Annotated in this window: 56 protein-coding genes (1 of these 56 only partly in view); 41 read left to right on the top strand and 15 right to left on the bottom strand. The window is 67.6% G+C overall.

All coding sequences use genetic code 11. The annotated features are described in order from the left end of the window. The 4 genes from AC25Y0_RS02970 to AC25Y0_RS02985 form a co-directional block, all read left to right on the top strand. The coding region (locus AC25Y0_RS02970) for a type I restriction endonuclease subunit R, EcoR124 family (protein ID WP_488134168.1) at positions 1–1458 on the top strand (1458 nt) is incomplete at its 5' end. Continuing rightward, positions 1458–3338: an ATP-dependent nuclease gene (locus AC25Y0_RS02975; protein WP_488134169.1), complete on the top strand. Its 1881-nt coding sequence runs from the start codon at positions 1458–1460 to the stop codon at positions 3336–3338. The genes AC25Y0_RS02970 and AC25Y0_RS02975, both read left to right, overlap by 1 nt. 2 nt (positions 3339–3340) lie before the next feature. Beyond that, entirely contained in the window at positions 3341–4732 is a 1392-nt protein-coding gene (locus AC25Y0_RS02980) for a DUF2130 domain-containing protein (RefSeq protein ID WP_488134170.1), read from the top strand. 50 nt (positions 4733–4782) lie between these two features. Next, positions 4783–4971 (top strand): KTSC domain-containing protein, encoded by a 189-nt coding sequence (locus AC25Y0_RS02985; RefSeq protein ID WP_488134171.1) that lies wholly within the window; start codon positions 4783–4785, stop codon positions 4969–4971. A 174-nt stretch (positions 4972–5145) separates the two neighbouring features. Here the strand turns inward: AC25Y0_RS02985 and AC25Y0_RS02990 are convergent, their stop codons facing one another. Together AC25Y0_RS02990 and AC25Y0_RS02995 are read right to left on the bottom strand one after the other, a co-directional pair. Then, positions 5146–5412 carry a hypothetical protein gene (locus tag AC25Y0_RS02990; protein ID WP_488134172.1) on the bottom strand — a complete coding sequence of 89 codons (267 nt, stop codon included), beginning with the start codon at positions 5410–5412 and terminating at the stop codon, positions 5146–5148. Positions 5413–5539: 127 nt separating this feature from the next. Further along, positions 5540–7252: a DUF5979 domain-containing protein gene (locus AC25Y0_RS02995; protein ID WP_488134173.1), complete on the bottom strand. Its 1713-nt coding sequence runs from the start codon at positions 7250–7252 to the stop codon at positions 5540–5542. Between the two features lie 378 nt (positions 7253–7630). On the opposite strand from AC25Y0_RS02995, the gene AC25Y0_RS03000 reads away from it, so the two are divergent. Both AC25Y0_RS03000 and AC25Y0_RS03005 read left to right on the top strand, forming a co-directional pair. Next, complete coding sequence (locus tag AC25Y0_RS03000) at positions 7631–8158, top strand: MerR family transcriptional regulator (protein WP_488122907.1); 528 nt, start codon at positions 7631–7633, stop codon at positions 8156–8158. A gap of 221 nt (positions 8159–8379) precedes the next feature. After that, positions 8380–8883 (top strand): hypothetical protein, encoded by a 504-nt coding sequence (locus AC25Y0_RS03005; RefSeq protein ID WP_488122908.1) that lies wholly within the window; start codon positions 8380–8382, stop codon positions 8881–8883. Positions 8884–9333: 450 nt separating this feature from the next. Here AC25Y0_RS03005 and AC25Y0_RS03010 read toward each other — a convergent pair whose 3' ends face one another. Next, positions 9334–9501, bottom strand: coding sequence for a hypothetical protein (locus AC25Y0_RS03010; protein ID WP_488122909.1), 168 nt, complete (start codon positions 9499–9501; stop codon positions 9334–9336). A 190-nt stretch (positions 9502–9691) separates the two neighbouring features. Between AC25Y0_RS03010 and AC25Y0_RS03015 the strand changes: the two genes are divergently transcribed. Beyond that, positions 9692–10156 carry a hypothetical protein gene (locus AC25Y0_RS03015; protein WP_488134174.1) on the top strand — a complete coding sequence of 155 codons (465 nt, stop codon included), beginning with the start codon at positions 9692–9694 and terminating at the stop codon, positions 10154–10156. Positions 10157–10390: 234 nt separating this feature from the next. After that, positions 10391–11389: a diacylglycerol/lipid kinase family protein gene (locus tag AC25Y0_RS03020; RefSeq protein ID WP_488122911.1), complete on the top strand. Its 999-nt coding sequence runs from the start codon at positions 10391–10393 to the stop codon at positions 11387–11389. A 182-nt stretch (positions 11390–11571) separates the two neighbouring features. On the opposite strand, the gene AC25Y0_RS03025 is transcribed toward AC25Y0_RS03020, so the two are convergent. Beyond that, positions 11572–12372, bottom strand: a complete 801-nt coding sequence (locus AC25Y0_RS03025; RefSeq protein WP_488122912.1) for an SDR family NAD(P)-dependent oxidoreductase — start codon at positions 12370–12372, stop codon at positions 11572–11574. Positions 12373–12597: 225 nt separating this feature from the next. On the opposite strand from AC25Y0_RS03025, the gene AC25Y0_RS03030 reads away from it, so the two are divergent. After that, the gene (locus AC25Y0_RS03030) at positions 12598–13584 is read left to right on the top strand and encodes an aldo/keto reductase (RefSeq protein ID WP_488122913.1); all 987 of its coding nucleotides are present in this window, start codon (positions 12598–12600) and stop codon (positions 13582–13584) included. Positions 13585–13626: 42 nt separating this feature from the next. Here the strand turns inward: AC25Y0_RS03030 and AC25Y0_RS03035 are convergent, their stop codons facing one another. Further along, positions 13627–14274, bottom strand: coding sequence for a dihydrofolate reductase family protein (locus AC25Y0_RS03035; RefSeq protein WP_488122914.1), 648 nt, complete (start codon positions 14272–14274; stop codon positions 13627–13629). A 240-nt stretch (positions 14275–14514) separates the two neighbouring features. Between AC25Y0_RS03035 and AC25Y0_RS03040 the strand changes: the two genes are divergently transcribed. Continuing rightward, entirely contained in the window at positions 14515–14898 is a 384-nt protein-coding gene (locus AC25Y0_RS03040; protein WP_488134175.1) for a ribosomal maturation YjgA family protein, read from the top strand. Positions 14899–14924: 26 nt separating this feature from the next. Here AC25Y0_RS03040 and AC25Y0_RS03045 read toward each other — a convergent pair whose 3' ends face one another. Further along, a complete protein-coding gene (locus AC25Y0_RS03045) occupies positions 14925–15581 on the bottom strand; it encodes a hypothetical protein (protein WP_488122916.1) in 657 nt (218 codons plus the stop codon). A 232-nt stretch (positions 15582–15813) separates the two neighbouring features. Here AC25Y0_RS03045 and AC25Y0_RS03050 point away from each other — a divergent pair, with 232 nt between their 5' ends. From AC25Y0_RS03050 to AC25Y0_RS03070, 5 genes are all read left to right on the top strand, one after another. Beyond that, entirely contained in the window at positions 15814–16110 is a 297-nt protein-coding gene (locus AC25Y0_RS03050; protein WP_488122917.1) for a DUF1905 domain-containing protein, read from the top strand. A gap of 102 nt (positions 16111–16212) precedes the next feature. Continuing rightward, positions 16213–16719: a prepilin peptidase gene (locus tag AC25Y0_RS03055; protein ID WP_488122918.1), complete on the top strand. Its 507-nt coding sequence runs from the start codon at positions 16213–16215 to the stop codon at positions 16717–16719. A gap of 30 nt (positions 16720–16749) precedes the next feature. Continuing rightward, positions 16750–17850, top strand: a complete 1101-nt coding sequence (locus tag AC25Y0_RS03060; RefSeq protein WP_488134176.1) for a YhjD/YihY/BrkB family envelope integrity protein — start codon at positions 16750–16752, stop codon at positions 17848–17850. 23 nt (positions 17851–17873) lie between these two features. Continuing rightward, positions 17874–18101, top strand: a complete 228-nt coding sequence (locus tag AC25Y0_RS03065) for a response regulator (RefSeq protein WP_488122920.1) — start codon at positions 17874–17876, stop codon at positions 18099–18101. Beyond that, positions 18085–18729: a CYTH domain-containing protein gene (locus AC25Y0_RS03070; protein ID WP_488122921.1), complete on the top strand. Its 645-nt coding sequence runs from the start codon at positions 18085–18087 to the stop codon at positions 18727–18729. The genes AC25Y0_RS03065 and AC25Y0_RS03070 overlap by 17 nt, the downstream gene beginning before the upstream one ends. A 48-nt stretch (positions 18730–18777) precedes the next feature. Here AC25Y0_RS03070 and lpdA read toward each other — a convergent pair whose 3' ends face one another. From lpdA to AC25Y0_RS03085, 3 genes are read right to left on the bottom strand one after another with little or no spacing between them, the layout of a single operon-like run. Continuing rightward, a complete protein-coding gene (lpdA, locus tag AC25Y0_RS03075) occupies positions 18778–20175 on the bottom strand; it encodes a dihydrolipoyl dehydrogenase (RefSeq protein ID WP_488122922.1) in 1398 nt (465 codons plus the stop codon). Between the two features lie 10 nt (positions 20176–20185). Then, positions 20186–20851: a copper resistance CopC family protein gene (locus AC25Y0_RS03080; RefSeq protein WP_488123420.1), complete on the bottom strand. Its 666-nt coding sequence runs from the start codon at positions 20849–20851 to the stop codon at positions 20186–20188. Positions 20852–20897: 46 nt separating this feature from the next. Continuing rightward, the gene (locus AC25Y0_RS03085) at positions 20898–21020 is read right to left on the bottom strand and encodes a hypothetical protein (protein ID WP_488134177.1); all 123 of its coding nucleotides are present in this window, start codon (positions 21018–21020) and stop codon (positions 20898–20900) included. Here AC25Y0_RS03085 and AC25Y0_RS03090 point away from each other — a divergent pair. Further along, positions 21019–21342, top strand: a complete 324-nt coding sequence (locus AC25Y0_RS03090; protein ID WP_488134178.1) for a four-helix bundle copper-binding protein — start codon at positions 21019–21021, stop codon at positions 21340–21342. The two genes, AC25Y0_RS03085 and AC25Y0_RS03090, sit on opposite strands and share 2 nt — an antisense overlap. On the opposite strand, the gene AC25Y0_RS03095 is transcribed toward AC25Y0_RS03090, so the two are convergent. After that, a complete protein-coding gene (locus tag AC25Y0_RS03095) occupies positions 21343–21633 on the bottom strand; it encodes a hypothetical protein (RefSeq protein ID WP_488122923.1) in 291 nt (96 codons plus the stop codon). Positions 21634–21861: 228 nt separating this feature from the next. Between AC25Y0_RS03095 and AC25Y0_RS03100 the strand changes: the two genes are divergently transcribed. The 3 genes from AC25Y0_RS03100 (at position 21862) to AC25Y0_RS03110 (ending at position 23664) form a co-directional block, all read left to right on the top strand. After that, the gene (locus tag AC25Y0_RS03100) at positions 21862–22347 is read left to right on the top strand and encodes an FHA domain-containing protein (protein ID WP_488122924.1); all 486 of its coding nucleotides are present in this window, start codon (positions 21862–21864) and stop codon (positions 22345–22347) included. Continuing rightward, the gene (ftsR, locus tag AC25Y0_RS03105) at positions 22347–23030 is read left to right on the top strand and encodes a transcriptional regulator FtsR (protein ID WP_488122925.1); all 684 of its coding nucleotides are present in this window, start codon (positions 22347–22349) and stop codon (positions 23028–23030) included. Before AC25Y0_RS03100 ends, ftsR begins: the two co-directional genes overlap by 1 nt. A gap of 88 nt (positions 23031–23118) precedes the next feature. Next, positions 23119–23664 (top strand): MerR family transcriptional regulator, encoded by a 546-nt coding sequence (locus tag AC25Y0_RS03110; protein WP_488122926.1) that lies wholly within the window; start codon positions 23119–23121, stop codon positions 23662–23664. 79 nt (positions 23665–23743) lie between these two features. Here the strand turns inward: AC25Y0_RS03110 and AC25Y0_RS03115 are convergent, their stop codons facing one another. Further along, on the bottom strand, positions 23744–24544 hold the full coding sequence (locus tag AC25Y0_RS03115) for a ParA family protein (RefSeq protein WP_488122927.1): 801 nt from the start codon (positions 24542–24544) through the stop codon (positions 23744–23746). A gap of 73 nt (positions 24545–24617) precedes the next feature. Between AC25Y0_RS03115 and AC25Y0_RS03120 the strand changes: the two genes are divergently transcribed. From AC25Y0_RS03120 to AC25Y0_RS03130, 3 genes are read left to right on the top strand one after another with little or no spacing between them, the layout of a single operon-like run. After that, entirely contained in the window at positions 24618–28025 is a 3408-nt protein-coding gene (locus tag AC25Y0_RS03120; protein ID WP_488122928.1) for a pyruvate carboxylase, read from the top strand. A gap of 47 nt (positions 28026–28072) precedes the next feature. Further along, complete coding sequence (locus AC25Y0_RS03125; RefSeq protein WP_488122929.1) at positions 28073–29512, top strand: MinD/ParA family ATP-binding protein; 1440 nt, start codon at positions 28073–28075, stop codon at positions 29510–29512. A 1-nt stretch (position 29513) separates the two neighbouring features. Next, complete coding sequence (locus AC25Y0_RS03130) at positions 29514–30005, top strand: peptide deformylase (protein ID WP_488122930.1); 492 nt, start codon at positions 29514–29516, stop codon at positions 30003–30005. Between the two features lie 118 nt (positions 30006–30123). Here the strand turns inward: AC25Y0_RS03130 and AC25Y0_RS03135 are convergent, their stop codons facing one another. After that, positions 30124–31950 (bottom strand): AMP-dependent synthetase/ligase, encoded by a 1827-nt coding sequence (locus AC25Y0_RS03135; protein WP_488134179.1) that lies wholly within the window; start codon positions 31948–31950, stop codon positions 30124–30126. A gap of 198 nt (positions 31951–32148) precedes the next feature. On the opposite strand from AC25Y0_RS03135, the gene AC25Y0_RS03140 reads away from it, so the two are divergent. The 3 genes from AC25Y0_RS03140 to AC25Y0_RS03150 are packed head-to-tail and all read left to right on the top strand — an operon-like array spanning position 32149 to position 35172. Next, on the top strand, positions 32149–33093 hold the full coding sequence (locus AC25Y0_RS03140; protein ID WP_488122932.1) for an ROK family protein: 945 nt from the start codon (positions 32149–32151) through the stop codon (positions 33091–33093). A 4-nt stretch (positions 33094–33097) separates the two neighbouring features. Beyond that, complete coding sequence (locus AC25Y0_RS03145) at positions 33098–33784, top strand: lysophospholipid acyltransferase family protein (RefSeq protein ID WP_488122933.1); 687 nt, start codon at positions 33098–33100, stop codon at positions 33782–33784. A gap of 50 nt (positions 33785–33834) precedes the next feature. Beyond that, positions 33835–35172 carry a class II 3-deoxy-7-phosphoheptulonate synthase gene (locus AC25Y0_RS03150; protein ID WP_488122934.1) on the top strand — a complete coding sequence of 446 codons (1338 nt, stop codon included), beginning with the start codon at positions 33835–33837 and terminating at the stop codon, positions 35170–35172. A 45-nt stretch (positions 35173–35217) separates the two neighbouring features. Here AC25Y0_RS03150 and pknB read toward each other — a convergent pair whose 3' ends face one another. Then, complete coding sequence (gene pknB / locus AC25Y0_RS03155) at positions 35218–37161, bottom strand: Stk1 family PASTA domain-containing Ser/Thr kinase (RefSeq protein ID WP_488122935.1); 1944 nt, start codon at positions 37159–37161, stop codon at positions 35218–35220. A 67-nt stretch (positions 37162–37228) separates the two neighbouring features. After that, entirely contained in the window at positions 37229–38335 is a 1107-nt protein-coding gene (locus AC25Y0_RS03160) for a LysM peptidoglycan-binding domain-containing protein (protein ID WP_488123422.1), read from the bottom strand. A gap of 184 nt (positions 38336–38519) precedes the next feature. Here AC25Y0_RS03160 and AC25Y0_RS03165 point away from each other — a divergent pair, with 184 nt between their 5' ends. Next, on the top strand, positions 38520–38870 hold the full coding sequence (locus AC25Y0_RS03165) for an Rv2175c family DNA-binding protein (RefSeq protein WP_488122936.1): 351 nt from the start codon (positions 38520–38522) through the stop codon (positions 38868–38870). A 6-nt stretch (positions 38871–38876) separates the two neighbouring features. Here the strand turns inward: AC25Y0_RS03165 and AC25Y0_RS03170 are convergent, their stop codons facing one another. Beyond that, positions 38877–39974 carry a polyprenyl synthetase family protein gene (locus AC25Y0_RS03170; protein ID WP_488122937.1) on the bottom strand — a complete coding sequence of 366 codons (1098 nt, stop codon included), beginning with the start codon at positions 39972–39974 and terminating at the stop codon, positions 38877–38879. Positions 39975–40038: 64 nt separating this feature from the next. Here AC25Y0_RS03170 and AC25Y0_RS03175 point away from each other — a divergent pair, with 64 nt between their 5' ends. The 15 genes from AC25Y0_RS03175 to AC25Y0_RS03245 form a co-directional block, all read left to right on the top strand. Beyond that, on the top strand, positions 40039–40410 hold the full coding sequence (locus AC25Y0_RS03175) for a DUF3040 domain-containing protein (protein WP_488122938.1): 372 nt from the start codon (positions 40039–40041) through the stop codon (positions 40408–40410). Between the two features lie 208 nt (positions 40411–40618). Continuing rightward, positions 40619–41050 carry a division/cell wall cluster transcriptional repressor MraZ gene (mraZ, locus tag AC25Y0_RS03180; protein WP_376126190.1) on the top strand — a complete coding sequence of 144 codons (432 nt, stop codon included), beginning with the start codon at positions 40619–40621 and terminating at the stop codon, positions 41048–41050. A 108-nt stretch (positions 41051–41158) separates the two neighbouring features. Beyond that, positions 41159–42112: a 16S rRNA (cytosine(1402)-N(4))-methyltransferase RsmH gene (gene rsmH / locus AC25Y0_RS03185; protein ID WP_488122939.1), complete on the top strand. Its 954-nt coding sequence runs from the start codon at positions 41159–41161 to the stop codon at positions 42110–42112. Continuing rightward, positions 42109–42699 (top strand): cell division protein FtsL, encoded by a 591-nt coding sequence (gene ftsL / locus AC25Y0_RS03190; protein ID WP_488122940.1) that lies wholly within the window; start codon positions 42109–42111, stop codon positions 42697–42699. The genes rsmH and ftsL overlap by 4 nt, the downstream gene beginning before the upstream one ends. A gap of 4 nt (positions 42700–42703) precedes the next feature. Continuing rightward, the gene (locus tag AC25Y0_RS03195; RefSeq protein ID WP_488122941.1) at positions 42704–44491 is read left to right on the top strand and encodes a peptidoglycan D,D-transpeptidase FtsI family protein; all 1788 of its coding nucleotides are present in this window, start codon (positions 42704–42706) and stop codon (positions 44489–44491) included. 26 nt (positions 44492–44517) lie between these two features. Continuing rightward, entirely contained in the window at positions 44518–45930 is a 1413-nt protein-coding gene (locus AC25Y0_RS03200) for a UDP-N-acetylmuramoyl-tripeptide--D-alanyl-D-alanine ligase (RefSeq protein ID WP_488134180.1), read from the top strand. Then, a complete protein-coding gene (gene mraY, locus AC25Y0_RS03205) occupies positions 45927–47036 on the top strand; it encodes a phospho-N-acetylmuramoyl-pentapeptide-transferase (protein WP_488122943.1) in 1110 nt (369 codons plus the stop codon). Before AC25Y0_RS03200 ends, mraY begins: the two co-directional genes overlap by 4 nt. After that, the gene (gene murD / locus AC25Y0_RS03210) at positions 47033–48583 is read left to right on the top strand and encodes a UDP-N-acetylmuramoyl-L-alanine--D-glutamate ligase (RefSeq protein WP_488122944.1); all 1551 of its coding nucleotides are present in this window, start codon (positions 47033–47035) and stop codon (positions 48581–48583) included. Before mraY ends, murD begins: the two co-directional genes overlap by 4 nt. After that, on the top strand, positions 48534–49781 hold the full coding sequence (ftsW, locus tag AC25Y0_RS03215) for a putative lipid II flippase FtsW (protein WP_488122945.1): 1248 nt from the start codon (positions 48534–48536) through the stop codon (positions 49779–49781). Before murD ends, ftsW begins: the two co-directional genes overlap by 50 nt. After that, the gene (murG, locus tag AC25Y0_RS03220; protein ID WP_488134181.1) at positions 49778–50866 is read left to right on the top strand and encodes an undecaprenyldiphospho-muramoylpentapeptide beta-N-acetylglucosaminyltransferase; all 1089 of its coding nucleotides are present in this window, start codon (positions 49778–49780) and stop codon (positions 50864–50866) included. The genes ftsW and murG overlap by 4 nt, the downstream gene beginning before the upstream one ends. Before the next feature lie 55 nt (positions 50867–50921). After that, complete coding sequence (murC, locus tag AC25Y0_RS03225; RefSeq protein ID WP_488134182.1) at positions 50922–52331, top strand: UDP-N-acetylmuramate--L-alanine ligase; 1410 nt, start codon at positions 50922–50924, stop codon at positions 52329–52331. Between the two features lie 3 nt (positions 52332–52334). Beyond that, on the top strand, positions 52335–53291 hold the full coding sequence (locus tag AC25Y0_RS03230) for a cell division protein FtsQ/DivIB (RefSeq protein WP_488134183.1): 957 nt from the start codon (positions 52335–52337) through the stop codon (positions 53289–53291). A 168-nt stretch (positions 53292–53459) separates the two neighbouring features. Next, positions 53460–54614 carry a cell division protein FtsZ gene (ftsZ, locus tag AC25Y0_RS03235; protein WP_488122949.1) on the top strand — a complete coding sequence of 385 codons (1155 nt, stop codon included), beginning with the start codon at positions 53460–53462 and terminating at the stop codon, positions 54612–54614. A gap of 40 nt (positions 54615–54654) precedes the next feature. Beyond that, positions 54655–55365 (top strand): YggS family pyridoxal phosphate-dependent enzyme, encoded by a 711-nt coding sequence (locus tag AC25Y0_RS03240; RefSeq protein ID WP_488122950.1) that lies wholly within the window; start codon positions 54655–54657, stop codon positions 55363–55365. A gap of 32 nt (positions 55366–55397) precedes the next feature. Continuing rightward, positions 55398–55767, top strand: partial view of a cell division protein SepF gene (locus tag AC25Y0_RS03245; protein WP_488122951.1) — the 5' portion only. Its footprint extends 92 nt past the window's final position; the window shows 370 of its 462 coding nt (coding positions 1–370); the start codon lies at positions 55398–55400; its stop codon lies off the right edge, out of view.

The following is a 55767-nucleotide window of genomic DNA, read 5'->3' on the forward strand; positions in this document are numbered from 1 at the left end:
TACCCGTCAACCAAAGTAGGGGCAGTCCCGGTGACCCGGTACATCCTGGATCACTTCGACCAGAAGACCCGGCGGTCTGAAGGATATGCGTTGGGGGAGCGGAGGGTCCGTGGCTTCAACTCGATCTTCGCCACGGCGTCGATCACAGCCGCGCGCACCTATTACCAGGAGTTCAAGAACCAGCAGGAAGCACTCCCGCCGGATCAGCGACTCAAGGTCGCGACGATCTTCACGTACGCTGCGAATCCGGATGTTGAGTCGGGGATGCTCGATGAAGAAGGCTTTGAGACCGATGCCCTCACGGGTGACGCGCGCGTGTTCCTGGAATCTGCAATCACCGAGTACAACCGGATGTTCGGGACGAGTTTTGATACGAGCTCGGACAGCTTCCAGAACTATTACAAGGATCTCTCGCAGAAGCTGAAGACACGTGAGCTGGATCTGGTGATCGTGGTGAACATGTTCCTCACCGGCTTCGACGCGACCACGCTGAACACCCTCTGGGTGGATAAGAACCTGCGCAGTCATGGGTTGATTCAGGCGTACTCGCGCACGAACCGCATTCTGAACTCGGTGAAGACGTACGGCAACATCGTCGCTTTCCGCGACCTCGAAGAGGAAACGAACGACGCGATTGCCCTGTTCGGTAACAAGAACGCTCAGGGCATCGTGCTACTCAAGCCGTACGGCGAGTACTTCCAGCAATACGCCGCAAAGGTCACCGAACTGATGGAGACCTTCAAACCGGGCGAGCTGATCATCGGTGAGCAGGCACAGGCTGATTTCGTGAAGCTGTACGGCGAGATCTTGAAGCTCCGCAACATCCTCACCGCGTTCGACGACTTCGCTGATGACGAGATCCTGTCTGCTCGTGACATGCAGGACTACCAGTCCATCTACGTGGACATCTGGGAAGACCGCAAACGCGAGAGACAAAGTGAGAAGGAATCGATCGTCGAGGATCTTGAGTTTGAGATCGAGCTGATCAAGCAGGTCGAGATCAACGTCGACTACATCCTGCTGCTTGTGCAGAAGTACCGCGAAGAACGCGGCGACGGCGACGACAAGGAACTCCGTGCAGGCATCTCTCGCGCAATCGACTCGAGTCCCTCCCTCCGCAACAAGAAGGACCTCATCGAGAACTTCGTCGACTCGATTTCTGTCGGTGGTGACATTGATGGCGAGTGGCGCGCGTATGTCACGGCGCAGCGCGGCAAGGAACTCGCGGCGATCATCGAGGGCGAGAACCTGAAACCCGAAGAGACCGAACGGTTCGTCGAAGCCGCGTTCCGCACCGGGCAGCTTCGCACGACGGGTACGGAGATTGCGAAGGTTCTGCCGCCGGTGTCTCGGTTCTCGAAAGACAAGAACCACAGTGAGAAGAAGCGACGCGTGGTCGAGAAGCTCGGAGCGTTCTTCGAGCGTTTCTTTGGGCTCAGCGCGGCTGGGAGCGAATAATGAAGATTCAGTCAGCTCGAATTCGGAATTTCCGGACGTTGAAGGATGTGACGATCACCTTCGATAACGTCACGACCTTCATCGGCCCGAACGGCTCCGGTAAGTCGACAGTGCTCCGCGCTCTCGACTGGTATTTCAATGGCAAACCCGGGTCGCTGAGCGAGAAGGACTGCTCGTTCGGAGCGATCGATGAAGACATCGAGGTGCAGGTCACCTTCTACGATCTGACCGAAAAGGACCGTGAGGCGCTCGGCAAGTATGCGCCCGCCGGAGCCGACACCTTCACCGCCTGGAAGCAGCGATCTGCCAGCGGCCTGGAGGTCTTCTCAGCGAACGCGAAAGGCTTCCCCGATTTCAATGACATCAAGGCTGCTACAAGCGCGACCGCGAAGAAGGAGCTCTACGCGGAGCTCCGTCGAACGCGAACGGATCTGGGGCTTCCCGCGGCGACGACGGGCGCGGCGGTCGATCAGGCCATGACCACATGGGAGGCGGCGAACACCGGGCAATTGGTGGAGGCGCCGGAGGTGCTGCAGACGAACTTTTTCGGCTTCAATAGCGGCGGCAAGATGAGCGGTCTGTTCGACTTCGTCCTCGTCACTGCTGACCTTCGTGCCAGTGAGGAATCTCTCGATGGCAGGGCGAGCATCATCGGACGCATCCTTGAACGTTCTGTTGACCGCACGGCGGCCGATGACGAGATCGCGACAATCGTCGAGGATGCACGGGTCCGGCAGCAGCAGGTCTACGAGGACAAGTTCAAGGCGCAACTCGAAACGATGACGGCGCAGCTCAACGAGGTTGTGACGTCGTACACGCCGGGGCGAGCAGTCTCGGTCACTCCTGCCGAAGTAGAGCTCAAGGCCCCACGGACGACGTTCGATGTCTCGATCTTGGACGGCACAACGGAGACCGCCGTCGAGCGCCAGGGGCACGGGTTTCAACGCACCCTGCTGATCTCCGCTCTGCAGCTGCTGGCACAGTCGGGCGCGGCGTCGGCGGAGGGAGTCATCTGCCTCGCCATCGAGGAGCCGGAGCTATTTCAGCATCCGATTCAGGCTCAAACCTTCGCGAAGGTGCTGCGCTCACTGGCTGAGGACGCCCGCAAGCGGATTCAGGTGAGCTACGCCACCCACAGCCCGTACTTCCTCGAGGCACGGCATTTCGACCAAGTGCGTCGCCTCATGCGATCAACAGATGAAACCCCGGTCGTCACCGTCCACTCGGCATCGGTCGCGGACGTGAAGGCCAAGCTGGCGGGAGTCGTCAAGGAGTCGGTCGTTGATCGGCAGCTCGACGGCGTCGTGACGAATCAGCTCTCGGTCGCGCTGTTCGCTCATCGAGCATTTCTCGTCGAAGGAACCACGGAGTCCGCGGTGTTCTACGGCGTCGGAGACCGAGAAGGTGTTTGCTCTCTGGAAGCTGCGGGCCTGTCGATCGTGCCGGTCGGTGGAAAGCAGTCGATCCCGTTGGCGCACGCCATCCTGACAGCCCTGGGCGTCCCCGTATATGCGTTGTTCGACGCCGACAGCGGGTTCGAGGCCCGCGCTCAGGCAAACGGCAAGGAGCAGGACAAGATCGAAGAGGAACGAGCCGGTCATGTCGCCGCTAACCGCTCTGCCCTTAGGTACTTCGGTCGCACGGAGGATGACTTTCCCACGGCGGTCGTCGCCGACAATGTGGCAATCTTCGACGATCACCTCGAGGCGTTCCTCGGGACCGAATGGCTCGAGTGGGCGACGGCGTGCAAAGCAGTCGAGGCTGCTGCCGGGATCAGCCTCTCGAAGAACCAGATTGCCTATCGGACAGCAACGCTCGAGGCTGCCGGGGCGGTTCCTTCGATGCTCACTGAGATCTTAACGAAAGCAAAGGGGGTTTGATCATGCATGAAATCAGGTGCCCGCATTGCGGAAAGACGTTCACTATCGATGAGGCGGGATACGCCGACATCGCCAAACAGGTCCGTGACAGTGAGTTCGACAAGCAGCTCCATGAACGTCTCGAACTTGCCGACCAGGACAAGCAGAAGGCGCTAGCGCTGGCCGAAGCGAAGGCTGCGGGGGAGCTGCAGAAAGCTGCCGCAGCCAAGGACGCCGAGATTCAGGATCTGAAAGCCAGACTCGACGCCGGTGACACTCAACAGAAACTCGCTGTGACGGAGGCCCTCGCGGCCGTCGAGAAGGAGCGCGATTCCCTCGCCGGGGCGCTCGAGAAGGCCAAGCAGGAGAAACAGTCCGCCGTCGAACTCGCCGAAGCGAAGCTCTCCGCTGAATTGCAGAAGACTGCCTCGACAAAAGACGCCGAGATTCAGGGTCTGAAAGCCAGGCTTGAGAGCGCTGAGGTGTCGCAGAAGCTGGCGATCACAGAGGCGGTGAGCGCCGTCGAGAAGGAACGCGACGAGTTCAAGAGCGGGCTGGAGAAGGTGGAGTTGGAGAAGCAGCTCGCGGAGAAGTCACTCAAGGACAAGTACGAGACGCAGATTAAGGACCGCGACGACGCGATCGAGCGACTGCGAGACATGAAGGCGAAGCTGTCGACAAAGATGGTCGGCGAGACGCTCGAGCAGCACTGCGAGATCGAGTTCAACCGCATCCGCGCCACTGCCTTCCCCCGCGCCTACTTCGAGAAGGACAACGACGCCCGCACAGGGAGCAAGGGTGACTTCATCTTCCGCGACTCCGACGAGTCCGGCACCGAGATCGTGTCGATTATGTTCGAGATGAAGAACGAAAGCGACACGACTGCCACTAGGAAGAAGAACGAGGACTTCCTCAAAGAGCTTGACAAGGACCGAACCGAGAAGGGGTGCGAGTACGCAATCCTGGTATCCCTCCTGGAACCGGAGAGCGATCTTTACAATACCGGGATCGTGGACGTATCGTACCGCTACCCGAAGATGTATGTGATCCGTCCGCAGTTCTTTATCCAAATGATTACCCTGCTTCGTGACGCGGCGCTCAACGCACTCACTTACAAGAATGAGCTCGCCTTGGTGAAGGCGCAGAATATTGACATCACGAACTTCGAGAATGAACTTGACACCTTCAAAGTTGCGTTCGGCAAAAACTACGACCTCGCTGCACGACGTTTCCACACAGCTATCGGCGAGATCGACAAATCTATCGATCGGCTCCAAAAAGCGAAGGAAGCGCTTCTTGGCTCTGAACGTAACTTGCGGCTCGCCAACGACAAAGCTCAAGATGTGACGATTAAGAAGCTGACCAGGAGTAATCCGACGATGGCGGCCAAATTTGCAGAACTGGAAACCATGTAAGATGACGAAGGAGTCAACGAATGAATCGAGTATCGGTAGTAAGTAGTAACGTGGCTGAAGTCGGCTACGACCCGGATACAAACACGTTGGAGATCGCATTTATCAAGGGTGGTGTCTATCAGTACCTCGGCGTTCCGGCGTCCATTTACTCCGAACTGCTGGTCGCCACAAGCGTCGGGCGCTACTTCGATGTAAATGTGAAGAAGGCTGGGTACCCAGTACGCAAGGTTGCGAGCTAGGCGTCATCTCTCATGCACAGCGACTCAGGCCATCGAGATTCACTTGTCTCGATTTTGCGGTGCGAAATGGTGAAGTTTAGCGATCGCACTCCGGCTTTGCGCATGACACTGACTTACCTGAAGTGGAACTTGTAGTAGCGTCCTAGCCAAGAAGAGTTTGTTTTGGCAGCTAGTTCATTTATCGAAATCGCCACGATTTGCTTGCGGTGAGACGTACTTTCGAACGGTTTTATGGTTTCGCCCCGCCTGTCGTGCGATGGTCTTGAACTCCAGCCCCTCGGCATGCAGCTCTCGCCACAGCAAGATCTCTTCGTCGGTCGGCACGGCGACCCGAGAACGGACACCGGCCGAGGCAAGGTGCTTCATGATCGTGGCACGATGCTGCCCATACTTGTCGGCGACGTCGTAGGCTGACACCCCAGATTCGTAGTCGGCGATCATGGCGGTGAGGCGTTCAGGCGTGATTCTCGGCAGCCCCCGCGGGTTTTCGGGGGAGTTGCTCGATCGGGTTGCTCGTGACAAATCTTGAAGCGCCTCCCACCCCTGTTGGATTTTCGTATTTTGCGCGTCAGCCCCGCGTGGAACGTGCGGTCCTGCGGCGTGAGACGGCGCCCATCACCAGCAGCAGCGCGCCAGCCGCGATTCCGCCGCCGGCGACACACAGCAGAGGCATCAGGCTCTCCGAACCCGTGGGGGGCAGCATCGTCGCGAAGGCCGCGCGCTGCGTGACGGTGTTGGTCAGCTCGACCGTCGCGGCGGCGCCCGGCTGGATCGTGGCGTTCACCGTGCCGCTGGAGATGACGCGTACGGCGCTCGTCTCGCCGGACACCGGCTCTGTGACGGTGCACTCGGTGCCCGCGGGCAGATCCGCGAAGGTCTCGGTGTAGGTTCCCGCTGCCGCTCCCGCCGGGATGATCACGGTGTCGGTGAGCGCCGTTCCGCAGTCCACGGAGAGGGTGATCTGACCCTGCCGGCCGGCCTGTGCGCCGGTGAGGACCTTGCTGACGCTCAGCGAGCCGGGACGGACGGTCACGGTGTTGGTGATGATCGCCGTCGCCCCCGCCTGCGTTATCGGAACGCTCTGCGGCGCGTCGGTGGTCACGGCCACTGCCGTGGTCTCTCCCGTCGCTGGTTCGTTGATCAGGCACGTCGCCCCGACGGCGATGCCCTCGAATGTCGACGTCTGGGTGGTGGTGACTCCCGCCGGGATGTCCGCTACCCGTGCCACGCCGTCACCGCAATCGACGGTCAACTGACTTGCCCCTTGTCGGCCCACTCCGGCCCCCGCAAATGCCTTGTTGACGGTGAGGCTGGCCGCTGCGAAGAACTCGACAGGCGCTTGGGTGGTCGCCTCCAACGTGGCGGTTTCGGCAAGGACGAGTTTCTGCAAGTCATCAACGCCGGGTGCCAGGCCGTCGTAGAGGTACACCCGCCCGCGCTGGACGGTCACGACCGCTCGAGCGCTCAGCAGCGTCTCGTCCACAGCGTCCGTTCCGCTGCCCACCCACACCTGGGTCCCCGTGGTGGTCGTGTAGGGGTTGGGGAGAGGGGCGGTGGCCGCCGCGTCAGCGTACATCGTGTACCCGTCGGGCACGGAGAGGGTCACGCTGGGGGCGTCCGTTGTCACGGTTAACGGGCCGGCCGCCGACCCCGCCGGCGCGGCGGCAGCGGACGGGGTGATGGATACCGCCGGGGGAGGCGGCTCCGTCACCGGGCCGTTGAGCTGCGCGGCCGCGATGACTCCTGCCGTCGCTGCCCGTAGCGGTGAGGCTGCGTCCAGGATGAAGCCGTCCGTGAAGTACCAGATGGCCGATTGCACGGCGGCGGCCTGCTCGCCTTCGGAGGCCAGACCCGCCGGCTCAGCGGGGAACGAGGGGTAGAAGTTGTTGAGAATGTAGGCGACGTACCCGAGGTTCTGAACGTTCGATTGGTCCCACGAACCGTTCTGGTAACCGCCGCCGACCAGGGTCCCGGTGCGGACGTCGATGCAGTACATCTCGGCGGTCAGCGTGCGATCTGTCACGCTCACGGTGTTGATCAGCGCGGTGAAGCCGCCGCCCAGGGTGTACCCCGCAGGGGGTGCCGCGGGGTAGGGCGCCAACGGATCCTGCGGCGTCGGGGTGGCCGGATACCCACCCGTCAACCTTGCTCCGACTCCGAGACCGGTCACCTCGACATCGGTGTTCGGTCCGTCCGGCGATTCGATGATGGGCGTCTCGGCGGTAAGCCTCGCTTGAGCGGGCTCCCCGAGCGGGAGGAAGGCGAAGGCGAGAGCGGCCATCGCGGCGGTCGCCCAGAGGACGGGCGCCGGCAGACGTCTGCCTGTATTCCTGGATCTCAGGCGGGGGCGCGAGTTGGTCACGGGGAGGCCTTTCGTCCGCGGTTCGCTTCAGGCAACCAGGGTGGCTCGGGCCGAGCGCCCGCGCGGACGCCGGGGTGGCAACGAGGCCGCCGAGCGGCTCGGAGCGGCGTGCAGGTTCATGGCGTCTCCTGAGTAGCTCGTCCCCACTGAATCATCCGTGCCGAACGCCGGGATAGGGCAGAAGGTCCCTCGCCGCCCGGTGGCCGACCCCCGATCCGCGGAAAGTCACCACCGAAGTGACGGAGTCCCTCTAGGCTCGGCCCGGACGGTATGCGCGGCACCCGTCCAGTGAGTCGTATGCGCAAGCTCCAGGAGACGCAGCCGCTCTGGCACGCCCTGATCTGGGCACTCGCGAACTCTGACCCCACCACCCAGAGTGACGAGTTTCAGTTCGACCTGGTAGATCCGGCTGACATCGACGACGCTGCTCCGCCGGAGCGCGCGCCCCTGGTGCTCGACGCTGACTCTTCTCAGCGTGCTGCCGTGCCGGCGGCCATCGCCGGTCACAGCTTTACGCAATCAATGGCGGGCCGCGATTCCGTATGGAGAGGGCACGCGGGGCTGTTGCGCCCCGAAATGGTCGGTTCTGGACTCGCCAGACGTTACTCCTGGCAAGCCATCATCGACGCGCGCATCGTGGCTGCCCTCCGGGCCGGCGGCCACCGCATTCCAACGATCGCCGCCGTTCTCGAACGAGTGCGCGACTACTCAGGCCCGGGCGGCGCTGACGCGCTGCTGACCGTCCGACTGCAACACCTCGCGGACCGCAGCGTTGCTCTACTAGAGGCGTCCGCGTCAGTACATCGCCTCATCCGCAGGCTGTAGTCCGAAAACCCTCGTTCCCGGCACGGTCCAGACATCGGCCGCGAAACGGCTGCCCCAAACGCTCGACACAATCATCAGTCGGTACGAGTTTCTGGCTCGATCCGGGCGTCTGCCGACGCCCGTCGCCGCCGAGAACAAGCCTGCCGCTCGAGCACTGGGGCGCCAGACGTGCGGTGTGGGTGACGGTGGATACGCTCGGATGGACCTGGGGGGAGGACCCATTGCTTTACTTCGTCAAGCCGTTCGGACAGCTCGCGTGGACAGTGAACGCCGATCAGACCCTGATCGACGTCGCACGCACCCAGGGCAAGGACCTCGGGTTGATGAACGACTGGTGGGAGAACGCAGAGCGTCCGTCGAACGACGATGACGTGCGCGTGGCGCTCCGCTACGGCCTCGCCGCGACCGGCGGCATCGTCGTTGACGACCGTCACGTCGTCACGGTGCAGCTGCTGAGGACCCTGCGTGCCCTCGCAGGAGAAAACAGCGTACGCACGGTGGAGTACAACGCGGCCCCGCAGGTGAAGAGGGTCAACTACTACCTCGAGCAGATGATCCCGGGTTGGAAGGAGCGAGGCCTGACTGACGACGGCGTGGCCGAACCGCTCAAGCACGCGCTTCGCGAGAGCGAGGAAGAGGCCGCCGAGGAACTGGGCGTCGCTGTGCAGCCCGAGCTCCTGCGCCACTGGGAGCGGGTCGGCGGCGTCATCCCGCGGCCGGTCTGACGTGGACCCAACCCTCGCCGCCCTCCTCGCCGCCCTCCTCGGCGCAGCGCTCGGCGCGATTGAAGCGCCCTGGGTTTGGTGGAGGCTCCTGACCTTGGAAACGAGGATGGAGTCATGGTGTCGAATCAGGGATCTGGGAAGCCGACGATGCGTCGGTATTCGGCGGAGGTGAGCCGATTCGCACCCGGAAACGCCACGCTGTGGTTCGAGGACTCGAAAGCGCCGGCGAAGCCGTAAGTGGGCGCGATGCGGTTGCGAGGTCGGTGCTTATGCGCCGACCGACGGCTCTGGCCTCCGATCGTCGATCCAATCATCCCCATTCCGCCAGCGGATGGCTCGCGGCCCGTCTGGGTTTGGGTCGCGGACGGTGGAGGAGAACACAGGGTGGATGTGCCGTTGCGTGCAGCCTGGGGTTCGTGCGATGGGGTGTGGATCGGGCGCGACGGCTGTTCAGACACCCTTGCTGCGGCGGTCGGCCGTGCGCCGAACGAAGAAGAAGACGAGCGTGCCCACGAAGAGGATCACCCCGATGATTCCCAGCCAGAGCAAGCCCTTCAGGGCGAACCCGACTACCGCCAGGATCGCCCACACCACCAGGAGGATCACGATGACCGTCATCATCACAGGCTACTCCCGCCGTCGGCGCACGGCTAGGAGGTGACGTGGTCGGTGGTACCAGCGCTCGCCTTCGCAGCCTGGATGCGCTCGCACAGGAGCGGTCCGTCAGCTGCGCCCACCGGTGAGACCGCTGATGCGTCGTCGGGTCGAACCTGTGAGGCGTACATCTGGGAGGCGTAGCGTCGGGAGTATGGACACGAACATGCGCGCGAGCGATGCATATTCCGCGACGCTGGGTCTGGGATCGGTGCTGGTGGCATCGTTGCCGGCTGCGCTGATGACTGCGGCAGCGCCTGACCGGTACACGGTGGAAGCCGTGTTCACCCGCCGTCCTGAGAAGCACGAAGTGGTGGAGATTCAGGGCACCCGGACACGTGATGCTCTCGTCGGTGCTGGGTATCCGACGGTCGAGTTGGCGGTCGCCGACCGACGCCTCGTGATCGCCGACACGAATCTGAATGAGTTGCGCGACGGGCTCGCCGCCGTCATCGCCGACCGACTTGCCACGATCAGCAGGGAGATCAATGAGAGGCAGGACGCTGCCACGGTCCGGTCCGAAGAAGCGGCCGTGCGTGAGCACACACGTGCCGCAGCTGTCACCGCTCTCGCGGAATCGATCACATTCGAGAGTTCACGGAGCGCAGCGCGTCCTTGACCCGGCACGCCGACGGGCGCCCAGTCCTCCGGCAACGAGGACAGCGAGCAGATCGCCGGTCGGAGCAGCGAAGGCGGGCACGGGCGTTACGCGCGAACGTGACGGAGGACCGCGGTGGTGCGACCACTCCGCGGCACGGACGACAGCAGCGGGCCCTCAGCCGGTCCGCTCGACGATGGGTTCGCGGTGACCGCGGCGGAGTCGGTAGCCGTCACACACCGACATGCTGCCGTGGTGTACAACCCCGTCCACTCCCGACTTGACCCGATTCGCAGGGCAGTCGCTGATCAGGAACGGGCCAGCCGGTGGGGTCACACACGCTGGTACGAGACGAGCAGCGCAGATTCCGGACGGTCGGCCGCAACCCAGGCTCTGGGAGAGCAACCTGCGGTGGTCATCGTGGTCGGCGGCGATGGCACGGTCCGAACCGTCGCGGAAGTGATGCACGGAAGCGGTATCCCCGTCGCGCTGCTCCCCACCGGCACCGGCAACCTTCTCGCGCGCGAACTCCGTACGCCCCTCAACGACGTCGCCGCGTGCATCGCGGTCGCCTTCACTGGCGATGATCGCGGGATCGATGTGGGGACAGCCGAGATGGAGGACGAGACCGGAACACGCAGCACGCACGTGTTCGTGGTCATGGCGGGCATCGGACTGGATGCGGATATGGCCCAGCACACCAGCGCGATCGCGAAGAAGCATCTCGGATGGTTCGCGTACGTCAGCCCGATCGCGAGATCGATCATCAGGAACCGACTCTTCCATCTCCACTACCGGATCGACGACGAACGCGTCAGTTCCACCCGCGCCCACACCGTCATCGTCGGTAATTGCGGAACACTGACGGGGAATCTGCTCCTGCTGCCCGCCGCAGTCATCGACGACGGGCTTTTGGACGTCGTGATGATGCGCCCGGAGGGCCCATTCGGGTGGGCGCGGATCGGGACACGGCTGACCCTCCAGGGCATCGCCCGTCACTCCCGGATGACCGGAAACATGATCCGGCGCACTCGAGACCTTCGCTCGCTCGCCTATGTCCAGGGTCGGCGGTTCGAAGCACACTTCGACACGCCGCACGCCATCGAGCTCGACGGGGACAGCTTCGGACGTGTCACACGCGTCAGAATAGGCCTGCACCCCACCGCACTGCTCGTACGTGTCGCGCCGTCAAGCATTCCGCCGTCAGTCCCCCATGGCGCCCGGGAGCTCCCGGCCGAGCCTGGGACCATGTAGATGGCGGCGCCCGTTCTACCGCGTGACCCGCAGATGAGGACGGCTCCCGGTCGCGACGACCCCTTCGGGATCAGCGACGTCGATCGTTCGCCAGACAGGACTGCCGCATGGCCGGGACCGGAACGGGCGCGTCCGATCGTTCTTGGGTGAACGTTGTGCTTGCGGTGGCTGCGGCCGGGCCTTCAGCCGAGCAGGGACCCCATCTGCTTCGCGATCGTTCGAGCCGCGAGCCGCGGGTTGAGGCGGGCGAGCTTGTCCATCGCGGCGGCGTCCTGCCCGATGGTCTTTCGGAAGCTGCCCTTGCGGATGGCATCCACGATGGCTTCCCCTGCATCGGCCGCAGAGGTCATCTTGAATGCGGGCGCATCGGTCGACGAGCCGTCGGCCATGGCGACTCCAGAGTTGCTCGCGATGTCGGTTGCAATCGCTCCGGGGAAGATCGACGTCACCGTGACGTTCGTGTCGAGCAGTTCGGCGTAGAGAGCCTCGGTGAGAAGTCGCACCGCAGCTTTCGACGCGCCGTAGACCGCTTGGCCGGGAACGGGTGCGTAGGCACCCATGCTCGCCACGTTCACGATGCTGGCCTCGGGGCGTTCGACCAGGATCGCCAGGAAGGCCTTCACCATGTTCATGGTGCCCCAGAAGTTGACGTTCATGACCTTTTCGATCTCTTCGAACGGAAGGTCGATGACTTTGACGAACTTCTGGATGACTCCCGCGACGTTGACCAGACCGTCGACCTGCCCGTGTGCGGCGAGCACCGCGTCCGGCAGCGCCAAGACCTCGTCCCGGTCGGTGATGTTGACGACGTGACTCGAGAATCTGGGGCCGGCGTCTGCGAGCGCGGCAGTAGCGCTCAGGCCCGACTCACTCAGGTCCACGCCTGCCACCGATGCGCCGCCGGCGAGCAGAATGCGGGTGACTTCGCGGCCGATTCCGTTGCCCGCGCCCGTGACGACGAAGACCTTTCCAGTGATGTTCATGCGCTCTCCGTGTCGGTGTCGATGTGGGCGGGGGCTGGCTGTGCCCCGTGTGCGCCCGCGCGTCTCCCGTCGAACTCGCAGTCTGCGAGCGAGAGTCCGCTGATGTAGAGCTATTGGAGCACACGCTCATGGGAGTTCGTCCTGCGGCGTAGAAGGGCGTTTACCGACAGGGGGTACGCAGCCGCGACGCAGTGCCATGCTGGAAGCCGCGACGAGAGGAACAACATGCAGCAGCGCGCGTTGGGCGGAACCGGCCGTCAGGTATCTGCGATCGGTCTGGGAACGTGGCAGTTGGGCGCCGATTGGGGCGACGTCTCGCGAGGCGAGGCGCGGGACGTGCTCGCGGCAGCCGCCGACGCCGGGGTGACGCTGTTCGACACAGCCGATGTGTATGGCGACGGCCGCAGCGAGTCGATCATCGGCGAGTTCCTGGCCGAGCGACCCGGTCACGCGATCACGGTGGCCACCAAGATGGGGCGCCGGGTCGCTCAGGAGCCCGAGAACTACACGCGCGAGAACTTCCGCGCCTGGGCTGATCGCTCGCGCCGCAATCTCGGCGTCGACACGCTCGATCTGGTGCAGCTGCATTGCCCACCGACGGCAGTGATCGAGGATGACGCGACCTTCGACGGCCTCGACGACCTGGTCGAAGACGGCGTCATCGCGGCGTACGGAGTCTCGGTCGAGACGTGCGCGCAGGCGCTTGCGGCGATCGCGCGCCCGAACGTCACCAACGTGCAGATCATCCTGAACCCCTTCCGTCTCAAGCCGCTCGACGAGGTGCTTCCGGCCGCTGCGTCGGCCGGTGTCGCTGTGTTCGCCCGCGTGCCGCTGGCATCGGGCCTGCTGTCCGGGCGGTACACGCGCGAGACGACCTTCGCCCCTGATGACCACCGCACCTACAACAGGAACGGTGAGGCGTTCGACCGCGGCGAGACGTTCTCAGGCGTGGACTTCGAGACCGGTCTTGCCGCCGTGCGCGAGCTGACCGCCGCGGTCCCCGAGGGCGCGACCCTGCCGGCCACGACGCTCGCGTGGATCGCCGGGCTTGAGGGCGTCACCAGCGTCATCCCGGGTGCCCGCAACGTCGGCCAGGCACAGGCGAACGCGGGCGCGGCCGATCTGCTGAGCGCGGACCTGACCGAATTCGACCACGCTGTCCACGACGTCTACGACCGAATGCTGCGCGCCTCCATCCACCCGCTGTGGTGACTCTGAACGGCCAAGCCGACGCTTAAGAGTCCTGCTCGTGCCCTACCGGGTGAAGGTGACGTGGATCGTGCCGCTTTCCGCAACCTCTGTCGTCACCGTGTGAGTGAGCTCGAGGCCGCGAAGACCTTCCCACACCCGGTGGCCGCGGTCCAGCACGATCGGAGCGATGGCGACGTGCAGATCATCGACGAGCCCGGAGCGAACGAACGCTTGGGCGGTGCGCAGACCGCCGCCGATGCGCACGTCGAGGTCGCCGGCTGCCGCTGTCGCCTCGGCGAGCACGTCCTCGATCGCGCCGGTGCGGAACTCGAAGACGGTGCCGCCGGCCATCGTGATCGGGGCACGCGGGGCGGTGTGGGTGAGCACATAGACGGGGTAGCCGAACGGTGGCTCATCACCCCACCAGCCCTTCCAATCCGGGTCGTCGGGGTACGTGTGCAACCCGAACATCGCCGCTCCCATGATCTCGGCGCCCACTCCGGCGTAGTACCTCGCCGCGTAGTCGTCGTCGACTCCGGCCGTGCCGGCGCCGCCGGCATCGCCGAACACTGTGCGCTGGAAGGTGCGCGTCGCCGTGTAGGCGGCGGTGAGCGGCCCCCAATCCTCGCCCATCGGGTTGTCCGATGCCGCGTCGGGTGCAGAGGTGTATCCGTCGAGCGATGAGAACAAGCTGACGCGGACGCGGGTCATGAGCGCTCTCCTCCGGTGTGGCGGACCAGGCGGACGCCGAGCCGGTCCGCCTGCTGCTCCCGCCGAGGTTCGTTGCCAGAAAAGTCAGGCACGAGCCTGAGCATTGCGATGTTCTTCGCCACCGTCAACGGTGTATCGCGCAGGGGAGGGAACCCATCGAGGCGGCATGCTAGAACGCATGCCCTTCACATGCACCGAGTGCCACCATGCGCACGACACCGTGACCCCGCTCGTGATCGCGTGAGGCACCGCCGAATCGCCGGTGCCGTGGCGCTCGCCGCGGTCGTCGCGACGGGACTCGCGGTGCACCTTCTACTGCCCGACGTGCCCGCGACCGACATCGCCGGTGATGCGCTGTACGCCGTGGCTGTCTTCGCGTTCGTCGTGATCCTCGCTCCACGGTGGTCTTCGCTTGCGACGGGTGGTGTCGCGGTGGCCTGGTGCGTCGGGGTGGAACTGTTCCAGCTGACGGGCATTCCGCTCGCGCTCGGGGCGGGATTTCCGCCGGTGATGCTCGTGCTCGGCACGGTCTTCGATGCCCGCGACCTCGTGGTCTACGCCACGGCGGTCGTCGTGGCCGTCGCGCTCGACGTCGTCGTGCGGCGCGCACGAGCGCGCGCGTGAGCTGTCGCCCGCGAGATGCCGCCGTGTCAGCGGCCGGCGAGGACGGCGCGCTGCTGCTCGGTCTCGTCGAGCCTGTCTCGTAGCTCGGCGGTGAGCGCGCACAGTCGCTCGTTGCACGCGTCGATCTCGTGCGCGAGCAGGTCGTGGTCGGCGCTCGCGAGTGACTGCTCGGCTTGCAGCGCGGCATCGCGCACCGCGTCGAGAGCGAGCGCGATGTCGGCGACGTGCAAGAGGATCGTCTCGTTGTCACCGCTCGAGGCAAGAAACGGTGCCCAGCGGCTCAGGATGTCGGCGAGACGTGTCCGCTCGTCGACGACAGCTTCGCGCACACGGCGCATCTCGTCGGCGTAGTCGGTCGACGCGGGCGACGTGCGCAGCTCGGGCAGCGACCGCGTCACAACGTGCCCGCGGGAGATCTCGCTGTGCTCGTCGGCGAGGGCGTGCAGGAACTCCGTGAAGGCGAGCCGGTTGATGGGCGCCCAGCGCCGCGCGGTCGATCGCGCGACGACGCGGTCGAGGACGAGCACCGTGAGCAGGAAGGTCACGAGCCCCGCGGCGAGCCCCGACAGCACGACGAGGTCCTGCCAGAGCCCCGATGAGATGTCGAGCCAGACGATGATCGCGACGACGGCGAGACCCGCTGCCAGCGCGACGGCGTCCCGAACCTGTCGACTGCCCTTCACTGCCCGCTCCTTCGCTCGGTGCGCCGGTCGCCCGGCGTATATCCGGCCACCATAGCCCGAACCTCACGCCCGAGAGACGGCGTGCCGAGACGACGGCCTGACCCCGCAGGGTCGGTTGTTCGCTGCGGTGTCACGTGGGGGTCGGGGTTGTGCACAGGGGGTGCCGGACGGCGGCTCGGCGGTGGCATGCTGGGGCGCGGTGTGAGGGGCCCCGAACGAAGAGGAGACAGCAGTGATCGTCGATTTCGACGGCGAGGTCTTCCGCTGGGAGACCCGCCAGCAGGACTGGCACTTCGCTGCGCTGCCCGAAGTGCTCAGTGCCGACATTCGCGAGTTGCCCCGTCCGCCCCGCGGGTTCGGGTCGGTTCGTGTCGAAGCGCGGATCGGCGGCTCGCAATGGCGCACATCGATCTTTCCCGACGCGGAGCGCAACGCATACGTCCTCCCGCTCAAGAAGGCGGTGCGCGATGCCGAAGGCATCGTCGACGGGGGGACGATTCTTGTGCGCCTGCACATCCTCGATGTCTGAGGTTCGTTCGGACTTGACGCGACATGAGAAACCTCTCATGATCATGGGTGGGGGAGGCCGGGCCGCTCTGGGATTGCGTGCATCCCGTCACGGGATGCACGTGTGTCTGCGGTGAACCTCACGCTCAGCGTCGCACTGGCTCTGTTCGCGGCGCTGAGCGTTTCCCTCAGCGTGATCGACATCCGCCGGCACCGCCTGCCGAACGTGCTCGTGCTGCCGGCGTATCCGCTCGGGATCGGGCTTCTCTCGCTCGCCTGCCTGCTGGGCGCCGAGGGGCACCGCCTGCGCACATCGCTGCTCGCGATGGTCACGATGTTCGTCTTCTACCTCGTGCTGCGGCTGATCAGCCCGCGCGGCATGGGCGGCGGTGACGTCAAGCTCGCGGGAGTCATCGGGCTCGTGCTCGGGTGGATCGGATGGGATGCAGTCGCCTTCGGTGCGCTCGCCGCATTCCTGCTCGGCGGGCTGTTCGGCACAGCGCTGCTCGTGACGCGGCGAGGGGATCGGCGCACGCGAATCTCGTTCGGCCCGTTCATGCTCGCGGGCGCGTGGCTCGGCATCCTCGCCGGCCCTGCCCTGAGCGCCGGGCTCCTGTCAACGGGGGCCTGAGCCAGCCGACCCCGCGGATACCCTGACGACATGGATACCGCTTCCGCGCCTCGCCCCGGCCTCATCGCGCGCGTCACGGCCTGGGCGCTCTCGCGTCGGGCGGTGCGCGCGTTACTGCACTACAGCGAGCACCGTGGACCGATGCTCGCTGACAGTGTGACCTACCGCACCCTCTTCAGCGTCTTCGCGGGCGTGCTGCTGGGCTTTTCGATCGCTGCCCTGTGGCTCGCGGGAAATCCCGCCGCATGGGAGGCGCTCATCGAGGCGGTCGACGCTGCGATCCCCGGACTCATCGGCTCGATCGTCGACCCCAACGACATCCAAGCGCCGGCGGGGCTGACGACCGCCGGCATTCTTTCGCTCGTGGGACTCGTCGTCGCCGCGATCGGTGCGATCGGGTCGCTTCGTGTGGCTCTGCGCAACCTCGCCGACATCGTCAACGAAGACGTGCTGTTCATCTGGGTCATCCTGCGCAACCTGGCTCTCGCGATCGGCATCGGCGCGGCGCTCGCCGCCGCGGCCGGCGCCATGTTCCTGGCCGACATCGGCATCGGCCTCGTGACGGGCTGGGTCGGACTGACCGAGAACGACCCGGTCGCGGTCTTCATCGCCCGCGCCGGCAGTATCCTGATCGTGTTCCTCTTGGATGCCACGGTGGTCGCCGTGCTTTTCCGCGTGCTATCGGGTGTGCGCGCGAGTCGACGTGTGCTGTTCACGGGTGCCGCCCTCGGCGGCGCGGCGCTGACGGTGCTTCAGCAACTGTCGTCGTGGTTCGTCGGAGGCGCGTCGTCGAATCCCCTGCTGGCGACGTTCGCAGCGCTCATCGCCCTGCTGCTGTGGCTCAATCTCTCGACGCAGGCGATCCTGATCGCGAGCTCGTACATGATCGTGGCGACGCGCGAAGAGACCGACCGCGTGCGTCAGCGTCATGGCGCGCCGTCGCTGACTCTGAGGCGCGTCCAGCGTGCCGAGGACGCCGTGCAGGTCGCGACCGATGAACTGCGCAGCGCGCGCGAGGCCGTCGAGAAGGAGCGCGCGGATGCAGAGAAGAAGCAGCGCGAAGAAGAAGCGAAGAAGACGCGCGAAGAGGCCGCGAAACACGGCGGCACGCGGACATCCGCCGGGTCCTGATGAGGCAGGAGTAGTCTCGGGGAATGGCACTTGCGCGACTGCACGGCGGCCCGCTCGACGGGCAGATCCTTCCCCTCGAGGAAGGCACCACCGACACCTATATCGCCCCCTACGGTGAGGGACAGCTCGTCTATCACCGCGACGGTGACGAAATCAACACGGGCGATGACGACGGTCCCACCGAGGTCCGCTTCGTCTACGTCGAGGCGACCGAGGACATCAACCCGAACCCCGATGGTCGGGACGACTGACCCCGACCAGCCGATCCGCTCCGTCGAGATCGAGCTGACGTTCGACGTCGACGATCGGGCGCCGCTGCCCGAGTGGGACGACCTGCCGAGCATCGCCCGCGTCGCCGAAGCGCCGCGGCGCGACCTGGATGCCCGGTATTTCGACACCGCCGGCCTCGATCTCGCCCGCGCCGGTTTCGCCGTGCGGCGGCGCACGGGCGGTCCGGATGCCGGGTGGCACCTGAAGGGCCCTCGTGAAGGGCTTGCTCGGGTCGAGCTCGGCTGGCCGCTGGGCGCCGAAGCGGACGCCGACGTCGTGCCCGACGTCGTGCGTGCCGCCGTCGCCCACGTGACCGACGAGCCGTTTCAGCTCATCGCGCGCATCCTCAACACCCGCACGCCGTACCTGCTGCTCGACGATGACGGAGGCGTCGTCGCCGAGTTCGTCGACGACCGGGTCGTCGCGACCGACGAGCGCTCGGGCACCGTTCGCCGTTGGCGCGAGTGGGAGATCGAGCTCGGGCCCGCCGCACCCACCGACGCCGACGCGCGGGCGGCGTTGTTCGCCGCCGCCGGTTCAGCCGTCAGCACCGTCGGCGGCCAGCCCGCGGAATCCGCGTCGAAGCTCGCACGCGCACTCGGGCAGTGATCTGACTCGAAGGGGTCGATGCCGCTGGGCAGCATCGACCCCTTCGCATCACATGTTGATCATGTGGCCGGCGAGGCCGTGGAAGGCCTCCTGCACGGCTTCGGACAGCGTCGGGTGCGTGTGCACGTTGCGCGCCGCCTCGAGGGCCGTCAGGTCCCACTTCTGTGCGAGCGTCAGCTCGGGAAGAAGCTCGGACACGTCGGGGCCGATCATGTGGCCGCCGAGCAGCTCGAGGTGCTCGGCGTCGGCGATGAGCTTGACGAAGCCGACGGGCTCGCCGAGGCCGTTCGCCTTGCCGTTGGCCGAGAACGGGAACTTCGCCACCTTGATCTCGTGGCCGGCGGCCCGGGCCTGATCTTCGGTCAGTCCGAACGACGCGACCTGCGGCGAGCAGAACGTCGCGCGCGGCATCATGCGGTAGTCGCCGAGCGTCATCGTCTCGGCTTTGCCGATGGTCTCGGCTGCCACGACGGCCTGAGCCTCGGCGACGTGCGCGAGCTGCAGCTTGGCGGTGACGTCGCCGATCGCATAGATGTGGGGGACCGAGGTGCGCATGTGGTCGTCGATGTCGATCGCGCCGCGCTCCGTGAGCTTGACGCCGGTGTTCTCGAGCCCGAAGCCCTCGACTCTCGCCGCGAAGCCGATCGACATGAGCACCTTGTCGGCCTCGATCGAGCCCTGCGAGCCGTCCTTGCCGGTGTAGGTGACGGTGACCTTGTCGCCCGAGTCGACGACCGTCTCGACCTTCGTCGAGGTGAGGATGTCGACGCCGAGCTTCTTGTACTGGCGCGCGATCTCCTTCGAGACGTCGGCGTCTTCGTTGGGCAGTGCACGGTCGAGGAACTCGATGATCGTGACCTTGACGCCATAGTTCGAGAGGACGAACGCGAACTCCATGCCGATCGCGCCGGCGCCGACGACGACCATCGACGACGGCAGCTCGCGCGTGAGGATCTGCTCTTCGTAGGTCACGACGTTGTCGCTCAGAGTGACGCCGGGAAGCAGGCGCACGGTCGACCCGGTCGCGATGATCGCGTTGTCGAACGTGACCTCTTCGGTCGAGCCGTCGGACTTCGTGACCGTGATCGCCTTCGGACCGGTGAACGATCCGCGGCCCTCGTACTCGGTCACCTTGTTCTTCTTCATCAAGAAGTGGATGCCCTTGACGTGGGTGTCAGCGACCTTGCGACTGCGATCCCACGCGGTGCCGAAATCGAAGTGCACGTCGCCCGAGATGCCGAAGAGTTCGGCCTTGTGGGTGAAGGTGTGCGCGAGGTCGGCGTTGCGCAGCAGTGCCTTGGAGGGGATGCAGCCCACGTTGAGGCAGACACCGCCCCAGTACTTCTCTTCAATGATCGCGACCGAGAGGCCGAGCTGAGCGCTGCGCACGGCCGCGACGTAGCCGCCGGGGCCCGCGCCGAGGATGACGACGTCGTAGTGAGGCATGTGTTCCAGCCTAACGCTCGGAGCGATCCGGGGAGTCGGCCTGGGCTGCCTGAGCGGCCTTGGCACGACGGGATCGCGAGACGACGAGGTAGATGATCCCGGCCGCCACAGCCAGGAGCACGATGACGCCGGCGATGATCCACGGGGTCGTGTCGGCGGCATCCGAGGGCGTGTCGGCGGCGGGCGTCTCTGACGTCGTCGGCTCGGGCGTGGCGACCGGCGTCGTCGGCTCGGTGGTGGGGCTGGGGGAGGAGGTCTCGGTCTGCACGGGCGCCGGCTCCGGCGCGGGCGCCGCCACGGTGAACGCGTACTCGCCCGAAATGGGGTGACCGTCGCTCGAGACGACCTTCCACAGCACGGTGACCGCGCCCTCGGCTTGAGCGACGAGCGGCACCGTGAGGGTGTTGTCGGTGGCTACCGGGTCTCCAGCGAGCTGGGTGCCTGCGGCGTCCGTCACCTGCACTTCGGTCGCCCCGGCGTCGGCCGAGATCGCTCCGCTGAAGGTGAGGGTCAGCTGCTCGGGGGACTGGTCGACGGTCGCACCGGCGGCGGGATCCGATCCGATGAGCCGATCGTGCGCCGACGCGGGCGAGGCGATGAGAGCGGATGCCGCGACCAGCAGCACGGCGAAGAGGGCGAGGAGACCGCGGGAGACGCGGTGGGAAACCTGTGTCATCACGCGTCGAGCCTAGCCAACCCCTTACTGGCCGGGCGCTGGCGGCCTAGCATGACGGCCAGGGGACCGCCCCGGCCCCGCCGACGAGGAGGCCCCCGATGGACGCCATGATGATGGATGCCATGTCGAACGACATGATGACGATGCCCGGCATGGACACGATGGACATGTCGCTCATGCAGGCGTGCATGGACGCCTGCGCCGCATGCGAGCAGGCGTGCACCGTGTGCGCGACCCAGCTGATGTCGTGTGCCACGACGTGCATGAACTGCGCCGATATGTGCAACACGATGATGCGCTCGATGCTGCGCATGCAGGGGATGAACGCCACCGCGATGATGGCGATGCTCGACGCGTGCATCGAGATGTGCCGCATGTGCATGGACGAGTGCGCGTCGCACGCCGAGTCCAGCGAGGTCTGTCGGATGTGCGCGCAAGCCTTTCAGGCATGCAGGGACGCGTGCATGTCGCTGAAGGCCGCGATGGCCTGATCAGCCCCGCAGCACGTTGAACTGCCGGCGTCCGACCGCGAGGACGTCATAGCGCGCGTGCACGGCGACGGGAGTCCCGGTTGCGACGGCATCCGCCGCACCGGCGCCGTTCCACAGTTCTATGATCTCGCCGGTGAGAGTCCGGACGACGAGCGTGCCGCTCGCGGCATCCGTCTGCTCGACGATCGCGTCCGTCCACTCCGTCGGCGTCGCGGATGCGAGGCGCGCCTGGATCAGATGCAGCGCGTGACCGCGGGCGAACGAAGAGCAGGCGCCATCGAACGCGCACATGCACGTCGCAGCCTCGCGCGCCGGGGCGGACGATGTGCGAAAGTGCGGGCTCGACACGGGAGTCTCCTGTCAGTAGGTTCGTTCAGCCACGCTAAGCCGCCCTCGCCGTCACCACATCCCGCGTGGAACACGGCGAAACACTTCGTCGGATTCCCTTCGGCGAATCGGCGGATCCACCTGTTTCGCACAGGGAGCGATCGGATAGGCTTGCGCAGAAGGAGGAGCACCGTGGACAACCGTCGACCCGAACCAGACGACATTCGTCGTGGCGCGGGTGCTGAGCGCGCGAACGACACGACGCAGACCTTCGGTCACGATTCCGACCTCTCGTTCGTGCCTTTCGGCAGTGATCTGTCCAGCGCCGAGCTCGAGGCGATCGACGCGCTCCCCTCGGGTGCCGCGCTCTTCCTCGTGCGCTCCGGTCCCACTGCCGGGGCTCGCTACCTGCTCGACACCGACGTGACCACCGTGGGGCGTCACCCCGAGGCCGACATCTTCTTCGACGACGTCACGGTGTCCCGCCGGCACGCCGAGATCACGCGCAGCGGTACGTCGTTCGAGCTCATCGACCAGCGCTCGCTCAACGGCACCTACGTCAATGGCGAGCGGGCCGACCGTGCGACGCTGCGCAACGGAGCAGAAGTCCGGATCGGCAAGTTCCGGTTGAACTTCTTCGTCTCGCCCGCCGACCTGGCTCAGGCGGCGGACGACTGATGGCGTCTCCTGCCCCCCGCGAACGGTCTACGTCCGCGGGTCTGCTGAGTATCGGTCAGGTGCTCGCCCGGCTCACTCCTGAGTTCCCCGGACTGTCCGCCAGCAAGCTGCGCTTTCTCGAAGTGCAAGGCATCATCACGCCCACGCGCACTGAATCCGGGTACCGCAAGTTTTCGCCGTCCGACGTCGAGCGGTTGCGCCTGGCGCTGACGCTCCAGCGTGATCACTTCATGCCGCACAGCGTCATCCGCGACTACCTCGCCGACCTCGACGCGGGCCGCGAGCCCGTGCAGCCGGCGTCCGTCCCCTCGATCGTGCCGGCGCCGCGGCGGTTCCGGCGTGAAGAGCTGCTCGCGGCGGCCGGTGCCGCCCCGCAGCTGCTCAACGACGCGATCAGCACGGGTGTCATCACGGGGTCGGAATACACCGATCAGACCGTCGCGCTGCTGCGCGCCCTCGTCGCTCTGGACCGCCACGGCATCGAGCCGCGTCACGTGCGTGCCTTGCGGCAGAGTTCGGAGCGCGACGTCGCGCTCGTCGAGTCTGCCTTGTCTCCGCTGCTGCGGCGTACGGATGCCGGGTCGCGCGGCCGCGCGGCAGAAGTCGCTCCCGAACTCGCCAAGCGCCTCGAAGACGTCCGCGCGATCTTCGTGCGGACAGCCCTCGAGCGCCTGCTCGGATGAACTCGGGCGCGACACGCCAGAGCGGATGTCGTTGCTCGGGGGGTCGTGCTGATCTAGCGTGGAGGAGTCCGATGGGGAGGATCAGCGTATGACCGCTCGAGAAACGGCAGGCGAGCCGCGGTTCGCCGCCGATCTCCTCTTCACTGACGGACTTCCGCAGATGGACGACGAGGTCGGTTACCGAGGAGCCGTCGCCGCTCGCGCGGCCGGCATCACGTACCGTCAGCTCGACTACTGGGCGCGTACCGAGCTGGTCGTACCGACCGTGCGCGGCGCATCCGGATCCGGATCGCAACGCCTGTACGGGTTCCGCGACATCCTGGTGCTCAAGCTCGTCAAGCGTCTTCTGGACACCGGCATCTCGCTGCAGCAGATTCGCACGGCTGTCGACCAGTTGCGCGCCGCCGGCATCCGCGACCTCGCCGGGACCACGCTCATGAGCGATGGGGCATCGGTCTACCTGTGCACGTCGAACGATGAGGTCATCGACCTCGTCAGCCGTGGGCAGGGCGTCTTCGGCATCGCCGTGGGCAAGGTGCTGCGCGAAGTCGAGTCGACCCTCGTCGAGTTCGACCCGCAGGTGCCCGACGTGCAAGACGAGCTCGCCGCTCGTCGCGCCGCTCGCACAGCCTGAGCAACGTCGCCTGAGCGCCGGCTGCCTGAGCGGCCGCTGAAGCGCCTCGCCGACGCCTGACGAAGGGTCGTCCGCGCCTTTACGCGCTCGGGGTGGGGATACGCCCTGTCCGCATGATGCGGTCAAGCAGAGCGTCGAAATCGGCGGCGAGCTCCTGAGCGGAGTCTCCCGGCCAGATGTGGAGCGGCTTCGCCGCACCCTGCGCCTGCTGCAGTGACGTGCGCTCGGGCAGCTGCGGCGAGAGCACGAGCGGACCGAACATGTCGCGCAGCTCCTTGATCCGAAACTGGTGCTCGATCGACTGCGGGCGCACGCGGTTCACGACGATGCCCAGCGGCTGCAGACGGGGTGAGAGACCCCGACGGATCTCCTCGATGGCGCGAAGCGCGCGGTCGGCGGCGGCAACCGAGAAGAGACCGGGCTCGGTCACGACGATGACCCGGTCGCTGGCGGCCCATGCCGTACGCGTGAGCGCGTTGAGCGAGGGAGCGCAGTCGATGAGCACGAGGTCGTAGTCGGGCTCGATCGTGGCGAGGGCCTCTTCGAGCTTCCACACGTCGCGGACGCTCGGATGCGGACCGTCGAAGTTGATCGCGGACGGGCTGCCGATCATGACGTCGATCGTGCCGGGATGCACCTTGGCCCACCCGCTCGATGTGATCGCCTGACGGACGACCTTCTCTTTGGGGTTGGCCAGGACATCGGCGACGTTGAGCCGCCCGGCGACCTGGATGTCCATGCCCGTCGAGACATCGGACTGAGGGTCGAGATCGACCACGAGAGTGCGCACTCCCCGGGCGAAGGCTGCCGAGGCGAGACCTAGCGTCACGGTCGTCTTACCGACGCCGCCCTTGAGGGAGCTCACCGAGAGTACGTGCACAAGCGACTACGTTACCGTCCCCTAGGCTGAGAACACACTTGGCCCATCGTCGTGGCCGCTCTGCGAGGTGCACATGTTCCGAAAGATTCTGGTCGCCAACCGCGGTGAAATCGCCATCCGGGCGTTCCGCGCGGCTTACGAGCTGGGGGCGCGCACCGTCGCGGTGTTCCCCTACGAAGACCGTGGTTCACTCCATCGCCAAAAGGCGGACGAGTCCTACGTCATCGGCGAACAGGGTCATCCCGTCCGGGCATACCTCGACGTCGAGGAGATCATCCGCGTCGCGCTCGAGTCCGGGGCGGATGCGATCTACCCGGGATACGGATTCCTCTCCGAGAACCCCGAGCTCGCCGCCCGCGCAGCTGAGAACGGCATCACGTTCATCGGGCCTCCGGCGAAAGCGCTCGAGATGGCCGGCAACAAGGTCACGGCCAAGGAGCACGCGATCGCCGCCGGCGTGCCGGTTCTGAGGTCCACTCCGGCGTCAGACGACGTCGACGAACTCGTCGCTCAGGCGCATGAGATCGGCTTCCCCATCTTCGTCAAGGCCGTCGCCGGCGGCGGAGGGCGCGGCATGCGCCGCGTCGAGACGGCAGGCGACCTGCCCCCGGCCATCGCCGAGGCGATGCGCGAAGCCGCCGCCGCGTTCGGTGACGCCCGCGTGTTCCTGGAGCAGGCTGTCGTGCGCCCCCGCCACATCGAGGTGCAGATCCTCGCGGATGCCGCGGGGCACACGGTGCACCTGTTCGAGCGCGACTGCTCGGTGCAGCGTCGTCACCAGAAGGTGATCGAGATCGCTCCCGCGCCGAATCTCGACGAGGAACTGCGTCAGCGCATCCACCGCGACGCCGTAGCGTTCGCCGAGTCGATCGGCTACGTCAATGCGGGCACCGTCGAGTTCCTCGTCGACACGGCCGGAGAGCGCGCCGGTCAGCACGTCTTCATCGAGATGAACCCGCGCATCCAGGTCGAGCACACCGTGACCGAAGAGGTCACGGACGTCGACCTCGTGCAGTCGCAGATCCGCATCGCCGCGGGCGAGACCCTCGAAGACCTCGGGCTGCAGCAGAGCAACATCGTGCTGCGGGGAGCGGCGCTGCAGTGCCGCATCACGACCGAGGACCCGTCGCAGGGGTTCCGGCCTGACACCGGACGCATCACGACCTACCGGTCGCCCGGTGGCGCCGGCATCCGTCTGGACGGCGGCACGACGGCGGCGGGATCACAGATCAGCCCGCACTTCGACTCGATGCTCGCCAAGCTCACCTGCCGCGGCCGCGACTTTCCCGCCGCCGTCGCCCGTGCGCGGCGCGCGCTGGCGGAGTTCCGCATCCGCGGTGTTTCGACGAACATTCCGTTCCTGCGCGCCGTCCTCGACGACGACGCCTTCGTGCAGGGCGACCTCAGCACGGCATTCATCGATGAGCGCCCGGGGCTGCTCACGAGCCACCCGTCGCGCGACCGCGCGACGAAGCTGATCAATTGGCTCGCCGACGTCACGGTCAACCGCCCGTACGGCGAGAAGCCCGTTTCGGTGTCGCCCGGCAGCAAGCTTCCCGAGATCGACCTCGCCGCCCCGGCGCCGGCCGGCACCCTCGAGCGTCTGCGCGACCTCGGACCCTCCGGGTTCGCCCGTGCGCTGCGCGAGCAGGCGCCTCTCGCCGTCACCGAGACCACCTACCGGGACGCGCACCAATCGCTTCTCGCCACACGAGTGCGCACGCGCGACCTCGTGCGCGTCGGCCCCCATGTCGCCCGGATGACACCGGAGCTGCTTTCGGTCGAAGCGTGGGGTGGGGCAACCTATGACGTCGCGCTGCGCTTCCTCGCGGAGGACCCGTGGGAGCGGCTCGCTGCGGTACGCGAGGCGATCCCCAACATTCCGATCCAGATGCTGCTGCGCGGACGCAACACGGTCGGCTACACGCCGCGACCGGTCGAGGTGACCGACGCGTTCGTCCGCGAGGCCGCGGCGACAGGCGTCGACATCTTCCGCATCTTCGACGCCCTCAACGACGTCGACCAGATGCGGCCGGCGATCGAGGCGGTTCTTGAGACGGGAACCGCGCTCGCCGAGGTCGCGGTCTGCTACACCGGCGACCTGCTCGACCCCGCCGAGCGGCTGTACACGCTCGACTACTACATGCGCCTCGCTGAGCAGATCGTCGAATCCGGTGCCCACGTGCTCGCGATCAAGGACATGGCGGGTCTGCTGCGGCCCGCCGCAGCGGCCAAGCTCGTCACGGCGCTGCGCGACCGATTCGACCTGCCCGTGCACCTGCACACGCACGACACGGCGGGCGGCCAGCTCGCGACACTCCTCGCCGCGAGTGCCGCCGGCGTCGACGCCGTCGACGCCGCCGCCGCTCCGCTGTCGGGAACGACGAGCCAGCCGTCGCTGTCGGCGCTGGTCGCAGCTCTCGCGCACACCGACCGCGACACCGGCATCGATCTGCAGGCGGTCAGCGACCTCGAGCCCTACTGGGAGGGTGTGCGCCAGCTGTACCGGCCGTTCGAGTCCGGCTTGCCCGCCCCGACGGGCCGGGTGTACCACCACGAGATCCCGGGCGGTCAGCTGTCGAACCTGCGTCAGCAGGCGATCGCGCTGGGCCTGGCCGACGACTTCGAGCTGATCGAGGACATGTACGCCGCCGCCGACCGCATCCTCGGCCGGATCCCCAAGGTGACGCCCTCATCAAAGGTCGTCGGCGATCTCGCGCTCGCGCTCGTGGCGGCCAAGGCCGACCCAGCCGACTTCGCCGAGAACCCGCAGAACTACGACATCCCCGACTCGGTCGTCGGCTTCATGGCGGGCGAACTCGGGGATCTGCCCGGCGGATGGCCGGAGCCCTTCCGCACGAAGGTTCTCGCGGGTCGCGAGGTGTCGATCGAGATCCCGCCCCTCACCGACGAAGAGCGCGACGGTCTCGCGGGCGATGCCCCGACCCGTCAGCGCACCCTCAACCGGCTGCTCTTCCCCGCTCCTGCGAAGGAGTTCGAGAAGAACCGCGAGACCTACGGGGATCTGTCCGCTCTCGGGACGCCGGACTACCTCTACGGCCTCAAGCCCGGTGAGGAGCATGTCGCCGAGATCGATCCCGGCGTGCAGCTGCACGTCGGTCTCGAAGCGATCGGCGAACCCGATGACAAGGGCATCCGCACCGTCATGACGACGCTCAACGGTCAGCTTCGACCCGTCTACGTGCGCGACCGCAGCATCACCATCCAGACCCGCCAGGTCGAGAAGGCAGACACGAGCAAGCCCGGCCAGGTGGCCGCGCCGTTCGCCGGGGTCGTGACCGTCAAGGCGGAGATCGGCGCCACCGTGAAAGCGGGCCAGGCGCTCGCGTCGATCGAGGCGATGAAGATGGAAGCCGCGATCACGGCCCCCGTCGACGGAGTCATCGAACGGATCGCGATCGGGGCCACGCAGCAGGTCGAAGCGGGCGACCTTTTGGTCGTCATCCGCCCGTCGCAGTAGCCTGGAGGGCCGCATACGCTCGAAACCCGCTTCTGGAGACACCCGCAGTGACGTCTGATCGCCTCGAACAGCCCGACGAAGATGCCCTGAACGGCGTCCTCTCTGACACGGGCAGCCTCGGTACCGCCTCGATCGGGATCCTCGGTGGCGCGACGGCCCAGGTGGATCTGTCGTTCGCCCTGGCCTCCGAAGATGACGACGAGGATGACGACGTCATCGGCGACGAGGTGCCCATCGACCTCGGCTATGTCTCCCTCGAGACGGCCGAGGCTGAAATGGTCGACGCCGTTGATCCGGTGCCCGTGGCCTCCGTGTCCGAAGACATCGCCGACGCCGAAGAGGTGGAGGATGACATGACCGTTCAGCCCGATGAGACACCTGCGCCCGACGCGCACCCCGCAACGTCGTCGATCCCGACGACGCGGTGGGAAGCACAGCATCCCGATTCGCCTCGCCCCGATCGTGGTCACCTCGACCGGGTTCCGGCGCGTGCCGACGTCGCGCTGACGTCGAAGCGCATCGGCGAGTTCGAGCCTGATCGCGAGAGCGCCGATCTGCTGACGGCGGACCGTCTGCTCGACCCTCATCACATCGTGCGGCCCGAACCCGAGGGTGCTTGGCGGCACCTCGTCTACTCGCTGTCCGGCCGGCGCATCAACCTCGGCGACGGCAAACGTGCCAAGGCCCGCAAGGAGCTCGACCGCCGAATCGCTGCTCCGCTGACCGGCGGCGCGTACTTCGTTCCCGTCATGTCACGCAAAGGCGGCGTCGGGAAGACGACGGTCACGACACTTCTGGGGATGGCGCTCGCTGACGCGCGCGATGACCGCGTCATCGCCGTCGACGCGAACCCGGACCGGGGTACGCTCGCCGAGCGCATCGGCCGCGTGAGCGGCAAGACGGTTCGCGACCTGGTGCGCTCGCGCGCCGAGGTCCTTGGATACAACGACCTGTCTGGCATCGTCGCCCGCGACGAGACGCGGCTCGACGTCCTCGCCTCCGACAGCGACCCGCGGGTGTCCGAGGCGTTCAGCGACGACGACTACAACGACGTCGCCTCGATCGCCGCGCACTACTACTCGATCGTCCTCACCGACACGGGCACGGGAGTCGTGCACTCCGTCATGGAGGCGACGCTCAGCCGCGCCGACCAGCTCGTCATCGTGACGGGTCTGAGCGTCGACGAGGCGCGCCTTGCATCCGAGACGCTCACCTGGCTCGAGACGAACGGCTATTCCGAGCAGGTGCGCGGCGCGGTCGTGGTGCTCAACAACGCCCGTCCCGGGGTCCCGCTCGTGCGGCCCGACGAGCTCGAGGCGCACTTCCGTTCGCGCGTGCGAGCGGTCGTGCGCATGCCGTACGACCCGCATGTCGCCGCTGGGAGCGCCATCGCATTCCGCGACCTGCAGCCGGCGACGCGGCTGGCCGCGCGCGAGCTCGCCGCCAAGGTGGTCGAGGGTCTCCGTTCGCTCGCTGCGGCCGCCTGACATGGCCGTCCGCCCGATCCGTGTGTTCGGCGACCCCGTGCTGCGGGCGCCGAGTGTCGTCGTCGAGGTCATCGACGACGGCGTCCGTTCCCTCGTGCAGGACCTGCTCGACACCGTCGCCCTGCCTGGCCGCGCCGGCGTCGCGGCGTGCCAGATCGGCGTCGGCATCCGCGCGTTCAGCTACAACATCGACGGCGACATCGGGTACGTGCTCAATCCCGTGCTGGTCGAGGTCGACGGTGACCCCGAGTTGGTCGCCGAGGGCTGCTTGTCGGTGCCGGGCTTGTGGCACGAGGCGCTGCGGCACCCGCGCGCGAAGGTCGTCGGCATCGACCTCGACGGAAACGAGGTCGTGATCGAGGGAGAGGGGCTGCTCGCGCAGGCGCTGCAGCATGAGACCGACCACCTCGACGGCAAGATCTTCCTCGACCGGCTGCCGGCTGAGACCCGCCGTGTCGCGATGCGGCAGATCCGGGAGTCCGACTGGTTCTGATGCGAGTGGGATCAGCGCGCGTTTAGCGTGCGTCGACGCCGTTCGGATCACCAGCGGGTAGCGCCTTCACAACGCCGGCGACCCGGTGGGGTGGCGCGTCCGGCCACCCCACCGCGGGTCAGCCCAGCGACACGTTCGTCGTCGACACGGGGAGGTCGTAGATCTCGACGATCTCGGCGGCGAAGTCGTCGAGGATGACGTTGCGCTTGATGCTCATCTTGGGGGTCAGGTGACCACTCGCCTCGGTCCACTCCGTCGTAAGGATCGTGAACTTGCGGACCGACTCGGCACGCGACACCGATGCGTTGGCGTGGTCGATCGCGCGCTGCACTTCGGCGCGGACGGCGGGATGCACGGCGGCATCTGGGAGGGACATGTCACCCGGCAGATTGTTGTTCGCGAGCCAGGTCGGCAGCATCTCGGGATCGAGCGTGATGAGCGCGGCGATGAAGGGCTTCTTGTCGCCCACAGCGACGACCTGGCCGACGATCGGGTTCGCCCGAATGGGGTCTTCGAGCGCAGCGGGGGCGACGTTCTTGCCGCCGGCCGTGACAAGGATCTCCTTCTTGCGGGCTGTGATCGTGAGGAAGCCCTCGTCGTCGAACGAGCCGATATCCCCGGTCTTGAACCAGTCACCGTCGAACGACTCGGCCGTCGCCTCGGGGTTGCGCCAGTACTCCTTGAAGACGTTTATGCCGCGCACCTCGATTTCGCCGTCTTCGCCCAGCCGGACGCCGACGCCGGGGAGCACGGGTCCGACGGTGCCGATCTTCGACCTGTTCGCGAGGTTGACCGTTACGGGTGCGGTCGTCTCGGTCAGGCCGTAGCCCTCGAGGACCGTGATGCCGAGGCTGTGGAAGAAGTGGCCCAGGCGTGGCCCGAGCGGTGCCGAACCCGAGACGGCGTACTGGACGCGCCCGCCCATAGCGGCGCGCAGCTTGCTGTAGACCAGCTTGTCGAACAGCGCGAACTTGATCTTGAGGCCGAGCGGCACCTTCTTGCCGTCCTGCAGGAGCGTCGAGTGCTCGACGGCGGCGTGCGCGGCGGCGCGGAAGATCTTGCCCTTGCCGCCTGCTTCGGCCTTCTGCTCGGCGGAGTTGTACACCTTCTCGAAGACGCGCGGGACGGCGAGCAGGTAGGTCGGCTGGAAGGAGCCGAGCGCCGGCAAGAGCTGCTTCGTGTCGGGCTGGTGGCCGGTCTTCGCCCCGGAGTGGATGTTCAGGATCGAGATGAAGCGTGCGAACACGTGCGCCGTTGTGATGAACAGCAGCGTCGAGGCGCCAGGCGTCCCGACGACCGCGTGCAGCGCCTTTGCGGAGTTGCGTGAGAGCTCGACGAAGTTGCTGTGTGTGAGCACGCACCCCTTGGGGCGTCCGGTCGAGCCCGAGGTGTAGATCAGGGTGGCGATATCCGACCCGTTCGCGATGTTGCGGCGGCGCTCGATCTCTTCGTCGGCGACCGATGCGCCGTCGGTGACGAGCTTGTCGAGATCGCCCTTGTGCATCGACCAGACCGTGCGCACGAGCGGCAGGTCGGCGATGACCTCGTCGAGGCGGGCCGTGTGTTGGGCGGACTCCACGATGCAGGCGATCGCGCCCGAGTCAGAGAGGTTCCACGCGATCTGCGCGGGGGAGCTCGTATCGTAGATCGGGACCATGACGGCGCCGGCGAAGAAGATCGCCATGTCGACGAGCGTCCACTCGTACGTCGTGCGCGCCACGAAACCGACCTTGTCGCCCGGCTCGATGCCGCCGGCGACGAGACCCTTGGCCAGCGCGATGACCTGGGCGTGGAATTCGGAAGCCGTGATGTCGCGCCAGGCGCCACCGTCGGGCACAGCGAACAGGGGCTGATTCGGGGTGAGCTTGACGCGTTCGACGAGCAGGTCGGTGACATTCGCCTGCGGGTCTGCGGGGACGATGGCGGGTACTTCGAACTGGACCACGGTAACTCCTTCGGTACCGGTGCTGAACATCGGCTTCGGGTGACATGAGTCTAATGCGGAAAGAGCCCTTGTCACGGGCGGTTTTGACGAGACTCGGCGCCGGTCATCCTGAGCCTCGGTCCCAGCCCGCCGCGGCGAATCGCCCACGACTAGACTTCTTGTCGCCGTCTCCACGCACGGCGGGATGAGGGACACCACGTGCTCACAGTCGGGATCGACATCGGCGGAACGAAGATCGCCGGCGGCGTCGTCGATGTCGAGGGGCGCATCCTCGATTCTGTCCGCGTGGACACCCCCGTCGACACCGGTGCGCTTGCTCGCGCCGTCATCGACATGGCGGGCGGCTTCCTCGCCTCGCACGACGTGGCGGCTGTGGGTGTCGCCGCGGCCGGGTTCATCGACCGCGAGCGGGCGCGCGTCATGCACGCCCCGAACATCGCGTGGCGCGGCGAACCGCTCAAAGCGACCATGGAAGCCGGGATCGCGCGCCCTGTGACGATCGAGAACGACGCGAACGCGGCGGGCTGGGCGGAGTTCCGCTTCGGCGCGGGCCGCGACGTCGACCACATGGTGATGCTGACGATGGGCACGGGCGTGGGCGGAGCGGTCGTGCTCGGCGGAGAGCTGTACCGAGGAGGCCATGGCATCGCCGGCGAGCTCGGCCACATCCGCTTCATGCGCGACGGTCGCTGGTGCGGCTGCGGCCAGCGGGGATGCCTCGAGCAGTACGCCTCGGGTCGCGCGCTGCAGCGCGAGGCGAACGAGATCGCGGATGCCGGCGGGATCGGCGCCGCTCTGGCTGACGTGCGAGCCGAGCACGGCGAGATCGCGGGGCACGCCGTCTCGCAGCTCGTGCTCGCGGGGGATCCCGGAGCACTCGAGGCACTGCACCGTGTGGCGACGGCGCTCGGCGAAGCATGCGGCGGGTTCCAAGCCGTGCTCGACCCTGAGCTGTTCGTCATCGGCGGGGGAGTGGCCGAGCTCGGTGAGCATGTGCTCACGCCCATCCGCACCGCGTACGCGAGTGCCGTGCCGGCCGTGGGTGAGAGACCCGTCGCGGACTTCGCGATCGCGCAGCTCGGGAACGCGGCGGGAGTCATCGGCGTCGCCGACCTCGCCGCCCGGGCTCAGAGGGAGGGCTAGCCCGGTGTTCTACTGGCTCATGAAGTACGTGGTGATCGGACCGATCGTGAAGGCGATCTTCCGGCCCTGGATCGTGGGCCGGAGAAACGTGCCGGCTCAGGGAGCCGCCATCCTCGCGAGCAACCACCTCTCGTTCGTGGATTCCGTCTTCCTGCCGCTCATGATCGACCGGCCTGTGTCCTTCCTCGCCAAGAGCGATTACTTCACGGGCAAAGGGCTCAAAGGCTGGGCGACGCGCATCTTCTTCAAGGCGACCGGCCAGCTGCCCATCGACCGATCGGGCGGCAAGGCGTCGGAGGCTTCGCTGAACACGGGCCTTCAGGTGCTCGGCCGGGGCGACCTGCTCGGTATCTACCCCGAGGGCACGCGCAGTCCCGACGGCAAGCTGTATCGCGGACGCACGGGCATCGCGCGGATGGCGCTCGAGGCGCACGTTCCCGTCGTGCCCGTCGTCATGGTCGACACCGACACGATGATGCCGATCGGCACGCGCGTGCCGCGCGTCGCGCGTGTGGGCATCGTCATCGGCGAGCCGCTGGATTTCTCGCGGTTCGCCGGGATGGAGAGCGACCGTTACATCCTGCGTTCCATCACGGACGAGATCATGGTGGCGCTGCAGCGGCTGGGCGAGCAGGAGTACGACGACGTGTACGCCTCGACCGTGAAGGACCGGCTCAAAACCCGGTCCTGACGGCGCGTAACCTGGCTCTGCCCCCGCGCGGGCGCGGATAGACTCGAAGGATGCTCCAGCACCCCGATGCGCTCGACCACTGGCGGACTCTGCCCATCAAGCAGCAGCCCACCTGGTATGACGCCGACGCTGTCGCGGCCGTGTCCGCCGAGCTCTCGATCCTGCCGCCGCTCGTGTTCGCCGGCGAGGTCGACAACCTGCGCGACCGGCTTGCCCGCGCGGCATCCGGTAAGGCGTTCCTGCTGCAGGGCGGGGACTGCGCCGAGACGTTCGCGGGAGCAACCGCCGACCAGATCCGAAACCGCATCAAGACGGTGCTGCAGATGGCCGTCGTGCTCACGTACGGCGCGTCGCTGCCGGTGGTCAAGATGGGACGCATGGCGGGCCAGTTCGCCAAGCCCCGCTCGAGCGACACCGAGACGCGCGGCGATGTGACGCTGCCGGCCTACCGGGGCGACATCGTCAACGGCTTCGACTTCACCGAGGGGTCGCGCCGGGCGGATCCTGCGCGCCTGATGAAGGGGTACCACACGGCCGCCTCGACGCTGAATCTCATTCGCGCGTTCACGCAGGGTGGTTTCGCCGATCTGCGCGAAGTGCACTCGTGGAACAAGGGATTCGCGAAGAACCCGGCGAACCAGCGCTACGAGCGCCTCGCGAGTGAGATCGACCGCGCCATCAACTTCATGGAGGCCGCGGGGGCAGACTTCGACGAGCTGCGCCGCGTCGAGTTCTTCACGGGCCACGAGGGTCTGCTGATGGACTACGAACGGCCGCTCACGCGCATCGATTCCCGCACCGACACCCCCTACAACACGTCAGCGCACTTCCTCTGGATCGGAGAGCGCACGCGCGACCTCGACGGGGCGCACGTCGACTACTTCTCCCGCATCCGCAACCCCATCGGCGTCAAGCTCGGTCCGACCACGACGCCCGAGACGGCGCTCGCCCTGATCGACAAGCTCGACCCCGAGCGCGAGCCGGGCCGCCTCACGTTCATCACGCGCATGGGAGCGGGCAAGATCCGCGACGCACTGCCGCCCCTGCTCGAGGCCGTCAAGGACTCGGGAGCGACGCCGCTGTGGGTCACCGACCCGATGCACGGCAACGGCATCACGACGCCCACCGGTTACAAGACCCGTCGCTTCGACGACGTCGTCGACGAGGTGCGCGGGTTCTTCGAGGCCCACCGGGCGGTCGGGACCTTCCCCGGCGGCATCCACGTCGAACTGACCGGCGACGACGTCACGGAGTGCCTCGGCGGCTCGGAGATGATCGACGAGGCGACGCTGGCGACGCGCTACGAGTCGCTGTGCGACCCGCGCCTCAACCACATGCAGTCCCTCGAACTGGCCTTCCTGGTCGCCGAAGAGCTCGAGAAGCGCTGACACCTCTCTCTCGCGTCGTCTCTGGCGCAGGGTGCGGTCTCGAGGTCAGCCGGTGACGGTGATCTGGATGGTGACGGGGGTGCCGCGCTCCCGCAGCTCTCCGCCGGCGGGATCCTGCGATGTGACCTCGGTAAGCGCGTCGGGCCAGACGTTCCACAGTGCCGAGTAGTTCACTTCGAAGCCCGCGTCGCGCAGAGTCTGTGCCGCCGCATCGCGCGTCGCGCCCGTCACGTCGGGCACCTCGAACAGCGGAGGTCCTGTCGACACCACGAGCGAAACTCGGTCGCCAGGTCTCCACGAGCCCCCGCCTTCGCGTTCGCTCGTGCGGATGACACTGCCGCGAGCGATCTGTTCGCTGGACTCCTCGGCGACGGCCTCGTCGACCTCGAGACCGGCATCGGTCAGGATGCTGCGCGCGCGCTCGGCCGACTCGCCGACGACCCCGGGCAGAGGGCCGAGCGAGATCCACAGGGTCGCTCCGTCGCCTTCACGCGCCGTGCATCCCTCTCCGCACGGCACGCCTTCGCCGCCTCCGGCCGGTTCGATCATGACGCCGACGACCGTGCCGGGTGCGGCATCGGTGAAGAACTCGGCGTTCTCGTCTGCGGGTTCGATGTACAAGCTCGCGAGCGTGTCTCGGGCCTCGGCCTCGGCCGCTCCCATCAGCGCGGGCACCGTCACCTCTGCGGGGCCGAGCGAGATGAACACTTCGACCTCGGCGTCTCGGTCGACGCGCTGCCCGGCTTCGGGGTCGGTGCGGACGACTTGGCCCGCGGGAACGTCACGGCTCGCCTCGCCGCGTTCGACGGCGACCAGCGAGTGCTCGGCGAGCTGGGCCTGCGCGTCGGAGAAGGTGCCCGAAACAGCGGGCACGGCCACGAGCGATCCCGGCCCCGAACCGAACCACCATCCTGCGCCACCGGCGAGGGCGGCGAGCAGCACCACGAGAACGGCGAGCCATACGCCCCGCGTCGTGCGGCGGTGCGCGGCGCGGCGCAGTTGCGTGCCGTGGTCCACGTCGTCGGAGGATGCCGTCTGCAGAGCCGCCGTCGTCGGCAGCACCTGGGTCAGCTCGCCCGAGGCGAGGCCCTCGTCGCGCACGACGCCGACGGCGGTCGTCGCCCGCGCGGCCTGGGGCGAGACGCCCAGCTCGCGCTCGATCTCCCGCAGCCGGTCGAGCATCTCACTCGCATCGACGGGGCGGTCGTCGGGCTCACGCGCCGTCGCCCACAGCACGAGCTCGTCGAGCGGCTCGGGAACGCCGGGGTTCTTCGCGCTCGGTCGAGGAACGGAGTCCGTCGCGTGCTGGTAGGCGATCTGCATGGGCTGCTCGCCCTTGTACGGCTGCTCGCCCGTGAGCAGTTCGTACAGCACGATGCCGAGGGCGTAGATGTCGCTGCGCGCGTCGGCGGTGCCGCGCGTGACGAGCTCGGGGGCAAGGTAGGCGATCGTGCCGAGCAGCTGCGCGCCGCTCGCGGTGTTCGCCGTCGTGGCGCGAGCGAGCCCGAAGTCGCCGATCTTCACCCGGCCGTCTTCGGCGAGCAGGACGTTCTCTGGCTTGACGTCTCGGTGCACGATGCCGGCACGGTGTGCCGCGGCGAGCCCTGACAGCACGGCATCCATGATCGTGATCGCCTGCGGTACCGTGAGCCGGCGCTGCTCGCGGATGAGTTCGCGCAGAGTGATGCCGGGCAGGTACTCCATGACGAGGTAGGCCATGTCCCCGTCCTGGCCCTGGTCGAAGACATTCACGACGTGCGGGTCGGCCAGCCGGGCGGCCGCGCGGGCCTCCTGGATGAAGCGGCTCTGGAACACCGTGTCATCGCTCAGATGCCCATGCATGATCTTCAGAGCGATGCGCCGTTCGAGGCGCAGGTCGGTGGCGACGTACACCGTCGCCATGCCGCCGCGGGCGATGCGAGCACGCACCCGATACCGGCCGTCGACGAGACGGCCGATCAAGGGGTCCGTCTGCTGGCTCGTGCTCACGCGCAAAGTCTACGGAGCGCGGAGCGTGTCACCGGGCAGCGGCGCACCTCTGACCCGGTGTCGCGGCTCACCCGAGGGCTGCCAGCCACGCGTAGGAGGGCTGCTCCCAGAGCGCGTAACGATCCGGGAACGCCGAGATCTGCACGGCTTGCGCAGCATCGGCGTACGACATGTTCTGCCAGCCGGGGATGTCGAGCAGTCCCCGCGTCGCCGAACCGTTCGGGTCGTGCGCTCCGCCGTAGAAGGCCCGCGCCGCGCGATCCGGGTCGCGGATCTGCTCGGCGGTGCCCCAGCCCATGCTCGGTCGCTGCTGGAACAGCCCGAGCGAATCACGGTCGCCCCAGTCGAGATTGCGGATCCAGGACTCGACCATCGCGGTGCCGAGGGCGATCGCGATGCCGCGATCGGGTACACCGAGTTCGCGCCCGACCTGGATGATGACGCGGGCGTTGGCGGTCTGCTCGGCATCGAGGTCGGCCACGACGGCAGAGACGGATGCCGCGAGCACGGGTGCGCCGGGAAGCGTGAGCTGCTGGCCGGGGTAGATGATCGAGGACCAATCGAGCCCGTTCGCATCGAGCATGCCCTGCACCGAGACGCCGTGGTGCGCTGCGATGCCGCTGATGGTCTCGCCGCCGCTCACCGTGTGGCTTCGGGCGGGAACGGGCGCGGGGGCCGGCTCGGGTGCGGGGCTGGGTGCCGAAGCCCCGGCACCGGGAATCGTGAGTCGCTGACCGGGGTAGATGATGGAGGACCCGTCCAGCCCGTTGGCGGCGAACATCGCATCCGTCGAGACAGCGTGCCGACCCGCGATGGCGAAGAGCGTGTCGCCCGCCTGCACGACGTGCGTTCCCGCCGCGGCGGAGGGGGGAGCGGTGGCCGGCGCTCCGCCGAGCACGAGCACCTGGCCGGGGCGGATGACCGAGTTCCAGCTGAGCCCGTTCAACGCGAGCACGTCGTCGGTGCGCAGACCGTGCTGGGCAGCGATCCCGCTGACGGTGTCGCCCGTCGTGACGGTGTGGGTCGCGGGTGCGGCGGCGGCGGGGCGCGCGCCGGTGAGGGCGGCCGCCGGGAACGCACGCGGCGACTGCGAGTGCTCGGCCGTTCGCTGGACGGCGGCAGACGGAGTGGAGGACAGAATCACGGCGAGCGATCCTGCGACGGCCACGGGCACGAGAGGTCGTGCATCACGGATGGGTTTGACAGCGATGTCCACAGGTTTCGGGTCCCTTCGTCGACGCGAAAACGCTGTCACGGATGTAATGCCCTGTCAACAGGTGGCATTCAGAGTGACGCATGTGGTTACTGTGACTCGAGTTGTGTCGACCGGGTCGTGGCAGAGGTGAGATCATGGGTTCGTGACCGCTGACACCGCGCCGCGCACCCCGACCGACTGGCTCACCCTGCCCGACCTCGTCGAGCTGACCGGTGAACCGCTCGGACGCGTGCGCCGCCTCCTCGAAGACTTCTACCTCATCGGCTCGCGCCGCGACGGCGGCTTCAAGGTGCCCTCGGTGTTCCTCATCGACGGTCAGCCGGTGCCGGCGCTTCGGGGCACCGTCTTCGTGCTGCACGATGCGGGCTTCGACGATGACGAGGTGATCGACTGGCTCCTCACCCACGAGGAGTCGATCGGCACGTCACCGATCGAATCCCTGCGCGCGGGTCGCAAGAGCGAAGTGCGCCGCGTCGCCCTGACGCTCGCGTAACCCGGCTCAGGCCGTGCGCACCGCCGCGGCGTGCGCGAGGTCGCGCAGCGACGACACCGCCGCGTTGCCGAGCCGTGCGCCCGAGAGCGACTGCCGGGCCTGGCCGACGTAGTCGTCGATGAGCGCTTCGACGCGGTCGAGCGCTCCCGTCTCGCGGATCGTCTGCTGCAGCGACGCGATCTGGGCGGCATCCAGCGACGGGTCGCCGAGCAGCTCGTCCATGATGGGCCGGGCCGTCGGCGAGAGAGCCTCGCGGGCGAAGGCGATCAGAACCGTCCGCTTTCCCTCACGCAGGTCGTCGCCCGAAGGTTTGCCTGTTTCTGCCTCGTCGCCGAAGACGCCGAGCACGTCGTCGCGCAACTGGAAGGCCATGCCGGCAGGGTGACCGAAGGCGACGAGCGCCGCGAGCTGGTCGGCGTCGGCTCCGGCGAGGGCCGCGCCGATCGCGAGCGGCTGCTGGATGGAGTAGCGCGCCGATTTGAACGACGCGACGCGCAGTGCGCGCTCGGCATGCTGGTCGTCGGGCTCGACGACGAAGGCGGACTCCTCGGCGATGTCGAGGAACTGCCCGATCGTCACCTCCCGACGCATCGTGGCGTACTCGCGGCGTGCGGCGCGGGCGCGGTCTGCATCGGCGAGCTCTTCGAGTCCTTCTTCGAACAGGTCGTCGCTCCACGCGACGAGCAGGTCGCCGAGCAGGAGCGCGCCCGAGCGGCCGAACGCCGCGGCATCGCCGGCCCATCCCGCTTCGCGATGCATCTGCTCGAGCGCGCGGTGCGCGGCGGGGCGCCCGCGTCGCGTGTCGGAGTTGTCGATGATGTCGTCGTGCACGAGCGCAGCGGCGTGGAACAGCTCAAGAGAGGCGGCCGCCGAGGCGACGGCATCCGGGATCGAGGCGCCGTTCGAGCGGGCATCCTCCACAGCCCTCCACCCCGCGATGCAGAAGCGTCCGCGCAGGCGCTTGCCGCCGCTCACGGTGGCTCGTCCGGCCTCGACGAATACGTCGGCCTCATCGCCCAGAGGGGCGGATGCAGTGCGTTGGGCGGCCAAGAACGTGTCGAGTCGCTGGGAAACCGCCGCGATAGGCTCCGGGGAGTGGTGCACGGGCCTAGCCTAGTGATCGACACGGCGCGTAGAATCGTCGAAGACCAGCAGCCAAGGGGGATGCATGCCACTCTCCGAACAGGAGCAGCGCCTGCTCGACGAGATGGAACGCCATCTCATGCACAACGATGCCGACGTCGTGAGTGCGCCGAGCGACGGGCGAACGCTCAGTTACCGCAACATCGTCTACGGGACGATCCTCGTCCTGCTGGGGCTCGGGGGTCTGCTCGTCGGAGTCGCCGTTCCCTCGCTCCTTGTCGTGGGGATCATCGGATTCCTCCTTATGCTCGGCGGCGTGATCCTCGCCGTCACCCCGACCCGCGGGCTCGGCAAGCCGACGCCCGAACGCCCGTCTCGCCCGTCGCCTCAGGCGGCCGGTGGCACCTTCATGGATCGCATGAATGACCGCTGGGACAAGCGGCAGGGCGATCGCTGATTAACTTCACCTGAGCGCGGCCGCGCGTCTCAGCGTCACAAAGCACCGACCTTCGGGTCGGTGCTTTTTTCGCGTTCGGGCGCCGCGGCACGCCTCGATGGGGGACCAGGGGAGGATCCGCCCCGAAATCGATAGCTAAGTGGAGTGAAGTGGAGTAAAGTGGTGCGCACTCCAGCGGGGGCCGGACTGACAGGGGAGGAGTGGACCGATGCTTCTTGGCACGCACACTCCCAAACTCGACGACAAGGGCCGCGTCATCCTTCCGGCGAAGTTCCGCGACGACCTCGGTTCCGGCGTCGTCGTGACCCGCGGACAGGACCGCTGTCTCTATGTGTTCAGCACGCAGGAGTTCGAGCGCGTGCACGAACGCATCCGCGAAGCACCCCTGGCCAACAAGCAGGCCCGCGACTTCCTGCGCATGTTCCTCTCCGGAGCCAGTGCCGAAAAGCCCGACAGCCAGAACCGCATCACGATCCCACCGCCGCTGCGCGCCTATGCGGGCCTCGAGAAGGAACTCGTCGTCACGGGCGTCGGCGCGCACGCCGAGATCTGGAACGCCGATGCATGGAACACCTACGCCGAAGCCAACGAAGAGAACTATGCCGAACTGGAGCAGGAGGTGATCCCGGGCCTGTTCTGACCGGCCCCTGTGTCCCGACTCCCAGCCGCTCACACCCTGGCGCACTTCCCCGGTGCCAGGTCGGAGCGGATGGGGATCAGGGCACAGGAACCGAGTGGTCCCGACATCATGAGCCTCCGCGACATCCACACCCCCGTCCTCCTCGAGCGCTGCATCGAGCTGCTCGGCCCTGCGATCGAACGGCCCGGAGCCGTCTTCGTCGACGCGACGCTCGGCATGGGCGGTCACTCCGAAGCCTTTCTCGAGCGCTTTCCGGAACTGCGGCTCGTCGGGCTCGACCGCGACACCGACGCGCTGCGCATAGCGGGGGAGCGGCTCGCGCGCTTCAGCGATCGGGTGACGCTCGTGCACACCGTCTACGACGGCATCGCGGATGCCGTCGCCTCAGCCGGATACGCGGCGGCCGACGGCATCCTGTTCGACCTCGGCGTCTCGTCGCTGCAGCTCGACGTGGCCGACCGCGGGTTCGCATACGCGCAGGACGCGCCCCTGGACATGCGGATGGACCAGACGAGCGGAACGACGGCGGCCGACATCCTCGCGACGTACGGCGAGGGAGATCTGCGGCGCATCTTCGAGCGCTACGGCGAAGAGAAGCTCGCCGGCCGCTACGCGCGGGCCATCATCGCTGCACGGGCCGAGGCACCCCTGGACCGGTCGGGGCGGCTCGTCCAGATCCTGCAGGACGCGACCCCCGCGGCCCTCAAGCACAGCGGTCACCCGGCCAAGCGCGTCTTCCAGGCGCTGCGCATCGAGGTCAACCGCGAACTGTCCGTGCTCGAGCGTGCCATCCCGGCGGCGATGGGCACGCTTCCCGTCGGCGGGCGCATCGTCGTGTTGGCGTACCAGTCGCTCGAGGACCGCCTCGTCAAGCGCGAGTTCGCCGATGCCTCGACCTCGAAGACGCCCGCGGGCCTGCCCGTCGAGCTGCCCGAGCACGCGGCGCGCTTCCGGTTGCTCGTGAAGGGCGCCGAGCTGGCATCCGAAGAAGAGCGCGCGCGCAATCCGCGTGCGACCCCCGTGCGCCTGCGCGCGGCCGAGCGAGTGAGGGAGGCCACATGAGTCTCGCCGCCGCCGTGCCCTCTCGCCCGAGCGTCGCCCCGATCCGCGAGCAGCGGCCCCGTCCCGGGCTTCGCGTCGTCGAGCAGCCGGCACCCCGCCGCCGCCCGCGCCTCGTCTACGGTGTCGTCGCCCTGATCGGCGCCTTCGTGATCGGCGCCGCCCAGATGGGGCTGTCGATCCTCACGACGCAGACCTCGTACGAGATCTCGACGCTCACCCGCGAGCACCGCGAACTGACGTGGGAGCGCCAGATCCTCGCCGACGACCTGGCAGGCCTCAGCTCGCCGCAGTACCTCGCCGCGAACGCAGCGGCACTGGGGATGGTCATCGACGAGTCGCCCAGCTATCTGCGCCTGAGCGACGGAGCCGTTCTCGGCACCGGGCAGGCGGCATCCTGGACCTCGTCCGTCGACGCATACAACCGAGGGTCGGTCGCCAACTCGCTCATCACCTCGACGCCGCTCATCACCGCCCCCGACGCAACGATCGCCCAGGTCCCGGTCGATACCCCCGCGGATCTCACGGGCGGAGTGTCCAACACACCGCCCCCGATCACCGACGGACTGCCCACCCCGAGCACACACTGATCACATGACCACGAAGAGCACGCGCGGCACACGCCGCCGCACCGTCGTGGCCCTCGCGGTCGTCCTCGCCATCCTCGGCGCCTTCCTCGTGCGGCTCATCGACATCCAGGTGGTCAGCGCCGAGGAGCACATCGCCGACTCGATGGAGAAGGCGTTCGGGGCGTCGCAGACCCTCTACGGAACACGCGGCGCGATTGTCGACGAGACCGGACAGCCGCTGGCCGGCAGCATCGTCGAGTACGACTGCCAGCTCGACCCCCTGCTCATCACGCAGATCGACGCACAGATCGCCGAGGGCAAGTCAGCAGCGACGCCCTGGTCGAGGGTGTCGGTCACGATCGCTCAGGTCATCGGCAAGGACGTCGCAGAAGTGCAGCGCATCGTCGGCGATGCCCTCGCAGCCAATGAGAACTCGCGCTACGCGCAGCTGGTCAAGCGTGCGTCGACCGAGCAGTACCGCAAGCTCGCCGAGACCGGCGTGCCCTACCTCACGTGCGCTCCGCACCCCGCCCGGGCTTATCCCGACGGGGCGGTCGGCGGCAACGTGGTGGGCTTCCTGACCTCGGACGGCGAGCCGATCGAAGGGCTCGAGCTGTCGCAGAATCAGTGCCTCGCGGCCACCGACGGCTTGCGGACCTATCAGCAGGGCAAAGACGGCGTGACGATTCCGGGCACTGCTCGCGAGGTTGCGGCCGTCGACGGCGGCACGCTGCAGCTCACGATCAACCGTGACCTCAGCTGGTACATGCAGCAGCTCATCGCGGAGCAGGTGCAGAACATGCAGGCGCGCAGCGGCGCGATCCTCGTCGTCGAGACCAAGACCGGCAAGATCCGAGCGGCGGCCGAGTACCCCACCGTCGATCCCAATGAGCCGACGGCCGCCGCAGAGGACGACCGCGCGAGCCGGATCTTCCGCGGCACTTTCGAACCCGGTTCGACGTTCAAGGCCCTCACCGCGGCGACGGTGCTGGATGCCGGTGGACAGACGCCGACCTCGACTGTCGTGGCCTCCGGGCGCGAGACCTTCGCGAACGGGGCACGCGTCAACGATGCCTTCAACCACCCGGCCTATACCTACACGCTCGCGGGCGTGCTGATCGATTCGTCGAACGCGGGGATCGCCCGTTTCAGCGAGACCGTCGATGCCGCGACACGGCACGAGTACTTCGAGCGCTTCGGCATCGGCCAGGGCACCGACGTCGGCTATCACGCGGAAGAGCGCGGCACGCTGCATCCGGTGCAGGCCTGGGACAACCAGACGCTCTACAACACCTCGTTCGGTCAGGGCCTCACGACGACGATGCCCGAGCTCGCCGGCGCATACGCCGCGATCGCGAACGATGGGCTGCGCATGCCGCTGTCGCTCGTCGAGTCCTGCACGACCCCCGAGGGCACCGTCGTCGAGCCCGATGCCGCTGAGCCCACGCGGGTCATCAGCCCCGAGGCCGCGGCGGAGACCCGCGAAATACTCGAGAACGTCATCGCGCAGAGCAGCATGTCGAAGCAGCTGAGCGTTCCCGGCTACCGCGTCGGCGGCAAGACCGGAACGGGTGAGAAGTACGACAAGGAGACCGGAGGCTACAAGGCCGGCGCGTACTACACGACACTCATCGGCATGGCTCCGATCGAGGACCCCGAGTACGTCGTCGTCGTCACGATGGATGAGCCGACGAAGGTAAAATCGTCTGCGGCCAACGCGACGGCGTTCCAGAAGGCCATGACGCAGGTGCTCAAGACGTACCGGGTCATGCCCTCGACCACGACGCCGACGCTGCTGCCGAAGTTCGGCTGAGCAGTGATGACCCGGCCGGAGACTCGATGATCGCCCTCACTCTCGCGCGTGTCGCGGACGCCGTCCGCGGCGATCTGCGACTCGCAGCACCCGACACCGCCGACACGATCGTGTCGGGCGCCGTCGACACGGACTCGCGTCTCATCGAGCCCGGGGGCATCTTCGCCGCCAAGCCCGGTGAGTCCACCGACGGGCACCTGTTCGTCGACGCCGCCGTCGAGCGCGGCGCGGTGCTGGCGCTCGTCGAGCGCCCCGTCGAGTCCGCCGTCACTCAGATCGTCGTGCCCGATGTCGTCGCGGCTCTGGCCGACCTCGCCCGGACGGTCGTCGCCGACGTGCGCGCGCGGGGAGACCTGCGCATCGTGGGTATCACGGGCTCCAACGGCAAGACGACGACCAAGAACATGCTCGCGCGCATCCTCGAGCCCGTGGGCGAGACCGTGTCGCCCAAGGGCTCGTTCAACAACGAGGTCGGCGCACCCCTCACGATGCTGCGGGTCACCGAATCGACGAAATTCCTCGTCTCGGAGTTCGGTGCGAGCGCACCAGGCGAGATCGCTCGGCTTGCCGGCCTGGTCGAACCCGACATCGGCGTCGTGCTCATGGTCGGCATGGCCCACGCGGGCGGCTTCGGCGGCATCGAGGCGACGTTCCTCGCCAAGTCCGAGCTCGTGCGAGCCGTGCGCCCCGGCGGCATCGCCGTGCTCAACACCGACGACTCCCGGGTCGCGGCCATGGCGCCCCTCGCCCGCGGACGCGGCATCGACGTGCGGTGGTTCGGGCGGGGGCCTGACGCCCAGGTGCGCGCGGCCGACGTCGAGGTGACGGCGGCGGGAACATCGTGCGTCGTGACGGTCGATGGCGAATCGATCCCGATGCGGCTGCGCGTGCTCGGCGAGCACCACATCATGAACGCCCTCGCGGCGATCGCGGCGGCCACGGCGCTGGGTGTGCCGCTGGGCGACTGCATCGAGCGGCTCGAAGCCGTCGAGATCGCCGAACGCTGGCGCATGCAGCCCCTCGGCTCGGATCGCGTGCGCATCATCAACGACGCCTACAACGCCAGCCCCGACTCGATGTCGGCGGCGCTTCGGACCCTCGCACAGATCACGGGACCCGGCGAGCGCATGGTGGCTGTCCTCGGCGCCATGAGTGAGCTCGGCGACCATGCCGGAGAAGAGCATGACCGCATCGGGGAGCTCGCCGTGCGGCTTCGGATCCCGCGCATCGTCGTGGTCGGCACTGAGGCTCGGCGGCTCTTCCTCGCCGCCGTCGGCGAGGGCTCGTGGAGCGACGAGGCCGTCTTCTTCGCGACACCCGATGAGGCCTATGACTACCTCATAGGCGAACTGCGCGACGGCGACCGCGTGCTCGTCAAATCCTCGAACGCGGCGGGTCTGCGATTCCTGGGGGATCGTCTGGGAGAATCGTTCGCGTGAGATCACTCCTGACTGCCGCGGCGATCTCTCTGGCCTTCACGCTGTTCCTCACCCCGGTCTTCCTTCGGCTGTTCCGCGCGTGGGGCTGGGGGCAGGTCATCCGCACGCCGGACAACGTGCACAACCCCAGCCACGGCGAGAAGCGCGGCACGCCCACGATGGGCGGCACGATCTTCATCGTCGGCGCGATCGTCGGCTACCTCGTCGGGACGTACACGGGGAACAACCCGCCGACGATCTCGGGCTGGCTCGTCATCTGGATGATGGTCGGCTTCGGCGCCGTCGGGTTCATCGACGACTTCATGAAGGTGCGCCGCCAGCGCAGTCTCGGCCTCACCGGGTGGCGCAAGGTGCTCGGGCAGGTGATCGTCTCGGTGCCGTTCGGCATCGTGGCGCTGATGTTCCCGGACGCCTCGAATCAGACCCCCGCCTCGCCGTACATCTCGATCTTCCGTGACGTGCCCTGGCTCGGTTTCATGACGCTCGGACTCGTCGTCGGCTGGATCGTCTACCTCCTGTGGATCACCTTCATCGGGGTGGCCTTCTCGAACAGCGTCAATGTGTCCGACGGGCTCGACGGTCTCGCCGCCGGCGCAGGCATCTTCGTCGTCGGCGCCTACAGCCTCATCGCCTTCTGGCAGTTCAATCAGGCGTGCGGCGGAGCGGCACTCTCGCCCGATCTCGGGGCCGCCTGTTATCAAGTGCGAGATCCGTTCGACCTCGCGATCATCTCGGCGGCGTTCGTCGGTGCTCTCGTCGGCTTCCTCTGGTGGAACGCCCCGAAAGCCAAGGTCTTCATGGGCGACGTCGGCTCGATGGCCATCGGCGGTGTCATCGCTGCGATGGCGATCCTGACCCGCACCGAACTGCTCGCCGTGCTCGTCGCGGGCGTCTTCATCATCGGCCCCGGCTCGGTGATCCTGCAGCGTCTCTACTTCAAGATCACGCGCGGCAAGCGGCTGTTCCTGATGAGCCCGTTCCACCATCACCTCGAGATGCGCGGCTGGTCCGAGATCACGATCGTCGTGCGCATGTGGATCATCGCGGGGATGCTGGCGGTCTCCGGCATCGGATTCTTCTACGTCGAATGGCTCTCTCGCACATGACCTCCTCCCGACTCGACGCCCTCACGAGCTGGCATGCCGACTGGAAGGGACTGCGCGTCGCCGTGCTCGGGCTCTCTGTCACGGGGTTCTCGGTCGCAGACACCCTCACCGAGCTCGGCGCCGACGTGCTCGTCCTGACGGAGCAGGCCGACGAGGAGTATGCACGCCTCGTGCCCGTCATCGGCGCGCGCCTGTGGGAAGGATCGCTGCAGAGCGTCCCGGAGCAGCTTGTCGAGTTCGCACCCGACGTCGTCGTCGCCTCGCCGGGCTTTTCGCCGCGGCATCCGCTCATCGAATGGACGCGCCGCGAAGGAATCGCGCTGTGGGGCGACATCGAACTGGCGTGGCGGGTGCGCGACAAGGTCGTGCGCCCCGACGGGGCGCCGGCCGACTGGCTTCTCGTGACGGGGACCAACGGCAAGACCACGACGACACGGCTGGCCGCCACGATGCTCGTCGCAGGAGGCCTGCGTGCTGCGCCCGTCGGCAACATCGGCACTCCCGTGCTCGACGCCGTGCGCGACCCGGCGGGCTTCGACGCGCTCGTGGTCGAGCTGTCGAGCCACCAGTTGTGGTACCTCGGCCTGCAGTCGGGGCCGCAGCCGCTCTCGCCTCACGGGGCCGTCTGCCTGAACCTCGCCGACGACCACCTCGAATGGCACGGCAGCGCGGCGGAGTATCGCGCGGCGAAAGCGCACGTGTACGACCGCACGCGGGTCGCGTGCGTCTACAACAAGAGCGATATCGCGACGCGCGAGATGGTCGAAGCCGCCGACGTCGTCGAGGGCGCACGCGCCATCGGGTTCGACCTGGGCGTGCCGGGCCCGAGCGATCTCGGCATCGTCGACGGCATCCTCGTCGATCGGGCTTTCCTCGAGGACCGCCGCACGAGCGCGCTCGAGTTGACCACGGTCGCCGATCTCGCAGCCCGCGGGCTCGCGGCGCCGCATATCGCGGCGAACATCCTCGCCGCCGCCGCGCTCGCCCGCTCGCTCGACGTGCCGCCTGCGGCGATCCGTGAGGCGCTTGCGCATTTCCGGCTGGATCCGCACCGCATCGAGGTCATCGCCACGGCGGCGGGCATCACGTGGGTCGATGATTCGAAGGCGACGAACCCCCACGCCGCAGCGTCCTCCCTCGCGGCGTTCCCCGGAGCCGTGTGGGTCGTCGGAGGCCTGCTGAAGGGCGTCGACATCTCGGATCTCGTCGCGCAGCGCGGTGCCTCGACGAAGGCAGCCATCGTGATCGGCGCGGACCGCACCGCCGTCGTCGAAGCGTTCTCACGACACGCGAGCGGGGTGCCCGTCTTCGAGGTCGACCCCGCACAGACTGAAGACGTCATGGCGCGAGTCGTGGAACTGGCGGCCGAGGTCGCGCGTGACGGGGACGTCGTCTTGCTCGCCCCCGCCGCGGCGTCGTTCGACCAGTTCTCGTCTTACGCCGACCGCGGTCGGCGCTTCGCCGACGCGGTGAGGGAGCGGCTCGAGAAGGGGACCGATGGCGAACACGACGTCGACCCGGACGGGTCCGGCGCCCCGCGAGCCTGACCCGGACGCGAAGCGCGGCCTCGCCGCGCGCGTGTCCCTCGGGCGGGCGTTCGCGCCCGTGCCGAGCGAGTTCCTGCTGATCTCGTCGACCGCGCTGCTGCTGACGATCTTCGGGCTCGTGATGGTGCTCTCGGCGACATCGGCGACCGCGACGGCCTCGGGTGGATCGCCCGTCGAAGACGTGCTCAAACAGGGCGTCTTCGCGCTCCTCGGCGTGCCTCTCATGTTCATCGCGAGTCGCTTCCCGGTCGCGTTCTGGAAACGGATCGCGTGGCTGGCACTGATCGGAGCGACGATCTTCCAGCTGCTCGTGTTCGTCCCCGGACTCGGCGTGGAGTCGCACGGTAACCGCAACTGGGTCGAGATCGCCGGATTCCAGTTCCAGCCGGCTGAGTTCCTCAAGCTCGCGTTGGCCCTGTGGCTCGGCTACGTGCTGTTTCGCAAGCGCACGCTGCTCGCGTCCTGGAAGCACGTCGTGATCCCCGTCATCCCCGTCTCGATCCTCGTGATCGGAACCGTGCTCGCCGGGCGCGACCTCGGAACGGCCATGGTGCTCGTGCTCATCGTGCTGGGCGCGCTGTTCTTCTCGGGCGTGAAGCTGCGCATCTTCCTCGTGCCGGCGATCCTCGCCGTCGTCGCGGTCGCCGTCTTCGCGATCACGAGCCCGAACCGCATGGCGCGCATCATGAGCTTCCTCAACGACGACTGTCTCGAGGAGTACCTCACCACGTGCTACCAGCCGCTGCACGGGATGTGGGGACTCGCCGGCGGCGGCATCTTCGGTCTCGGTCTGGGCAACTCGCGCGAGAAGTACGACTGGCTCCCCGCCGCAGCGAACGACTACATCTTCGCCATCGTCGGCGAGGAGCTCGGTCTCATCGGCTGCGTCGTCGTGCTCGCCCTGTTCGCTCTGTTCACAGTCGGCGCCTTCCACGTCATCCGCAAGGCCGAAGACCCGTTCGTGCGCATCGTCGCGGGTGGGATCACGGTATGGATCGTGGGGCAGGCGCTCATCAACATCGGCGTCGTGCTGCGGGTGTTCCCCGTGCTCGGCGTGCCGTTGCCCTTCATGTCGCAGGGTGGGACGTCGCTGCTGTCGGTGCTCGTGGCGTGCGGCGTTCTGCTGTCGTTCGCGCGCTCCCTGCCGCCGCCGGCATCCCGGATGGTCCCAGCGGGGCGTGCGAAGATCTCTCGGTGAGTTCTTCGGCCCCGTCCCGCACGTACCTGCTCGCCGGCGGCGGCACCGCCGGTCATGTCAATCCGCTCCTGGCCGTCGCCGACGCGCTGCGCGAGCGGGAGCCCGATGCGCGGATCCTCGTGCTCGGCACGCGCGAGGGCCTCGAGACTCGGCTCGTGCCGGCGCGCGGGTATGAGCTCGTCTTCGTCGACAAGGTCCCCTTTCCCCGACGCCCGAATCGGGATGCCGCGGCCTTTCCGCTGCGCTTTCTGCGGGCCATCCGCCAGGTGCGCGACATCATCCGCGATCGCGGCGTCGCGGTCGTCGTCGGCTTCGGGGGCTATGCGTCGGCACCCGCCTACGTCGCAGCGCGCCGCGAGCACCTGCCCGTCGTCGTCCACGAGGCCAACGCCCGGCCGGGGCTGGCGAACATCCTCGGCGCCCGCTCGGCCGCATCCGTCGGGGTCGCCTTCGAAGGCACGCCCATCAAGCGCGCCCGCCTCGTCGGGATGCCCCTGCGCCACGAGGTGGTCGACCTCGACCGAACGGCCCTGCGTGCCGAAGCGGCCGCGCACTTCGGGCTCGATCCCGAGACCCCGACGCTTCTCGTCTTCGGCGGGTCACTCGGCGCCGCACGACTCAACTCCGCCCTCGAGGGGTCCTGGCGCGATGTGCTCGACGCGGGATGGCAGCTCGTGCATGTCACGGGGGAGCGCTCCGACCTGGCCGACCCCGGTGCCCCGGGGTATGTCGTGCTGCGGTACATCGACCGAATGGACCTCGCCTTCGCGATGGCCGATCTGGTCGTCTCGCGTGCGGGGGCGGCGACGGTGAGCGAGATCAGCGCGCTGGGCATCCCCGCCGTGTACGTGCCCTACGCCGTCGGCAACGGCGAGCAGGCGCTCAACGCCGCCTCCGCCGTGCGCGCGGGTGCCGCCCGTCTCATCGCCGACGCCGAGTTCACGCCCGACCGCGTGCGGTCCGAGATCGTGCCCCTGCTCGCCGACGAGGCAGCGCGCGAGGCGATGCGCGACGCGGCCTCGCGCATCGGCATACGTCAGGGAACCGAGAACGTCCTGGCCCTCATCGACGAGGCGCGGGGCTGATCCGCCCGCGCGGCGAGGTCCGTCGCATCCGGGGCCGACTTAGGATTGACGGGCCATGATCCGACCCGACCTGAGTCTTCCGATTCCCGAGAACATCGACGCCGCGCACTTCATCGGCATCGGGGGGTCCGGTATGTCCGGACTCGCGCGCATGTTCCTTCAGCGCGGTATCCGCGTGTCCGGCTCGGACCGCGCCGACAGCCCCGGGCTGCAGCAGCTCGCCGCGCTGGGCGCGACGGTGTACGTCGGCCACGACGCCGCGAACCTCGCCGACGACGTCGACACGGTCGTGCACACGGGGGCCATCTGGCCCGAGAATCCCGAATTCGTGCTCGCCAAGCAGCGCGGACTGCACGTCATCCACCGCTCACAGGCGCTGCACTGGCTCATCGGTGGGCGCCCGCTCGTCTCGGTGGCCGGAGCGCACGGCAAGACGACGTCGACGGGCATGATCGTCACGGCGCTGCACGCGCTCGGCGCCGACCCGACGTTCGTCAACGGCGGCGTCATCGAACAGCTCGGCGTCTCGAGCGGCAGCGGGACCGATGAGCTCGTCGTCATCGAGGCCGACGAGTCCGACGGCACGTTCCTGCTCTACGACACGGCGGTCGCGCTCATCACGAACGTCGACCCTGATCACCTCGACCACTGGGGATCGCGCGACGCGTTCGACGCTGCGTTCGCCCGCTTCGCGAACGAGACTCGGGATGCCGTCGTGATCTCGTCCGACGACCCGGGCGCCGTCGCGGTGCGCGAGCGCATCACCCACCCGAATGTGCTCACCTTCGGCGAGGCCCCCACGGCCGACGTGCGCGTGACCGACATCGTCACCGACGGCCCGGTGTCCTTCACGATCCGTCACGGTGCCTCGGCGGCGGCCGTGCAGCTCGCCGTGCCCGGCGCCCACAACGCGATCAACGCCGCCGGCGCCGTCGCCGTGCTCATCGCCCTCGGGTACGACGTGCTCGACGCGGCCCGCGCCGTCGAGGGGTTCCAGGGCACAGCCCGTCGATTCGAGCTGCACGGCGTCGTCCGTGGCGTGAGCGTCTTCGACGACTACGCTCACCACCCCACGGAAGTCGCGGCTGCCCTCGCCGGCGCACGCACGGTGGTCGGCAACGGTCGGATCATCGCCCTGCAGCAGCCGCACACTTACTCGCGCACCGCGTCGATGTTCCAGGAGTTCGCCGACGTGCTCGAGTCGCGCGCCGACCACACCGTCGTCCTCGACGTCTACGGCGCCCGCGAGGACCCCGTTCCCGGTGTCACCGGCGCTCTCGTGAGCGACGCCTTCTCCGACCCGACGCGCGTCCGTTTCGTCGCCGACTGGCAAGAAGCGGCCGACTACACCGCATCCGTCGCTCGCGAGGGTGACTTCATCGTGACGCTCGGGTGCGGCAACGTGAATCTGATCGTGCCGCAGGTGCTCGAGGCGCTGGGTCGCACGGCGCCCGCGGCGGAGTAGCGCATGCGCAGGCCGTCGCCGCTGCCGCCGTCGGGCCCGCCTGCGGCGCAGCCGAGCCGTCCGGCGACGGCTGACGAGTCCCGCGCGACGGCGCCGATCCTGCCCCTCACCCTCGCCGGCGCGCCCGGTCCGGAGGCCACCGCCCGCCCCGCTGATGCCCCACCCGTCGAGCCCTTCGCGGGCGAGGCAGCCGATGACATCGGCATGCGCGATGTCTGGTTCGCGGCCCGTGCGCGCCGCCGCGCGCTTCGCGCCGAAGTGCGCCGCTTCACGGCCCGGCAGCGCAAGCGGCGCGCCGTGTGGATCGGCGCTGTGGCCTCGGTCGCGCTGCTTGCGGCGACGACCGTGGGAGTGGCCTACAGCCCGCTCTTCGCCGTCGAGCAGGTCACGGTCGTCGGTGCGTCGCAGCTGGATCCAGACGCGGTCCAAGAGGCGCTGTCGGGGCAGATCGGCACACCGCTGGCCTCGGTCGACGAGAGCGAGGTGAAGGCCGCGCTCGTCGGCTTCCCCCTCGTCGAGACGTACACGCTCGAAGCGCGACCCCCGCACGAGCTGGTCGTGCGGATCATCGAGCGCACGCCGGTCGGCTACATCGAGACCCCGGCGGGGTTCACGCTCGTGGATGCCGCGGGGGTGGCGCTGTCGACGGCGCCGGCGCCCGGCGAAGGAACGCCCGTGCTGACGGTGCAGGGCGGGGTCGGATCATCCGCGTTCCGGGCCGTCGGACAGGTCATGCGCACGCTCCCCGCGGCCATTCGCGCGCAGGTGACGGCTGTCGCCGCGACCTCGCCCGATGACGTGCGACTGTCGCTCGGCGGCTCGAACGCGACGATCGTGTGGGGCAGCGCCGACGACTCCGCTACGAAGGCCGTCGTGCTCGAGACGGCGATGGCAGCGCGGCCGCCCGACACCGTCGCCGAGTACGACGTCTCATCGTCGGCGGCCGTCGTCATCCGCTGACGGAGTCGGCCTCCGAAAGTAACTTCGGGGGCGATGTCGCGACACGCCCACGCTCTTCCGCGTCGGGGCGCGGCATCCGCCTACGTTCGGAATCAGGAATTGCATACCGAGCAATTCTTTAAACCTCTAGAAGAGGTTGAAGGTTTGGTTCGAAAGACGGAGGCCGGCATGAGCCAGAACCAGAACTACCTCGCAGTCATCAAGGTGGTCGGCGTGGGCGGCGGCGGCGTCAATGCCGTCAACCGCATGATCGAGCTCGGACTGCGTGGCGTGGAGTTCATCGCGGTGAACACCGACGCGCAGGCCCTGCTCATGAGCGACGCGGACGTCAAGCTCGACGTCGGACGCGAACTCACCCGTGGACTCGGCGCAGGCGCTGACCCCGAAGTGGGCCGCCGGGCGGCAGAAGACCACGCGGAAGAGATCGAAGAGGCCCTGCGCGGTGCCGACATGGTCTTCGTCACCGCGGGCGAAGGCGGCGGCACGGGCACCGGTGGTGCTCCGGTCGTCGCGAAGATCGCGAAGTCGATCGGCGCGCTGACCATCGGTGTCGTGACGAAGCCGTTCTCGTTCGAGGGGCGTCGCCGTCAGCAGCAGGCTGAGACCGGCGTCGCGAAGCTCAAGGAAGAAGTCGACACCCTCATCGTGGTGCCGAACGACCGACTCCTCGAGATCAGCGACCGCGGCATCTCGATGATCGAGGCGTTCGCAACCGCCGACCAGGTGCTCCTGGCCGGTGTGCAGGGCATCACCGACCTCATCACGACGCCGGGTCTGATCAACCTCGACTTCGCCGACGTCAAGTCGGTCATGCAGGGAGCGGGCTCGGCCCTCATGGGTATCGGCTCGGCTCGCGGAGCGGACCGCGCCATCAAGGCCGCCGAACTCGCGGTCGAATCGCCCCTGCTCGAAGCATCGATCGAGGGCGCGCACGGCGTGCTGCTGTCGATCCAGGGCGGGTCGAACCTCGGCATCTTCGAGATCAACGACGCTGCGCAGCTGGTCAAAGAGGCGGCGCACCCCGAAGCGAACATCATCTTCGGAACCGTCATCGACGACACGCTCGGCGACGAAGTGCGGGTCACGGTCATCGCGGCCGGCTTCGACGGCGGACAGCCGCAGACGCGCATCGAGCCGATCACGGCGTCGCGCGACTTCTCGGCTCCGGTCGTGCCGGCGACTCCCGCTCAGGACGTCGCCCGCGACCTCGACACACCCGCGGCGGCTCCCGCCGAGACGGTGTCGGTCGGCGTGTCGGTGCCCGACGCCTACGACTCGGCGTTCGGTGACGACGACCTCGACATCCCGGACTTCCTCAAGTAACTCGCACGCGACGATCGACAGACCCAGAGAACGGATGTTCATGCCCCCGTCCCCGGAGTCTGTCGACGTCGCGGCGCTGTCGGCGCGACTGGTCGACATCGACGAACGCATCGCACAGGCCGCACGCGACGTCGGCCGCGATCCGGGCGCCATCACGCGCATCGTCGTGACGAAGTTCCATCCCGCGGCGCTGGTCGCAGCCCTCGCCGACCTCGGTGTGCGCGACGTCGGTGAGAACCGCCAGCAAGAGCTCACCACCAAGCACGCCGAACTGCCCGATCTCGACATCACCTGGCATTTCATCGGCCAGCTGCAGACGAAGAAGGCCCGCGCCGTGCGGGCCGCGGCATCCGTCGTGCACTCCGTCGACCGAAGCCGGGTCGCCGCTGCGCTCGACGCCGCCGCAGAGCCATCCGATCCCGTCCTGGACGTCTTGCTGCAGGTCAACCTCACGAGCGATCCCGCTCGGGGTGGCGTCGCGCCTGAAGACCTCGTGCAGCTCACGGAAGACGTCGCCGAGCGACCCTCCTTGCGCGTGCGGGGGATTATGGCCGTCGCGCCCCTCGATGAGGATCCCGCGGCTGCGTTCGCCCGACTGGCGGGCTTCAGCGACGTGGTTCGCGCGATCGTGCCAGGGGCGGATTGGATCTCGGCCGGCATGACAGCAGATTTCGCCGAGGCGATCGCTGCGGGTGCGACACACCTGCGGATCGGCTCGGCAATCACGGGACCGCGGCCCGACCGCGGTTAACCTCGGAACAGACGAGCACAACGGAGGATGCGATGTCGAACCCGCTCAAGAAGACCATGGTGTACCTGGGCCTCGCCGATGAGGAAGAGGTCTACGAGGAGCCTGCGGCGCAGCCCCGCGGACGCAAGCCGGAAGCCGTCGTCGAGAAAGCAGCGCCCGTGACCCCGATTCATCGTCCCGCCGTCGTGCGCCAGCCCGCACCGACCGCGATCAGCGAGATCCTGACGGTGCACCCCAAGCAGTACCGTGACGCGCAGGTCATCGCCGAGAACTTCCGTGATGGCGTGCCCGTCATCATCAATCTCTCGCAGATGAGCGACGCTGACGCGCGTCGTCTGATCGACTTCGCGAGCGGGCTTTCGCTGGGCCTCTACGGACGCATCGAGCGGGTGACGAGCAAGG

It is taken from the genome of Microbacterium sp. Y547, from assembly GCF_057669785.1.

Excerpts from the sequence above, each read along its gene's own strand:
- AC25Y0_RS03175 (WP_488122938.1), top strand. The coding sequence starts at position 40,039 with ATGCCACTCTCCGAACAGGAGCAGCGCCTGCTCGACGAGATGGAACGC.
- AC25Y0_RS03120 (WP_488122928.1), top strand. The coding sequence starts at position 24,618 with ATGTTCCGAAAGATTCTGGTCGCCAACCGCGGTGAAATCGCCATCCGG.
- AC25Y0_RS02980 (WP_488134170.1), top strand. The coding sequence starts at position 3,341 with ATGCATGAAATCAGGTGCCCGCATTGCGGAAAGACGTTCACTATCGAT.
- AC25Y0_RS03015 (WP_488134174.1), top strand. The coding sequence starts at position 9,692 with ATGGACACGAACATGCGCGCGAGCGATGCATATTCCGCGACGCTGGGT.
- AC25Y0_RS02975 (WP_488134169.1), top strand. The coding sequence starts at position 1,458 with ATGAAGATTCAGTCAGCTCGAATTCGGAATTTCCGGACGTTGAAGGAT.
- AC25Y0_RS03085 (WP_488134177.1), bottom strand. The coding sequence starts at position 21,020 with ATGTCCATCGTGTCCATGCCGGGCATCGTCATCATGTCGTTCGACATG.
- AC25Y0_RS03000 (WP_488122907.1), top strand. The coding sequence starts at position 7,631 with ATGCGCAAGCTCCAGGAGACGCAGCCGCTCTGGCACGCCCTGATCTGG.
- AC25Y0_RS02990 (WP_488134172.1), bottom strand. The coding sequence starts at position 5,412 with ATGATCGCCGACTACGAATCTGGGGTGTCAGCCTACGACGTCGCCGAC.
- AC25Y0_RS03090 (WP_488134178.1), top strand. The coding sequence starts at position 21,019 with ATGTCGCTCATGCAGGCGTGCATGGACGCCTGCGCCGCATGCGAGCAG.
- AC25Y0_RS03080 (WP_488123420.1), bottom strand. The coding sequence starts at position 20,851 with ATGACACAGGTTTCCCACCGCGTCTCCCGCGGTCTCCTCGCCCTCTTC.
- AC25Y0_RS03130 (WP_488122930.1), top strand. The coding sequence starts at position 29,514 with ATGGCCGTCCGCCCGATCCGTGTGTTCGGCGACCCCGTGCTGCGGGCG.
- murC (WP_488134182.1), top strand. The coding sequence starts at position 50,922 with ATGATCCGACCCGACCTGAGTCTTCCGATTCCCGAGAACATCGACGCC.
- AC25Y0_RS03200 (WP_488134180.1), top strand. The coding sequence starts at position 44,518 with ATGATCGCCCTCACTCTCGCGCGTGTCGCGGACGCCGTCCGCGGCGAT.
- ftsZ (WP_488122949.1), top strand. The coding sequence starts at position 53,460 with ATGAGCCAGAACCAGAACTACCTCGCAGTCATCAAGGTGGTCGGCGTG.
- AC25Y0_RS03195 (WP_488122941.1), top strand. The coding sequence starts at position 42,704 with ATGACCACGAAGAGCACGCGCGGCACACGCCGCCGCACCGTCGTGGCC.
- murD (WP_488122944.1), top strand. The coding sequence starts at position 47,033 with ATGACCTCCTCCCGACTCGACGCCCTCACGAGCTGGCATGCCGACTGG.
- AC25Y0_RS03035 (WP_488122914.1), bottom strand. The coding sequence starts at position 14,274 with ATGACCCGCGTCCGCGTCAGCTTGTTCTCATCGCTCGACGGATACACC.
- AC25Y0_RS03025 (WP_488122912.1), bottom strand. The coding sequence starts at position 12,372 with ATGAACATCACTGGAAAGGTCTTCGTCGTCACGGGCGCGGGCAACGGA.
- rsmH (WP_488122939.1), top strand. The coding sequence starts at position 41,159 with ATGAGCCTCCGCGACATCCACACCCCCGTCCTCCTCGAGCGCTGCATC.
- mraZ (WP_376126190.1), top strand. The coding sequence starts at position 40,619 with ATGCTTCTTGGCACGCACACTCCCAAACTCGACGACAAGGGCCGCGTC.
- AC25Y0_RS03060 (WP_488134176.1), top strand. The coding sequence starts at position 16,750 with ATGGATACCGCTTCCGCGCCTCGCCCCGGCCTCATCGCGCGCGTCACG.
- AC25Y0_RS03095 (WP_488122923.1), bottom strand. The coding sequence starts at position 21,633 with ATGTGCGCGTTCGATGGCGCCTGCTCTTCGTTCGCCCGCGGTCACGCG.
- AC25Y0_RS03010 (WP_488122909.1), bottom strand. The coding sequence starts at position 9,501 with ATGACGGTCATCGTGATCCTCCTGGTGGTGTGGGCGATCCTGGCGGTA.
- AC25Y0_RS03230 (WP_488134183.1), top strand. The coding sequence starts at position 52,335 with ATGCGCAGGCCGTCGCCGCTGCCGCCGTCGGGCCCGCCTGCGGCGCAG.
- AC25Y0_RS03150 (WP_488122934.1), top strand. The coding sequence starts at position 33,835 with ATGCTCCAGCACCCCGATGCGCTCGACCACTGGCGGACTCTGCCCATC.
- AC25Y0_RS03110 (WP_488122926.1), top strand. The coding sequence starts at position 23,119 with ATGACCGCTCGAGAAACGGCAGGCGAGCCGCGGTTCGCCGCCGATCTC.
- AC25Y0_RS03030 (WP_488122913.1), top strand. The coding sequence starts at position 12,598 with ATGCAGCAGCGCGCGTTGGGCGGAACCGGCCGTCAGGTATCTGCGATC.
- AC25Y0_RS02995 (WP_488134173.1), bottom strand. The coding sequence starts at position 7,252 with ATGGCCGCTCTCGCCTTCGCCTTCCTCCCGCTCGGGGAGCCCGCTCAA.
- ftsR (WP_488122925.1), top strand. The coding sequence starts at position 22,347 with ATGGCGTCTCCTGCCCCCCGCGAACGGTCTACGTCCGCGGGTCTGCTG.
- AC25Y0_RS03070 (WP_488122921.1), top strand. The coding sequence starts at position 18,085 with ATGGTCGGGACGACTGACCCCGACCAGCCGATCCGCTCCGTCGAGATC.
- ftsW (WP_488122945.1), top strand. The coding sequence starts at position 48,534 with ATGGCGAACACGACGTCGACCCGGACGGGTCCGGCGCCCCGCGAGCCT.
- AC25Y0_RS03240 (WP_488122950.1), top strand. The coding sequence starts at position 54,655 with ATGCCCCCGTCCCCGGAGTCTGTCGACGTCGCGGCGCTGTCGGCGCGA.
- lpdA (WP_488122922.1), bottom strand. The coding sequence starts at position 20,175 with ATGCCTCACTACGACGTCGTCATCCTCGGCGCGGGCCCCGGCGGCTAC.
- ftsL (WP_488122940.1), top strand. The coding sequence starts at position 42,109 with ATGAGTCTCGCCGCCGCCGTGCCCTCTCGCCCGAGCGTCGCCCCGATC.
- AC25Y0_RS03065 (WP_488122920.1), top strand. The coding sequence starts at position 17,874 with ATGGCACTTGCGCGACTGCACGGCGGCCCGCTCGACGGGCAGATCCTT.